Annotated in this window: 45 protein-coding genes, 1 tRNA gene and 1 pseudogene (2 of these 47 only partly in view); 25 read left to right on the plus strand and 22 right to left on the minus strand. The window is 70.6% G+C overall.

Translation table 11 applies throughout. The features are described 5' to 3' along the window. Positions 1-295: the 5' end (the start) of a dioxygenase gene (locus ACFVWW_RS17390; RefSeq protein ID WP_386878672.1), read on the minus strand. 488 nt of this gene lie to the left of the window's left edge; the window shows 295 of its 783 coding nt (coding positions 1-295); it begins with the start codon at positions 293-295; its stop codon lies off the left edge, out of view. A gap of 122 nt (positions 296-417) precedes the next feature. Here ACFVWW_RS17390 and ACFVWW_RS17395 point away from each other — a divergent pair, with 122 nt between their 5' ends. Next, positions 418-942: a MarR family winged helix-turn-helix transcriptional regulator gene (locus ACFVWW_RS17395; RefSeq protein WP_384178959.1), complete on the plus strand. Its 525-nt coding sequence runs from the start codon at positions 418-420 to the stop codon at positions 940-942. A 92-nt stretch (positions 943-1034) separates the two neighbouring features. Here ACFVWW_RS17395 and ACFVWW_RS17400 read toward each other — a convergent pair whose 3' ends face one another. Both ACFVWW_RS17400 and ACFVWW_RS17405 read right to left on the minus strand, forming a co-directional pair. Then, positions 1035-2591: an MFS transporter gene (locus ACFVWW_RS17400; RefSeq protein WP_384178957.1), complete on the minus strand. Its 1557-nt coding sequence runs from the start codon at positions 2589-2591 to the stop codon at positions 1035-1037. 275 nt (positions 2592-2866) lie between these two features. Then, the gene (locus ACFVWW_RS17405; RefSeq protein WP_384178955.1) at positions 2867-3520 is read right to left on the minus strand and encodes a TetR/AcrR family transcriptional regulator; all 654 of its coding nucleotides are present in this window, start codon (positions 3518-3520) and stop codon (positions 2867-2869) included. Positions 3521-3811: 291 nt separating this feature from the next. Here ACFVWW_RS17405 and ACFVWW_RS17410 point away from each other — a divergent pair, with 291 nt between their 5' ends. After that, complete coding sequence (locus ACFVWW_RS17410; RefSeq protein WP_384178953.1) at positions 3812-5143, plus strand: M6 family metalloprotease domain-containing protein; 1332 nt, start codon at positions 3812-3814, stop codon at positions 5141-5143. 30 nt (positions 5144-5173) lie between these two features. Here ACFVWW_RS17410 and ACFVWW_RS17415 read toward each other — a convergent pair whose 3' ends face one another. After that, positions 5174-6940 (minus strand): class I adenylate-forming enzyme family protein, encoded by a 1767-nt coding sequence (locus ACFVWW_RS17415; RefSeq protein WP_386878671.1) that lies wholly within the window; start codon positions 6938-6940, stop codon positions 5174-5176. A gap of 73 nt (positions 6941-7013) precedes the next feature. Further along, positions 7014-7769: an SDR family NAD(P)-dependent oxidoreductase gene (locus ACFVWW_RS17420; RefSeq protein WP_384335818.1), complete on the minus strand. Its 756-nt coding sequence runs from the start codon at positions 7767-7769 to the stop codon at positions 7014-7016. Between the two features lie 223 nt (positions 7770-7992). Here ACFVWW_RS17420 and ACFVWW_RS17425 point away from each other — a divergent pair, with 223 nt between their 5' ends. From ACFVWW_RS17425 to ACFVWW_RS17455, 7 genes and pseudogenes are all read left to right on the plus strand, one after another. Continuing rightward, on the plus strand, positions 7993-8382 hold the full coding sequence (locus ACFVWW_RS17425; RefSeq protein WP_386878670.1) for a WXG100 family type VII secretion target: 390 nt from the start codon (positions 7993-7995) through the stop codon (positions 8380-8382). 2 nt (positions 8383-8384) lie between these two features. Further along, positions 8385-8483, plus strand: a pseudogene (locus ACFVWW_RS17430) (WXG100 family type VII secretion target); the annotation flags it as partial. Further along, a complete protein-coding gene (locus ACFVWW_RS17435; RefSeq protein WP_386878669.1) occupies positions 8483-10450 on the plus strand; it encodes an RNase A-like domain-containing protein in 1968 nt (655 codons plus the stop codon). The pseudogene ACFVWW_RS17430 and the gene ACFVWW_RS17435, both read left to right, overlap by 1 nt. A gap of 24 nt (positions 10451-10474) precedes the next feature. Continuing rightward, positions 10475-11194 carry a hypothetical protein gene (locus ACFVWW_RS17440; protein WP_386878668.1) on the plus strand — a complete coding sequence of 240 codons (720 nt, stop codon included), beginning with the start codon at positions 10475-10477 and terminating at the stop codon, positions 11192-11194. Positions 11195-11202: 8 nt separating this feature from the next. Further along, on the plus strand, positions 11203-11502 hold the full coding sequence (locus ACFVWW_RS17445; protein WP_386878667.1) for an RNase A-like domain-containing protein: 300 nt from the start codon (positions 11203-11205) through the stop codon (positions 11500-11502). Positions 11503-11510: 8 nt separating this feature from the next. Further along, on the plus strand, positions 11511-12152 hold the full coding sequence (locus ACFVWW_RS17450; protein WP_386878666.1) for a contact-dependent growth inhibition system immunity protein: 642 nt from the start codon (positions 11511-11513) through the stop codon (positions 12150-12152). Between the two features lie 245 nt (positions 12153-12397). After that, positions 12398-12473: transfer RNA gene (locus ACFVWW_RS17455), tRNA-Arg, on the plus strand. Positions 12474-13059: 586 nt separating this feature from the next. Here the strand turns inward: ACFVWW_RS17455 and ACFVWW_RS17460 are convergent. After that, the gene (locus ACFVWW_RS17460; RefSeq protein WP_386878711.1) at positions 13060-14478 is read right to left on the minus strand and encodes an ATP-binding protein; all 1419 of its coding nucleotides are present in this window, start codon (positions 14476-14478) and stop codon (positions 13060-13062) included. A gap of 210 nt (positions 14479-14688) precedes the next feature. Between ACFVWW_RS17460 and ACFVWW_RS17465 the strand changes: the two genes are divergently transcribed. Both ACFVWW_RS17465 and ACFVWW_RS17470 read left to right on the plus strand, forming a co-directional pair. Beyond that, positions 14689-16134: an FG-GAP-like repeat-containing protein gene (locus ACFVWW_RS17465; protein ID WP_386878665.1), complete on the plus strand. Its 1446-nt coding sequence runs from the start codon at positions 14689-14691 to the stop codon at positions 16132-16134. 134 nt (positions 16135-16268) lie between these two features. Further along, on the plus strand, positions 16269-17096 hold the full coding sequence (locus ACFVWW_RS17470) for a MerR family transcriptional regulator (RefSeq protein ID WP_384178941.1): 828 nt from the start codon (positions 16269-16271) through the stop codon (positions 17094-17096). Between the two features lie 172 nt (positions 17097-17268). On the opposite strand, the gene ACFVWW_RS17475 is transcribed toward ACFVWW_RS17470, so the two are convergent. Both ACFVWW_RS17475 and ACFVWW_RS17480 read right to left on the minus strand, forming a co-directional pair. Further along, on the minus strand, positions 17269-19191 hold the full coding sequence (locus tag ACFVWW_RS17475) for an MFS transporter (protein ID WP_384178939.1): 1923 nt from the start codon (positions 19189-19191) through the stop codon (positions 17269-17271). A gap of 263 nt (positions 19192-19454) precedes the next feature. Beyond that, complete coding sequence (locus ACFVWW_RS17480; protein WP_386878664.1) at positions 19455-21782, minus strand: serine hydrolase; 2328 nt, start codon at positions 21780-21782, stop codon at positions 19455-19457. A gap of 171 nt (positions 21783-21953) precedes the next feature. Between ACFVWW_RS17480 and ACFVWW_RS17485 the strand changes: the two genes are divergently transcribed. The 4 genes from ACFVWW_RS17485 (at position 21954) to ACFVWW_RS17500 (ending at position 26498) form a co-directional block, all read left to right on the plus strand. Then, the gene (locus tag ACFVWW_RS17485; RefSeq protein WP_384178935.1) at positions 21954-22697 is read left to right on the plus strand and encodes a GPP34 family phosphoprotein; all 744 of its coding nucleotides are present in this window, start codon (positions 21954-21956) and stop codon (positions 22695-22697) included. Positions 22698-23113: 416 nt separating this feature from the next. Beyond that, entirely contained in the window at positions 23114-23971 is an 858-nt protein-coding gene (locus ACFVWW_RS17490; RefSeq protein ID WP_384178933.1) for a helix-turn-helix domain-containing protein, read from the plus strand. 235 nt (positions 23972-24206) lie between these two features. Beyond that, a complete protein-coding gene (locus tag ACFVWW_RS17495; protein ID WP_384178932.1) occupies positions 24207-24416 on the plus strand; it encodes a DUF397 domain-containing protein in 210 nt (69 codons plus the stop codon). A 489-nt stretch (positions 24417-24905) separates the two neighbouring features. Further along, complete coding sequence (locus ACFVWW_RS17500) at positions 24906-26498, plus strand: sodium:solute symporter family protein (RefSeq protein WP_386878663.1); 1593 nt, start codon at positions 24906-24908, stop codon at positions 26496-26498. A 110-nt stretch (positions 26499-26608) separates the two neighbouring features. On the opposite strand, the gene ACFVWW_RS17505 is transcribed toward ACFVWW_RS17500, so the two are convergent. The 4 genes from ACFVWW_RS17505 to ACFVWW_RS17520 form a co-directional block, all read right to left on the minus strand. Next, positions 26609-27724, minus strand: coding sequence for an ADP-ribosylglycohydrolase family protein (locus ACFVWW_RS17505; protein WP_384178928.1), 1116 nt, complete (start codon positions 27722-27724; stop codon positions 26609-26611). A 178-nt stretch (positions 27725-27902) separates the two neighbouring features. Continuing rightward, positions 27903-31193 (minus strand): tetratricopeptide repeat protein, encoded by a 3291-nt coding sequence (locus ACFVWW_RS17510; protein ID WP_386878662.1) that lies wholly within the window; start codon positions 31191-31193, stop codon positions 27903-27905. Positions 31194-31233: 40 nt separating this feature from the next. Further along, a complete protein-coding gene (locus tag ACFVWW_RS17515) occupies positions 31234-33852 on the minus strand; it encodes a bifunctional FO biosynthesis protein CofGH (RefSeq protein ID WP_386878710.1) in 2619 nt (872 codons plus the stop codon). Positions 33853-33952: 100 nt separating this feature from the next. After that, complete coding sequence (locus ACFVWW_RS17520; RefSeq protein ID WP_384178922.1) at positions 33953-34780, minus strand: LLM class F420-dependent oxidoreductase; 828 nt, start codon at positions 34778-34780, stop codon at positions 33953-33955. Positions 34781-35036: 256 nt separating this feature from the next. Here ACFVWW_RS17520 and ACFVWW_RS17525 point away from each other — a divergent pair, with 256 nt between their 5' ends. The 3 genes from ACFVWW_RS17525 to ACFVWW_RS17535 all read left to right on the plus strand — a co-directional run bounded on the left by ACFVWW_RS17525 (position 35037) and on the right by ACFVWW_RS17535 (position 40090). Beyond that, complete coding sequence (locus ACFVWW_RS17525) at positions 35037-36587, plus strand: CehA/McbA family metallohydrolase (RefSeq protein WP_386878661.1); 1551 nt, start codon at positions 35037-35039, stop codon at positions 36585-36587. A gap of 181 nt (positions 36588-36768) precedes the next feature. Then, on the plus strand, positions 36769-39720 hold the full coding sequence (locus ACFVWW_RS17530) for a BTAD domain-containing putative transcriptional regulator (RefSeq protein WP_384178918.1): 2952 nt from the start codon (positions 36769-36771) through the stop codon (positions 39718-39720). Positions 39721-39919: 199 nt separating this feature from the next. Beyond that, the gene (locus ACFVWW_RS17535; RefSeq protein ID WP_384178916.1) at positions 39920-40090 is read left to right on the plus strand and encodes a sigma-like protein; all 171 of its coding nucleotides are present in this window, start codon (positions 39920-39922) and stop codon (positions 40088-40090) included. Positions 40091-40256: 166 nt separating this feature from the next. Here ACFVWW_RS17535 and ACFVWW_RS17540 read toward each other — a convergent pair whose 3' ends face one another. Then, positions 40257-40799 (minus strand): hypothetical protein, encoded by a 543-nt coding sequence (locus ACFVWW_RS17540; RefSeq protein WP_384332202.1) that lies wholly within the window; start codon positions 40797-40799, stop codon positions 40257-40259. Between the two features lie 182 nt (positions 40800-40981). Between ACFVWW_RS17540 and ACFVWW_RS17545 the strand changes: the two genes are divergently transcribed. Then, positions 40982-41833, plus strand: a complete 852-nt coding sequence (locus tag ACFVWW_RS17545; RefSeq protein ID WP_386878660.1) for a hypothetical protein — start codon at positions 40982-40984, stop codon at positions 41831-41833. 17 nt (positions 41834-41850) lie between these two features. Here ACFVWW_RS17545 and ACFVWW_RS17550 read toward each other — a convergent pair whose 3' ends face one another. Together ACFVWW_RS17550 and ACFVWW_RS17555 are read right to left on the minus strand one after the other, a co-directional pair. Further along, complete coding sequence (locus tag ACFVWW_RS17550; RefSeq protein WP_384178910.1) at positions 41851-44280, minus strand: PQQ-binding-like beta-propeller repeat protein; 2430 nt, start codon at positions 44278-44280, stop codon at positions 41851-41853. A gap of 147 nt (positions 44281-44427) precedes the next feature. Then, entirely contained in the window at positions 44428-45243 is an 816-nt protein-coding gene (locus ACFVWW_RS17555) for a VOC family protein (protein ID WP_386878659.1), read from the minus strand. 287 nt (positions 45244-45530) lie between these two features. Here ACFVWW_RS17555 and ACFVWW_RS17560 point away from each other — a divergent pair, with 287 nt between their 5' ends. Further along, complete coding sequence (locus ACFVWW_RS17560; protein ID WP_384178906.1) at positions 45531-46178, plus strand: TetR family transcriptional regulator; 648 nt, start codon at positions 45531-45533, stop codon at positions 46176-46178. Positions 46179-46293: 115 nt separating this feature from the next. On the opposite strand, the gene ACFVWW_RS17565 is transcribed toward ACFVWW_RS17560, so the two are convergent. Then, positions 46294-46869, minus strand: coding sequence for a TetR/AcrR family transcriptional regulator (locus ACFVWW_RS17565; protein WP_386878658.1), 576 nt, complete (start codon positions 46867-46869; stop codon positions 46294-46296). A 68-nt stretch (positions 46870-46937) separates the two neighbouring features. On the opposite strand from ACFVWW_RS17565, the gene ACFVWW_RS17570 reads away from it, so the two are divergent. Continuing rightward, positions 46938-47618 carry a pyridoxal 5'-phosphate synthase gene (locus tag ACFVWW_RS17570; RefSeq protein ID WP_386878657.1) on the plus strand — a complete coding sequence of 227 codons (681 nt, stop codon included), beginning with the start codon at positions 46938-46940 and terminating at the stop codon, positions 47616-47618. Between the two features lie 32 nt (positions 47619-47650). Next, entirely contained in the window at positions 47651-48871 is a 1221-nt protein-coding gene (locus tag ACFVWW_RS17575; RefSeq protein WP_384178900.1) for a flavin-containing monooxygenase, read from the plus strand. A gap of 39 nt (positions 48872-48910) precedes the next feature. On the opposite strand, the gene ACFVWW_RS17580 is transcribed toward ACFVWW_RS17575, so the two are convergent. Together ACFVWW_RS17580 and ACFVWW_RS17585 are read right to left on the minus strand one after the other, a co-directional pair. After that, a complete protein-coding gene (locus ACFVWW_RS17580; RefSeq protein ID WP_386878656.1) occupies positions 48911-50251 on the minus strand; it encodes an MFS transporter in 1341 nt (446 codons plus the stop codon). An 81-nt stretch (positions 50252-50332) separates the two neighbouring features. Continuing rightward, on the minus strand, positions 50333-51574 hold the full coding sequence (locus tag ACFVWW_RS17585) for an MFS transporter (protein WP_386878655.1): 1242 nt from the start codon (positions 51572-51574) through the stop codon (positions 50333-50335). A gap of 126 nt (positions 51575-51700) precedes the next feature. On the opposite strand from ACFVWW_RS17585, the gene ACFVWW_RS17590 reads away from it, so the two are divergent. Beyond that, a complete protein-coding gene (locus ACFVWW_RS17590) occupies positions 51701-52717 on the plus strand; it encodes a GlxA family transcriptional regulator (RefSeq protein ID WP_386878654.1) in 1017 nt (338 codons plus the stop codon). A gap of 262 nt (positions 52718-52979) precedes the next feature. On the opposite strand, the gene ACFVWW_RS17595 is transcribed toward ACFVWW_RS17590, so the two are convergent. The 3 genes from ACFVWW_RS17595 to ACFVWW_RS17605 all read right to left on the minus strand — a co-directional run bounded on the left by ACFVWW_RS17595 (position 52980) and on the right by ACFVWW_RS17605 (position 54890). Next, entirely contained in the window at positions 52980-53453 is a 474-nt protein-coding gene (locus ACFVWW_RS17595) for an ATP-binding protein (RefSeq protein WP_384178892.1), read from the minus strand. Between the two features lie 494 nt (positions 53454-53947). Then, a complete protein-coding gene (locus tag ACFVWW_RS17600; RefSeq protein ID WP_384178890.1) occupies positions 53948-54460 on the minus strand; it encodes an EF-hand domain-containing protein in 513 nt (170 codons plus the stop codon). Positions 54461-54515: 55 nt separating this feature from the next. Continuing rightward, on the minus strand, positions 54516-54890 hold the full coding sequence (locus tag ACFVWW_RS17605; RefSeq protein ID WP_384178888.1) for an STAS domain-containing protein: 375 nt from the start codon (positions 54888-54890) through the stop codon (positions 54516-54518). Positions 54891-55169: 279 nt separating this feature from the next. On the opposite strand from ACFVWW_RS17605, the gene ACFVWW_RS17610 reads away from it, so the two are divergent. Together ACFVWW_RS17610 and ACFVWW_RS17615 are read left to right on the plus strand one after the other, a co-directional pair. Next, positions 55170-55751, plus strand: a complete 582-nt coding sequence (locus ACFVWW_RS17610) for a sigma-70 family RNA polymerase sigma factor (RefSeq protein WP_384178886.1) — start codon at positions 55170-55172, stop codon at positions 55749-55751. Between the two features lie 215 nt (positions 55752-55966). Next, positions 55967-57184 (plus strand): maleylpyruvate isomerase N-terminal domain-containing protein, encoded by a 1218-nt coding sequence (locus tag ACFVWW_RS17615; RefSeq protein WP_384178884.1) that lies wholly within the window; start codon positions 55967-55969, stop codon positions 57182-57184. Positions 57185-57232: 48 nt separating this feature from the next. Here the strand turns inward: ACFVWW_RS17615 and purU are convergent, their stop codons facing one another. Next, positions 57233-57671: the 3' end of a formyltetrahydrofolate deformylase gene (gene purU / locus ACFVWW_RS17620; RefSeq protein WP_384178882.1), read on the minus strand. It continues 458 nt past the right edge of the window; 439 of the gene's 897 nt are visible here — the last part of the coding sequence; the start codon falls outside the window, past its right edge; it ends in the stop codon at positions 57233-57235.

The following is a 57671-nucleotide window of genomic DNA, read 5'->3' on the forward strand; positions in this document are numbered from 1 at the left end:
CGCGCAGCAACTTCCTTACGGACTCCGCGAGTTCCGGCGCTCCGGGGGCCGCGTACCGTACCCCGTAATAGCGCTCGGGGAAACCCCAGAAGTCGTACACCAGGGGCACGGTCCCGGTCGCGCCGAGCGCGAGCGGGGCCTCTTCCCAGTGGGCGGAGACCATCAGGACCGCCGTGGGCCGGGGCAGCGTCGCGGACCAGGCGGCCAGCTCACGGGGCCAGACGGGATCGTCGGCGAGGGGCGGGGCGCCATGGGAGAGATAGAGGGCGGGCATGCGCTCCGCGACGGCGTTCATGGCGACTCCCCGGTCTGCGTGTGGTCTCTTCCCGGCCGAAGCTATTTGAACCCTCAAGCATTCAGCTCATATGACAGTAGTCGCATCTAGTTTAACTTTCAAGAATGGGTACAGTGGAAGACATGACCATGGCATCCACCGGCAGCGGCGCCGGTACGGGCGGGGAGCCTCGCTGGCTCAGCGACGAGGAGCAGCGCGTCTGGCAGGCGTATGTCCAGGCGACGACGCTGCTGGAGGACCATCTCGACCGCCAGCTCCAGCGCGACTCCGGGATGCCGCACATCTACTACGCGCTGCTGGTGCATCTCGCGCGGGCCCCGCGGCGCCGCATGCGGATGACCCAGCTGGCCATGGACGCCAAGATCACCCGGTCGCGGCTCTCCCATGCCGTTTCCCGGCTGGAGCAGCACGGCTGGGTGCAGCGCGAGGACTGTCCCTCCGACAAGCGCGGCCAGAACGCGTTCCTGACGGACCAGGGCAACGAGGTGCTGAAGCAGGCGGCACCCGACCATGTGGCCGCCGTACGCCAGGCGATCTTCGACCGGCTCAGCCCGGAGCAGGTGACCCAGCTCGGCGAGATCATGCGGGTGATGGCCGAGGGGCTTCAGCCGGAGGGCACGGGAGCGGATCTGCCCTGGCGCCGCTGAACCGCGGCGGCACCAGGGCAGATCCGGCTTCTCTCTTTGGTGGTCAGGGCCGTACGTCGCCTGCCAAAGGCGGCCGTCAGCACATCGGGCAGTCAGTGCATCGCGACCGGCATCTTGACCTCGTCCTCGGCACCCGCGGCGCCCGAGGCGACCGACGAGGCGCCGGGACGCCCGGTGGTGATGAAGGTCAGCGCGATCGTGGCGGCGACCGCCAGGATGCCGACCGCCCACCAGATGGCGCTGGAGTAGCCCTCCACCATCGCCTGCAGCTCCAGCAGCCTGCGGTTGCTGCTGGTCGCCGCGTGGGCGGCGACGTACGCGGTGGTGGCGGAGGCCGCGATGGTGTTCAGCAGCGCCGTACCGATCGCGCCGCCCACCTGCTGCGAGGTGTTCACCATCGCCGAGGCGACGCCCGCGTCCCGCGGCTCGATGCCGTGCGTCGCGAGCGACATGGCCGGCATGAACGCCGTACCCATACCGAGGCCCAGCAGCAGCTGCGCCGGCAGGATCAGACCCGCGTACGAGGAACCCATCTCCAGCTGGGTCAGCAGCAGCATGCCGGTGGCGGCGACCAGGAAGCCGGGGCCCATCAGCAGGCGCGGCGGCACCCGGGTCATCAGGCGAGCGCCGATCTGCGTCGAGCCCGTGATCATGCCCGCGATCATCGGCAGGAAGGCGAAACCGGTCATGACCGGGCTGTATCCCTTCACGACCTGGAGGTAATAGGTCAGGAAGAGGAACAGGCCGAACATCGCGATGATGGCGAGGCCGAGGGAGAGATAGACCCCACCGCGGTTGCGGTCGGCCACCACGCGCAGCGGCAGCAGCGGCGACTTGACCTTCGACTCGACGACGGCGAAGGCCAGCAGCAGCACGGCGGCGCCGACGAAGAGCGAGATGGTCGACGAGTCGGACCAGCCGTTGGACTCGGCGCGGGTGAACGCGTACACCAGCGAGACCAGGCCCAGCGTGGAGAGCACGACGCCGGGGATGTCCAGCGGTGAGCGGTTGCGGCTGCCCGACGGCTCACGGATCACGAAGTACGCGCCCAGGGCGGCCACGATAGCGAAGGGGACGTTGACGAAGAACGTCCAGCGCCAGTCCAGGTACTCGGTGAGGACGCCACCGAGGATCAGTCCCACAGCGCCGCCGCCACCGGCGATGGCCCCGTAGATACCGAAGGCCTTCGCGCGCTCCTTGGCGTCGGTGAACATCACCGCGAGCAGCGACAGCGCGGCCGGCGCGAGCAGCGCGCCGAAGGCGCCCTGGAGCGCCCGGGAGCCGAGCAGCATCGCCTCGCTGGTGGCAGCGCCACCGATGGCGGACGCGGCGGCGAAGCCGAGCAGACCGACGACAAAGGTGCGCTTGCGGCCCCACAGGTCGGCGATACGTCCGCCGAAGAGCAGCAGACCGCCGAAGGCGAGGGCGTAGGCGGTGATGACCCACTGCTTGTTGCCGTCCGATATCCCCAGGTCCTGCTGGGCGGACGGCAGTGCGATATTCACGATCGTCGCGTCGAGCACGACCATCAGCTGGGCGAGGGCGACGAACGCCAGCGCTTTCCAGCGGGTGGGATCGGCGAGCGGGGTGCTCGGATCAGGGAGCGGAGCGTTCGGGTCAGGGAGCCGCGTGTCGGCTGTTTTTGGCATGGAGGTAGCCACCTAAGGGTGCAGAAAGGCGAAAACGTACGTAAGTACAGGCAACGCTGCGTGACTTACGAGGTCATGGAGTCACTGGGTCATGGAGTCACTGGGGTCACTGGGGTCAGGGAGTGACGGAGTGACGGACAGAAGGAGGTACGAGGCGCCTGGAGGCACCTGGCCGGGCCTGCGCCACGCCGGGCCCTGGCCTGAGCTGGGCCTGGGCCGCGGGGGCGGAGCCGTCGGGCCGAGGCCGTCGGGCGAAGTTCAAGGTTCAGGGCGCGTCACGGAGCGTCGCGGCGCAGATCCTCCAGGGTCGCGGCCGAGCCGGCCAGTTCGGACCGGGCCGGGGCCTGCAGTCCGTCGAGGAACAGCTGCAGATGCCGGTGGGTGAACCGGTCCATGTTCATACAGCCGGTGCCCGGCAGCGGGCGGGTGAGCTGGGACAGCGCGACCATCAGATCGCCGACGGCGACATCCGTACGCAGCTGTCCCGCCTGGCGTGCCCGCTCCATCAGCCTTTCGATGGCGCCTTCGAGGCGCGACCGCTGGGCGTCCAGATCGGGACGGTCGTGGTCGAACGCACCGGAGAGCATCGGGCAGAGCGCTCCGATCCGCTCGTCGGCCGCCGCGTGCACGAAGCGGCGCAGCGCGGTGAACGGGTCGGGCTCCTCGACAGTAACCTTCTCTGCCTGTTCGGCGGTGCGGTTCATGACGGAGATCACGACTTCGTGGACGAGGGCGTGCCGGTCGGGGAAATGCCGGTAGAGCGTGGCATTGCCGATGCCGGCCCGGCGGGCGATCTCGTCGAGCGGGGCCTCGGGGCCGTACTCGACGAACATCTCACGCGCCGCCGCCACGATCCGCTCCCGGTTGCGCAGAGCGTCCGCACGCGGCCGGGGTACTCGGCGCGCTTCGGGTTCGGCGGCGGTGGTCACGTCATGCCCTTTCCTCGTACATAAGAGGCCTTGGAAGCGATTCCGGTACACGGATCTATAAAACGTCTGTACAACCGGGGACCGCATCCCCACTTACCGGGGACACAGGTGCAAACGGGGAAGCCATCCCCGGTTATTTCAGGGAGCCAAGTGACCTGGGTCACAAAACCCTGGACCTGGAAGAACCCCCCGATCGGCGCACCCAGCGAGCGCCGACACGCCCACGGACGGAGGGTGATCGAACAGAGAGCAGTCAGGACGGCCGGCTGCCGCGAACCCGGAGGCGACCGCATGCAGCAGACGCGTCGCATACGCGGACCCGGTGGCAGTGCCGGAACCCCGAGACACTCCAGAAAGCCGCGACACACGAGCGGGCCCGTCCGGCTCTGCGCGATGGCCGGCCTCACGGCGCTCACACTCGCCGCCCTGACCACGGCGAGCGGCAATCTCAGCAGCCCCACCCGCGCCTCGCCGGGGCCCTCCGCCACCAGCAGGACCACCGACCTCGCGCCGTGCCGAGTGGCCTCCACCACACCCGTACAGATGTCGGAGGGCCTGCCCACCGCGCCCGGCTACTCCCGCTCCACCGGCACGGTCCGCGCGCTCAATCTCATGATCGACTTCCCGGACGCGCAGGGGCCCGGGCCGGCGCTCGACCGGCTCGGCGAGTTCTTCCCGAAGACGTCGGACTGGTTCAGGACCAGCTCGTACGGGCGGCTCGACTACCGCCCCGAGGCCCCGCTGACGGACTGGCTGCGGATGCCGCTGAGCTTCGCGGAGTACGGGATAGAGCGCGGGTCACCCTACGAGCCGGGCTACCGGCGGCTCGTCCAGGACATCGTGACCGCCGCCGACCCGGCCGTGGACTTCAGCGCGTACGACCTGGTCAACATCCTGGTCACGCCCAACGCCGGACCCTCCGCGCTGAACACCGTCCTGTCCGTGACCTTCTCCGGCAACCCGGACGCCCCGCACGCGGACGGCGTCCCGCTCTCCAACACGTCCTTCGTCTACAGCCGCCAGGACGACGGCTCGGGGTCGTACGCCGAGACCGGATACCGGGTGCTGCCGCACGAGAACGGCCATATCTTCGGCCTCCCCGACCTCTACACGATGGACGGCGGCAGCGCGGTCGGGCACTGGGACATCATGTCCGAGGACTGGGGCGCCAACAACGATCTGCTGGGCTGGCACAAGTGGAAGCTCGGCTGGCTCGACGACAATCAGATCAGCTGTGCGTCCAAGCCCGGGTTCAGCGAACATCTGCTGGGCCCGCTGGCCAGCTCCGGCGGCCAGAAGATGATCTTCATACCGGTGTCCAAGGAATCGGGATACGCGGTGGAGGTACGGACGCGGGCGGGCAACGACGACGCGGTCTGCGAGCCGGGCGTACTGATCTACCGGGTGGACTCCGCGGTCGACACCGGGCGCGGCCCGATCACGGTCTCGGACAGCGCGAGGGACAGCGGCGGCTGCACGCGGCGGCCGAATGTGCACGCCGAGCTGTCGGACGCGACGTACCGGGCGGGAGAGTGGTTCTACGACAGCGACAACGGGGTCCGGATCTCGGTGCTGTCGAAGGAGCCGGACGGGCACTTCAAGGTGCGGGTGACCCGGTCCTGAGGGGGGCACCCGCCGCGATGGTCACCCGTCTTACCCTTCTTGCCCTTCAGCGCGAGCGCGCAGGACGTACTCCCGCACCGGATCCCGCAGCTCGCGCTTGAGGAGCTTGCCGGTCGGGTTGCGGGGCAGCGGGCCCTCCCGTACGAGCACATGGGCCGGCACCTTGAAGGCAGCCAGGCTCCTGCCGACGTGCGCCCGCAGCTCCTCGGGGTCCGTACCGGCCCCGGGCCTGAGCCGCACGACCGCCGCGACCTCCTCGCCGAGCACGGGATGCGGGACACCGAGCACGGCGGCGTCGACGACGTCCGGGTGGTCGTGGAGTACGGCCTCGACCTCGACGCAGTAGATGTTCTCGCCGCCGCGGACGACCATGTCCTTGATCCGGTCGACGATGCTGACGAGACCGCCGCACACGGTCGCGAGGTCGCCGGTCCTGAACCAGCCGTCGGGCGAGAAGGCTTCGGCGCTCGCGGCTTCGTCCCGCCAGTAGCCGCGTACGAGCGACTGGCCGCGCAGCCACAGCTCCCCGACCTCGCCTTCGGGCAGTTCCTGGCCTTCGGGCCCGGCGATCCTTACGTCGACGGCGGGAGCCGGGCGCCCCACACTGCCCGGGAAGGCGCGGTAGTCGGCGCCGAAATTGGCCAGCACCCCGCCGCTCGTCTCCGTCAGGCCGTAGCCGTTGCGCGGCTCGATGCGTTCGCCGTAACGGGCGGTGAGCCGGCCGACCAGGGCGGGCGGCGCGGCGGCCCCACCGGTGTTGATCATGACGAGGGTGTCCAACCCGTCACCCTCATGTCCACCCTCCTGTTCACCGTCATCTGCGGCCGTGGCGGCGTCGAGGAGCTGGAGCGCGGTGGTCGGGACGCCCGCGTAGTGCGTCACCCGGTGCTCCCGGATCAGTTCCAGCGCCCGCCCGGCGTCCCACTTCCGCATCAGGACGAGCGTGCCGCCGACGGCCATCGTCGAATAGAAGCTGGTGAACGCCGCGACATGGAAGAAGGGGAACGTCATCAGCGAGACGGGCGCCGGCCCCTGCCCGGGGATCTGCCCCCGCCCGAGGGCGGAGGCCGCGGCGAAGTACCGCGGGTTCATCACGGCCCCGGCCTGCGCGAGATGCGTGGCGACGGCGCCCTTGGGCCGCCCGGTCGTGCCGGACGTATAGATGAGGGTGGCGTCGTCCTCTGCGCGTACCTCGACATCGGGCGGGGCGGCGAAGGGGTCGGGGGCGGGCAGGTCCTCGTACCGCTCGGTCCGCTGTCCCACCTCGCCGTCGTGGTGGAAGACGACGGTCCGCACCCGCTCACGCTCGGCCCAGCGGTCGACGAGCGGCAGCCGTTCGCCGTCGACGAGCAGGACGCGCGGTGTGCAGTCGTCCAGCGCGTACGTGAACTCGTCCTCGGTCCACCAGGCGTTGAGGGGTACGGCGACCAGCCCGGCCAACTGGGCCGCCCAGAAGGCGATCTGCCACTCGGGGTGATTGCGCATCGCGACGACGGCGCGGTCGCCGGGCCGCAGCCCGTAGACGTCGACCAGGCGGTTGGCCAGCGCGGAGGCGGCGGCGAAGAACTCCCCGTACGTGTACGTCCCGCTCTCGGCGACCAGGAACGGCTGGTCGCCGTACGCCCAGGTCGTCTCCACGAACTCGCGCAGCGTACGGGGCCCGTCCGCGTACAGGAGCGAGCCGTTCTCGTCCCGTACGACGGCGAACGGCGCCCCGGGCGCGGTCAGCGCGGCCGTACGGCTGCCGCTTCGGTCGGCGCTTCGGTCGCTGCTTCGGTCGGTGTCGGTGTGCGGCACGGGCACCTCTCTAAGCGCTTGCTCAGTACGCCATGACGCTATGCCCGCGCCCCACACCCGGTCAAGAATGGCCTCAGCCGACCTCCGTCCCGCAGGTGATGTTGAGCGCGGTCGCGGTCATGGACCGGGCACGGTCCGAGGCGGCGAAGGCGGCCACATTCGCCACGTCCTCCAGCGACGCCGCCCGGTTGAGCATCGTCCGCCCCACTGTGTCCTCGACGATGGCCGCTCGCCCCTCGAAGTCCTCGGGAATCGTCTCCACCACCCCGGCGGTCTGCAGGGTCAGCGCGCGGATCCCGTACGGTCCCAGCTCACTGGCCAGCTGCCTGCGCAGCGCTTCCAGCGCCTGGAAGGCGACTTGGAGCCCGCCCAGATGGAAGCCGCGCATGGGATCCCCGTAACCACCGAAAAACAGGATCACGCCCGACCGGCGAGGGATCATATGGCGCGCGGCGGCCCGCGCGGTCAGAAAATTCGTCCGCAGGGCCGTCACGACGGGCTTCTCGAAGTCCGCGACCTCCATCTCGGCGAGCGGGGTGCCCTGCACGTCGTTGTGCGAGATCAGATTGAGCGAGACATCGATCCGGCCGGCCCGCGCGACCACCTCATCGGCATGCGCGTCCACCGCCCGCTCGTCGAGCGCGTCCACGATGGCCGTCTCGACGGCCCCACCCTCGTCCCCGATCTCCGACGCCACCTTCTCCAGCGGCCCCGGCGTACGCGCGGCCAGAAACACCCGCGCCCCTTCCCGCGCGAACGTCCGCGCCACGGCACTGCCGATGGCCCCACTGCCGCCATAGATCACGGCCGTCTTGTGCTTGAGCAACATGCCCACTCCCTTCCTCACCCACCCGGGGCCCACGCCCCACCACAAGAACGACCGCCCCCACCCCAAAAACTCATCGCCCCCAGAGCGGCGCGAGACACCGAGGGCAGGCACTCCGACGCCACGGCACGGCCGGCGCGGGCGCTGTACATGGACTCGGCGGACACCGAAGAAGCCGCCTGGCCACATTGCTAATGTGCTGGGGGAACGCATGAGGGGATGAGCCATGGTGGATCGCCCGAATCTTGCTGTGTCGCACGACGAACTCACCCGTCTGGCCGGTGACCTGGACGACATGCAACGTCATCTGGATTCGCAGGTGCGACGAATGGACGCCGTCGTCGACCGTATTGAGGCCCGGTGGAAGGGCGAGGCAGCCAAGGGGTACCGGGCACTGCACCGGGGAGCCGCCGAGGACGCGGTACGTGTCCGGGAAATCCTTCAAGTCCTTGAAGAAGCAGTGCGGATGGGGCGGGACGGCTTCACGGAGCAGGAGTTGGATGCGCTCCGGGCCATGCGCACAGCCGAGTCGAAGGTGGACGTGGTGCGCGAGGCGCGCGAGCTCTCCGAAGGAACCGCGCCGACGCCACCGTGCAGCAGGATCAACGACATCTGAACCAGGCCGCCCAGGCTTGGCTCCATGAGGTCGTCACAACTGGTCATGCGAACTACGCGGAAGCGCACCGCGCCGTGCTGCGTGGGTGGGGTGCCGCCTAATGGCCGAGCCGAGCCCTGGTCCCTCCTCATCACCCTCCCCTTCGGCTGATGGCGACTCGTCGAAAAATCCCTCCGGCGGCGGTACCCCGCCCACGCCTGAGCCCTCACCCGGCTCGCTCGAAGACCCCTACGGCAACGACATCTCCCGTCATGACACCGGGTCGGCCGAGCGGGAGCGCAAGAGGAACGTCGAGAAACTCAAGCCGGCATCGCCGCCCGATGCCCACGGCGCCTTCGATATTGCGCCCGGACACGTCTACTACGCCTCGGCGCGTGTCAGCGACGAACAATTCACGTTCCACAAGGTGGCGACCGGGCTTGTCGATTCTGTTGGGGGATGGAGCCAGACCCAGGTGGCCGGGCGCGGGCACGGCGCTGACGCCTTCGCCGAGGCCTACGCAAACGTGGCCGAGCGCTTTCTCCAGGTCTGGGCCAAGAGCATCAGCAGCATTGAAGGGGTCGCAGTCGGCCTGACGGTGACGGCCAACAACTACGTCAGGGCGGACTGGGCCTCGCGCCCGGCGAATCGCCGGCATCGCGAGGAGCAACCCCCTTACAGGAATCTGCCGGTCTGTGTGGGCAGGACGACGTACGACTCGGTCTCGTCCATCAAATGGACGGGTACGGGGGATGACAGTGGTCCGATCCTCGCCTGGGCGGGCAACGGTCCTGACTGGCTCGCCGGCCAGATCGACGAGGCCATCGAGCACGTTCTCAGACTCGGCAAGAGGGTCGAGATCACCCCTGGCGCCGACACGGGTCAACTGCGGGCCATCGGTGATGCCTGGCGCGTGGCAGCAGATGCGGCGAAGGAGTCTGCCGACAACTTCACCGCGTGCATTTCCTATCTCACCGACGGCGGCAGCAGCGAATGGCAGGGAGCGATGAATTCCTTCTGCCAGTCGATCTGGGGCACAACCGCATGGGGAAAGAGCCGCTTCGCCGACGGAGAGCCGGCACCCCGTGGTGCCGCGGGCGCCCGTGAGTGGAAGACCAACCCCTCCGAGGCACCGGCCGGCCGACGTCCGATCATCGAGGTACTCGCCGGAACAGGAAAAACGCTGCGTCAGGCATTCCACGATGCCGCCGATGCAGCAGACAAATCGAGAGAGACCACATCTCGACTTGCGACGGAAGCCGCCAAAGCCACCGTCAAGGACTTGACGATCGATATCGATCTCTGGGAGCTGACGAGGCTCGGCGCCACTTTGGCCTTCGGAGAGATCACCGCCACATTCGCCAAGCACATGGACAAGGCGGGTGCAGACGCTGCCGTGGAAGCGTGCCATGCCGCTTTCCATGAGGCAGCCACTACGGTGCGGGCGCTCATGCCCGAACTGGATGAAGCATTCTTGAGCGCTCCGACTTTCGAAGCAGAAGAGGCACGCGCTCGCGCGTTCGGAGCCCGCGCACTCGACGACTTCAAGCCGCACCACCGCTGGACTCAGCCCGGCCACACAGACCTTGGAATCTACCAGATCGATCTGGCATCTACCGAGTGGCTGGAAAACTCGCACACAATGAACAAGCATGTCGGCCTGACCGACGAGCAGCTTGCTCAGCGCCTGCGGGATGACCTGAAGAAGGGGCCACGGCCTGGATCCGAATGGCCATACGGTCAGCCCATGCCGGCCAATGCCTCAACTTTCAAGGACATCGACTCGGCGCAGCGAATGACCCAGTACAACCTCGATACCAATTCGGAGAGCATCAAGGAATGGCTCGATCGCCAGCCCGATCCCAAGGAGAGGCGCCTCGACATCCGTGTCGATCACACTGCCAACCCCGATGAGTACAGCGGCCGGAGCGTCGACAAGTTCGAGATGAAGGGCTCCCCCTTCCCAGCGGACAAGGCTGTGGATGTCAAAGGCGTCGAAACCCGTCTCGTGTACAATTCGGATCTTGACCCACCCTTCACCGTTTTGACATCCATGCCAGTCGGGTCAAAGAAATCCACGGGTGCATGACCGGAAAGCCAAGAGGAAGATCGCGTGTCAAGCCAGGAATCGTTGGAATATTTCCGCTTGGAAGGTGCTCGGGTTTTGCTGGCACCCTTCTCTCTCACCGGCGTACCCTGCGATGCCGCTGAATGGCAGAGACGCTTGGCGCCTACGATCCGCGGTCTCGACTACGCGGCTGATGGCGGTGGGCGCACCTTGTACGAGATTTCCGCCCAGCTACTCTGGGCCGCGGAGATTTTCCGTGCCGACCCTCGGGCCCGAGCCCTCAAGAACGTCCCGGTCGCAGTTCCGTCCGACCGAACATCCGAGGTATTCCGCGACATGTCCACATATCTCGCGGAATGGAACTCACTTCCAATCGCGGAGAAACTTCATCGATATCCATTGACCGCCCGCGAGATCGCACTCAGGTTTCCGCGCTTCAGTCAGGTGTTGCCCATCTATTTCGGGCAGGATGGGGTCGCCATTTCCGATGACATGGCCGATGCAAGCATCGAGGAAGGTATCGCTATGATTATTGGCGAAACCCACCCGTCATGTCTATGGAGACTACCGGGTCTCGCTGCCGAATGCTATGAGGCATTGGCACTGTTCCAGAATAATGAAGACGCATTGGATCGATTTTTCTCCCAGGAATTTGGCGGAGGTTCCGGTCGCGCAGACTTCACGGAATTCCTCCCTCTCCTCGCCCAGTCGTGTATGGACCACCTCGCCGTCGCGCATCCCCCTGTATGGCCGAGCGAAGGGTGATGCACACCATGCGAAACCGCAGCGCTACCTACCCTGACCAGGAGACCGCCCAATGGGCGACCCAGCAAGTCGTGACCGCGAACGAGCAGTCAATTCACCGCTGGCTGGCCCAGTCCACCCGACAGCGCCTCACCATCGAGGCCGCGTGGCCGTCCCGTCCCGATCCGGTCGGACGGGTCCTGCTCCAGGCAATGATGCTTGCCGGACGCACGGCCGTTGACGTGCGCGCCGCCCGCGTCATCCTCAAGCGCGACAGCGCCGGGCCGCACGGCTTTACCGTCCACTCCACTGCCCCGATCTATCTCTAGAGGCATCCGTGTCCCTCAAGCCGCTCGAACACGACCGTAAATACGGCGAGTTGGACCAGGTCATTCGCGCCTACCTGGGACGAACAGCCGATGACGACGAAGCGATTGCCGGCTATCTGCGGCACACCTGGCGCACGCGCCCCTGGGCCATCGCCATCGCCGAGTTCCAGATCCGGGAATACGCCCAGAATCCCCCGGGCCGACTGCGGCTACGCCTGGGCGAGTTCTACCCCGTGCCTGATGTCGGGCTGGCGGACCCGGAGATCCAGCCCTGGCTCCTGAGGCTCGCTGACCGTCTCAAGGAGAGTATCGAGACCGGCCAGGCACCTCCGCCGGCCACGCCACGGACGCATTGGGAATGGCACGCTCGGTTCCCCGAGCTCGCGCAACTGCTGGGGGGCTGGCACTCCCAGGACATGCCGGACGAGTTCGACGACCACGAAGCCGCGCTTCAGGACTACCTGGACACCACAGACCCGAGCCTTGTCGCCCAGCTCACCGGCGAACTGCATGACTTGCTCGCGCTCGCCGTCGAGGAACCCGACTACGCCGCCGCGGTCGCCGAACTCGGCATGGAAGTTGATCCGCCTGCCCCGTACAGCTCCAGTGGGTGGCTCGTCGAACTCGCTCGTATGGTCGACCGGCACTGAGCCCCCACCTCGGCGACTGACACCGTAGCCCCGCCGCGCCCACCCCTACCCGCCGACAGCACCCCAGCTCAGACACCACAGGCACATACGGCCAGAACCCGAGGTACCGACGTCACCCCACCCGCTACACTGTTTGCGGTGCCTAGCTCTCACGGGCCAAACCACCACAACCCTGTCGGCTGTCCGACTTGCAACTCATCGCCCACTTGGGTTGGGTTTTAGGACACAGTTTCCGACAGATCCCCGCCTTCGTAGCTCAGGGGATAGAGCACCGCTCTCCTAAAGCGGGTGTCGCAGGTTCGAATCCTGCCGAGGGCACCAGCCAAAAGGCCCCGGACCGATCATGGTTCGGGGCCTTTGACATCCACTTCTGCCATCAACGCGCGCGATCACGCACGACCGGGGCGCCGCTTCCTGAGCAGCCGGTCCATGTGGCTCATGGCTTCGCGCACCGCCGGGGCCGCTGCGACGGAGCAACGCACTCGGCCGTGACGGCATCACGAGGTGTCTCCAATTACTTCGAACCACTAGATAATGCCCAGCCACAGTGTCCGAAAATGCCTGTTGGCAGACATATGTTTGCAAGATTCGATCTTCACGTTACCTACAGAATTCCATCACAGGGAGTGGCGTGAACCGAGGTCTCAATGTGTGCCTCCCAGGCAGGGCGCTGTACGTGTGCAGCATTGACCCGCGGCAACACCACGACGGAGAGCCGATCATGCCGAGCGCTTTGCTTACCTGCGTCAGCGCATGGTTGTCGGCGATGCCCGTTGCCAGCTCGGCGCCGTAGTGGGCGGTTGCCAGGGCGACGACGTAGCAGTCGACGACCGGGTGCGGGCGAGGCTCGGTCAGTAGCCCGGGGTGTCCGGCTCCCCACCCTTCACCGACATGTATGCCGGTGCGCTCAGGAGGACCACGCCGCGAGGAGTTCCGCCGGGCCGTACGCGGCGTCGAGCCCTGGGCAGTCGGTTCCGCTGCGCGAGACGGCAACCACGGGCACGGGGTCGGGTGTGAGCGCGACGCGGTGACGGTGCAGCGCCGCGAGATCGTGCCGGTCGAACGGTGAGTTCTCCAGCCACTTCACCGAGCCGACGAACAACAGTTGCTTGGCGATCGGCTCGCGGTCCGCTCCCACGATATCGATCTCCACATCGTTGGTACGAGTCCAGTAACCACCGATGGCCGGGGCGGCGGGGAGGTTCTCGTCGGGCAGCAACCGTGCGAGCGCCTCGCGCACCAGAGGTTCTACGGCCCGGCCGCGCCAACTGGTCCAGTTTTCGCGGACGCGCTGCAGCGTCAGGTCCCCCCGGCCTCGCTCAACCTCCTCCATGGCGGGGCCGAGGAGCTTCAGCCAGAAGCGGAGGTAGGGATCCGCGACCCGGTAGCGGCGGTCCTTCGAAGGCCGCGTGGACACGGGAAGCTCCGCCGCGGTCACGCGCTTGTCCGCGAGGATCTCCAGCGACCGCTTGAGGGGCGTCGCCCCGATCCCGCCGGCGGCGCGGGCGATGTTGGAGAACGTCCGCTCACCGCTGCCGATCGCCGAGAGGACGGCGCGGGCTTGCACCTGCTGGGGGAACTCGGCCGCGAGCGAGCGCTCCGCCGACACGAGCAGCGCCGAGACCGGATCGCTGAGCGCCGTCTGCAGAAAGTCCCAGATTCCGGCGCCGTGCGGCCACTCCGCACAGATCAAGGGCAGTCCACCGGTGATAAGGGCCGCATCAAAAGCTGCGGCAGGCTCGAGGCCCAGCATCCCGCCCACCTCCGCCGGATTGAGCGGGCCAAGCACCATCTCACGTCCGCGCTGATGAAACGGGCGTCCGTAGCTGTTCAGCGCCTCCATCATCGACAGGTCGGATCCAATGAGCACCAGAAGAACCGGCTTGCTCTCCAGCGCCCTGTCCCAGGCCCGCTGCAACGTGCCCTCGAACGCGCCCTCCGCGTCCATCAAATAGGGCACCTCGTCCATGATCACCACGCTCGCCCGGTCATGCGGCAAGGCAGCCGCCAGTACGTCGAAGGCGGCATCCCAGCTCGCGGGGCGGGCCGCGGACAGCAGATGCGCCAGCGGAAGGCTGGACGACTGCGCGTCCCGTCCGAGACGTTGCAGATCCGCCCCCGGTGACGCCCCGGTGGCGGCGTAGAAGAGGAAGGGTGCACCAGACCTCTCGGCGAATCGCTCGACCAACCGTGACTTGCCTACCCGGCGGCGCCCCCGCAGCATCACGCAGCGGCCAGGCCGTTCCCCACCGACCCCGCGCGTCACCTTTTCCAGCTCTCGATCCAGCGTCTCGAGCTCACGCCGTCTACCCACGAAATCCGCCATGCCGCCGCCTTCCGAGCTGTCGAGCATCCCCGCAGGGATACTAACATCAAAGTTAGTAACATTGAAGTTAGTAACAGAGGGGGTGGGGCGTACAACTGTTTGGGGGGGTCGGGGGTCCTTTTGGCATCGGGCTGCACCTTGGTGTCGGTTCGATCCATCGAATCGGGTGCCTGATGGGCATCCCGCATGCCGCAGGAGAAGAAGACACGCATGCAGCAGCGCCTTCGCACCACCTTCGCCACCACTGCCTCGGCCGCTCTCGTCGGGGGGCTGCTTCTTGCCGGGGCGGGCAGTGTCGCTGCCGCGCCTTCGGGGTTGTCGGGTGACTTCAACGGGGACGGCTATCGCGATGTCGCGATAGCCGCGCCCACCGGGAAGGTCGACGGCAAGACCGGGGCCGGGTACGTCGCCGTCGTGTACGGGACCAAGAGCGGGCTCGACGCGTCCAAGCGGACTCTCATCAGTCAGGCCACCGCCGGGATTCCGGGGGTTCCGGAGGCGAGTGACTACTTCGGTGACCGTCTCACCACCGGTGACCTCGACGGGGACGGCTACACCGACCTGGTGGTCGGCGTGCACGCCGAACGCATTGGGAGTACGGACTCCTTCGGCACCATCACCGTCGTCTGGGGCGGCGCGAGCGGGCTCGCGTCGGCCGTGGACCTCGCGGCGCCGCTGCCCGAGTACCGGAACGAGTTCGGCTGGGACGTCGCCGCCGGTGACTTCGACGGGGACGGCCGCACCGACCTGGCCGCCGTCAACCTCGCCTTCCCCGAGCTGAACATCTTCAAGGGGCCGGTCTCCCGGGCCGGCAAGGCAGCGGGTCTCGTCGGCATCGACACGTGGGACGAGACCGGCATCAACGCGGACAAGATCATCGCGGGGAACGTCAACGGGGACGGTGCGACCGACCTCCTGGTCATGGGGCAGCAGGAGAGCGGCGGCGCGTACGCCACCCGCGGCGTCCTCTACAAGGGCGGCACGACCGGTCTCAAGGCGTCGGGCAAGGTCGCCGGCGGGTACGCGGCGACCATCGGCGACGTCGACAAGGACGGTTACGGCGACATCATCACCGGCAACTTCATGGAGAAGTCCGCCACCGAGCCGAACGGCGGCCCCGGCGGCGCGGTGACGGTGACGTACGGCAGCGCCGCGGGCCTGTCCACCCGCACCCCGGTCCGTATCACCCAGGACACCGCCTCGGTCCCCGGCTCCGCCGAGAAGGGTGACCAATTCGGATGGAGTCTGTCCGCGGGTGACACCAACGGCGACGGCTATGCCGACGTCGCGGTCGGTGTGTCGGGCGAGGCCCTCGGGAGTAAGACGGCGGCCGGTACGGTCACCGTGCTGCGCGGCTCCGCCAAGGGGCTGACCGGCACCGGCTCGGTGAGCTACTCGCAGGACACGGCGGGGGTGCCCGGCACCGCGGAGGCCCGCGATCAGTTCGGCGGCTCCGTGAAGCTCACGGACAGCAACAAGGACGGCCGCGCGGAACTGGTGGCCGGTGCCTTCGCCGAGAACAGCGGCGCGGGTTCGGTCTGGCTCTTCAAGGCGGGCGCGAGCGGTATCACCCCCACCGGTTCGACGTCCTTCGGCGCCGCCACGGTCGGCGGGCCCTCCGGTCTGTCGTACTTCGGCGACGTCCTCGCCGGCTGACCTGCGGGAAGCCGACAGCGGCGCACCCGCTCCTCCACCCGCTCGGCGCGGTCGCGGTTGACCTTGTCCCAGGGGCAGAGCGCATCGTCGGGTCACCGGGCCGGAAGCGGCCCGGTGACGGAGGATGGGACCTCGTGGAACTACTCACGATCGGTGCGTTCGCGGCGCGGTCGCGGCTCTCGCCCAAGGCGCTGCGGCTGTACGACCGGCTCGGCCTGCTCGCCCCCGCCCAGGTCGACGCGGTCACCGGCTATCGCTGGTACCGCGAGGACCAGGTGGAACGGGCCAGGCTGGTCGCGCTGTTGCGGCAGCTCGACATGCCGCTCGCCCGGATCGCCGAGGTGGTCGCACTGCCCGGTCAGCGGGCGGCGGACGAAGTGGCCGCGTACTGGGCGGGCATCGAGGAGCGCCACGCGACGCAGAGCGCGGTGGCCGGCCATCTCCGTGACCGACTGTCGGGCAGGAGAACCCATATGTACGAGATCAGGACCGTGGACGTACCGGAGCAGGCCGTCCTGGCGGAGCGCAGGCATCTGCTCGCCCACGAACTGCCCCGCTGGATCCCGGCCGCCTTCGACCGCCTGGTGAAGGCCGCCGGTGAGTGCGGGGGTGTCACGGGTATCCCGTTCGTGGCGTACTACGCGGAGGTGAGCCCGGACAGCGACGGGCCCGCGGAGGCCTGCGTCCCGGTCGGGGACGTACGGGCCGCGGAGACGCACGCGGCGGCGAGCGGCCGTACGACAACGCTGCGCATCGAGCCGGCGCAGCGCCTGGCGTACGCACGCATCACCAAGGCGCAGGTGGCGCACCCGCAGATCCTCTCGGCCTTCGAGGCGGTGGAGGAGTGGGTGGCCCAGCAGGGCCTGACGATCAGCGGCCCGTGCCGCGAGATCTACTTCGCCGACTGGGACGCGGCGTCGGCGTCGGACGAGGTCTGCGACATCGCGTTCCCGGTGAGCTGACGGACCCGCTGACGGACCCGGGGCGGGCGGCGGGACGGCGGGACGCCCGAGCGGGTCCGTCAGGGGCCGGAAGGACCGGGGGCCGGAAGGTCCGTCGGGGGCCGGAAGGACCGGCGGCCGGAAGGCCCGGGGGGGCCGGATCCGTACCGGGGGGCCACCACGCGGGCCGCCGTCAGCGTAGTTCCTCCGGGCAGGCCGTTCCGCGTGGCAGCTGGTACGGCGCGGCCAGCCGGTATACGCCGGGGCGGGGCGCCAGCAGCTCCGTCCACTCGTCGCCGTCCGCGTTCTCCCCGGCCTTCATCAGACAGCCGTTGGGGTTGGTGAAGACCTTGGGGCCGTCCTCGTCCGCCTGGGACGCCTCCGTCTCCTGCGGCGGCACGACGCTGCTGCCCTGCTCGTCGACCAGCCCGAGCCAGGGTGAGTACGGGATCCGGATCAGCACCCGACCCGCCGACTTCACATGGATCGTCAGCTCGCCGGCGCCCGCCCGGTCCACCGTCGCCGGCGGGTCGGCCAGCGGCATCGGGTCGTCGACGGCGAAGAGCTGCCAGTTCTCGTCGCCCCAGACGAGCTCCAGATAGGGCTGGCCCCGCTGGACGAGCGCCGCCTCAAGACCGGCGCCCGAGTCGGGCCGGCCCTTGGGGAGCACGACATAGTGCACGGCCCAGCGGTCCAGCCAGCCGCGGTAGTTGTCGGAGTTCAGGGTGTCGTCGTAGAAGAGCGGATTGAGCTCCATGTCCGCCTGCCGGTTCCAGCCACGGGCGAGGTTGACGTACGGCGCGAGCGCGGACGCCTCGCGGTGGCTGCTGGCCGGGACCACCTCGACCCGGCCCTTCTCCGCACCGGCCCGCTGCAACTGGTGGACGAGCGGCGCCAGCTCGCGGGTCCAGGACGCGGTGGGCGCCGTCCGCACGATGTCGTCGACGCCCTTGAAGGCTATCCAGAAGTTGAGCCCGGCGAAGGCCAGGACCAGGGCGTACCAGCGGCGTGAGCGCGGCGCCGCGTACGGCAGCGCCGCGAGCAGCACCACACCCGCGGTGATCATCGCGAACCGGGACACGTTCGACCCGATCTGCGAGTCGATCACATAGGTCAGCAGCACCCCGACGCCGTAGACCGCCGCGGCGACGCGGACCGTACGCCAGTCCGCGGGTACGAGTACGAACACCAGCACCGCGAAGAGGAACGGCAGCGCGGCCGTGCCCACCGACATCGGCTGCGTCCCCGAGAAGGGGAACAGCCAGGCCGAGAGCGCCACGACCAGGGCCGGGGCGAGGCCGAGCGCATAGGCCCCCGGCCGCCGCTTGTTGAGGAAGAGCGCCGCCGCGACGACACCGAGGAAGAGCCCGGCCACCGGGCTCGCGGCGGTCGCGAGACCGGCGAGCGGGGCGGCCGCGACGGCCTTGGCCCAGCGTTTCGTACGCCAGCGGTACGGCCAGCAGAACACCGCCGCCACCGCGCCCAGCGCGAACATCACGCCGAGGCCGAAGGTCACGCGCCCCGACAGGGCGTTGCAGAGGTACGCGAAGACCCCGGCGAAGGAGCAGGCCAGCGGGTTACGGACGGCCCGGACGCGGACCAGGATCAGCGCGGTCAGGGCGGCGGACACGGTGCCGACGATCATCATCGTCGTACGGACGCCGAGGACGGACATCAGATACGGCGAGACCACGCTGTACGAGACCGGGTGCATCCCGCCGTACCAGGCCAGGTTGTACGCGGAGTCGGGGTGCCGGCCGACGAACTCCGCCCAGGCGTCCTGGGCCGCGATGTCGCCGCCGCTGTTGGCGAAGAAGAAGAACCACAGCAGGTGCACGGCCGCGGCGACCACGGCGGTGAACAGGACGGGGTGGCTCTGTATGCGGGCCCATGGGCCGCTGCCGGGCTCAGGCCCGGTCCCGCCCCCGTTCGCGGTCTCGTCCCCGTTCGCCGTCTCGCCCTCGGTGCCGGTATCGGTCCCGGCATCAGCTCCGGTATCGGGTGCGGGCTCCGCGCGGCGTGGTGGTACGAGCCTCGATATTCGCCCCCGGCCGGGGGTCTGCCCCGAAGGGGTGGTGGCGCCGTCGTCGGCGCGCGTCGGCTCAGCGGTGGTCAATCCGGCTCCCCACGTCTTCCCGTCTCACCGTCCGTCTGCCCGGTGTTCCGACCCCTCCGACATGTTCAAGGACGCCGTCCCCGCGTCCGGCGGTTGCTCGGGCAGCCCGCCGGGCTGTGCCTGTCGGATGCCGTTTCGGGACGCTAGCACGTGGCCACGGCCGAGGAGGGCGCCGGAGTCGGCGCCCTCCTCGGACCTGCGGTCCTGCTGACGCGGGTCAGCCGACGGGCCGGACGCCGGTCAGCCGACGGGTCTGACGCCGCTCAGCTGACGCGGGTCAGCTTCGCGCCGAAGCCGGGCTCGGCCAGGTCACGCTGGAGCGCGACCGGGGCGGAGACCTCGCCGGTGCCGCTGCCGACGGTCAGCTCGCCGACCACCGTGCCCGCCGCCGCGGAGTGCGGGATCTGCTCGCCGTCCTCGCCACCGCCCTCGACCTCGCCGATGTTGAGCTTCACCTTGAAGCCGGCCCAGCCGACCGCCTTGAGCTCCTTGGTCGCGACGACCGGGGTACGGCCGCCGAGTCCGTCGTCGACGTAACCGACGACCTCGCCCTTCTTGACCACCGTGGCGGAGGTGACACCCTCCTGGGCGGCCTGGATCAGCTTGAGGCTGTTGTCGATCGCGAGCTTCAGCTTCTCCGACAGCTGGTCGGCCTGCTGAGCGCCCATCACCATGCCGATGATCCGGCGCGACTTCCCGTCGACGATGGTGTCGGCGGTCCAGAGCAGATTGCCGCCCGCCGGGGTCGAGGAGCCGGTCTTGATCCCGCTCACCCCCGGCTCCAGCAGGATCAGGTTGTTGTTGTAGATCGTCGGCTCGACGCCCGGGATCTGGATCTGGGGCGTGTTCACGATGTCGCGGAAGATGTCGTTCTGCATGACGGCCTTGCCCAGTTTGAGCTGGTCGGCGGCGGTGGACACGGTGGAGGACTCAAGGCCGCTCGGGTCCGTGTACGTCGTGTTCGTCATGCCGAGGTCCTCGGCGGCGGCGTTCATCTTCTCGACGAAGGCCTTCTCGGACGTGGCGTCCCAGCGGGCGAGCAGACGCGCCGCGTTGTTCCCCGAGGGGATCATCAGCAGCTGGAGCATCTGCTTGAGGGTGTACTCCTGGCCCTCCTTGATGGGCGCGGTCGACTCGTCGGGGCGGTTGGACTCCTCGCCCGCCCGCTTGTCGACCTGGATCGCCGGCCCCACCTGCTTGCCGGTGATCGGGTGTTCCTTGAGGATCACGTACGCGGTCATCGCCTTCGCGACGCTCGCGATCGGGGCGGGCTTCTGCTCGCCGTACATGCCGATGGTGCCGACGCCCTCGACCTCGACGGCGCCCTGGCCCTCGCTGGGCCACGGCATCGCGAGCTTTCCGCCCTCGAAGGTGTACGTCGGCTCGGCGGACAGCTGCAGCGCGGGTGCGGGCAGCGGACGCACGGCCTGGGCGACCGCGAAGACGACCAGCAGGATCAGGACCAGCGGCGTCCAGATCTTGAAGCGCCTGACGACCGTACGGACCGGGGTCTGCCGCGGGGGCGGGGTGTTCGTCAGCTCGGCGAGCAGATCGAGCGGCGGCCTGGGCGGCATCGGCTGCTGCCGGGTGCGCTCGGCCTCGGGCAGCGGGGCGGTCGCGGCGGGCGCCGCCGGTGCGGACGTCGACGCCGCCGGCTTCGTACCGCCGGGCCGTACGTCGTCCCTGCGCAGCGGCACGAACGTACTGGTTCGCTCGGCCGGCGACTCGCCCTTCTCCTCGCCGGGCAGCGGGAGCACCTTGAGCGTGGTGGTGGGCTGATCGACGGACGGCCGCTTGAGGGCCTTGAAGACGGCGGTCGGCTGATCCACCTGGGGTCGGTCACGATCGCCGCTCTCAGGGCCTTCGGAGCCCTCTGAGGCGTCCTTCCGCGCGGCGGGGCCGCTGCCGTCCGCTGTGACCTTGCCGGACTTGTCGTCCGCCGGGGGGGCCGCCGGGGAGTCCGCCGGTGCCGTACGGCTACGCCCGGATCCTTCCGAGGCCACGTCCGAAGAGGTGTCCGGGGCGGTGTCCGAAGAGGTGTCCGAAGAGGTGTCCGAAGAGGTGTCCGACGACGGCTTCTCGCCGGTACGGTCCGCGTCCGCGTCCTCTGTGTCCCCTGCGTCCTTCGCGTCCTGCGCGTCGGAGTCGGCCGCCATGGCCCAGGACGGGGTCCTGCCGGCCTTGCCGCTCTTGTCAGCCTTGGCCTCAGCCTCCGCGTCGGCCTCGTCCGTGCCGCTCGGCGCGTCCGTGTCGTTGGCGGTGTCGCTCTCCGCGTCGCTCTTCGTGTCGCTCTCGGTGGACTCGGGGGACTCCGGCTGCGCAGTTATACGCCCGGCGCCCGACCCGCCGGACGCCTCGGTCTTCCCCGGCCCGTCGCCGGAATCGTCCCCGGAAACGTCCCCGGAAACGACCTCGGAATCGACCGCCGGATTTGCTGGTGCGACCTTCGTCGACCCCGATGCCCCGGCCGGCGACTCACGGAATACCGCGAGCCGCGGGTCACGTTCTCCCGGAGTCGTCTCCCCCGGCGACTTCTGCTGCTCCGACTTGCCGGGGGACTCGCCCGCCACCGCGTCTCCTTCATGTCTCATACAACGCACCGCACTGTCCGAACCATCTATCAGTGTCCTGCTCTGGGACCTCGGCCCACGTGCTAGACGAGAACGACATACATAACGGTTCCCGCACAAAGCACCCAGGCACTCTCGACAGACCAATGTGAGAGGGGTCACCCTGTCATTCATCCACGCGGGGAGGCATGGATGGGCAGGAGCCGCAGAACAATTCCGGAGGAGCTTCTGTTGCTCGCTCTGGACCCGACCACGGGTACCACAGCGCAGCCGCAGTCGCTCGACCTCGGCCTGGCCGGAGCACAGCTAGTAGAGCTGGCTCTGGCGGGACGGATAGCCCCTGACGGGGATCGTATCGCCGTGGTGATGCCACGGCCGACCGGAGATCCAACTCTGGACTCCGCACTGGAACTGCTGCGCAGACGCGGCAGCCCGGTTCGGGCCGTCCACTGGATTGGCGGACCCCGACTCGGGCTGCGCCAGACCTATCTCTCGCATCTGGAGCGATGCGGCATGGTGCATGCCGTGGCGGGCCAGATGTGCGGAGTGTTGCCGACGACTCGCTATCAGGCGACGGAGACGGCGATCAGCCGGGAGATCAAGTCCCGGCTGGACAGTGCGATCCGCACCGGCGTACCGCCGGACCCGCGGACCGCGGCGCTCGCCGCGCTGGCCCACGCGGTCGGACTCGGCAAGCACCTTTACCCCGGCAACGAGGGGCGCTCCTCGCGCTCCCGGCTCCGGGACCTGATCAGACACGACCCCATGGGCGGTCTCGTGGCGCACGCCGTGATGGACGTTCAGAACGGTGTGGGCGTGCAGCAGCGCCGTAACCCCGCTCAGGGCGCCCCCAGCGCTCCGGCGGGCGCACGACAGCCTGGGGGCGTGCCGATGCAGCCGCACCGCGGCAGCATGGCGCGTGTCGCGGCGCACTGACCGACCGGAGAACCGCTCGACCGCACCACGCACCACCGCATCACGCTTCACGGCACCACGCAGGACGGCACCACACAGCAATCCGCCGCACCGTCGTCCCCAGACCGGTTCGGGAGCCGCACAAGACGCGCGGGGCAGCCTGGCTTCATCGGCTGCCCCGCGCGCCGCGTATCGGCCCGCGAACGGCGCGCGAACGGCCCGCGAACGGCCTGCGGACAGCCCTGGGCGACAGCTCGGCCGACCGGGTCCGCCACCCGGCGCGCACACCGGAGCGCGGACCGGAGCGCGGCCGGAGCGCGGACCGGCGCATTTGTCTCTGTTGTCTCTGTCGCCATTTCCCAGCGCAGTTGGGACCATTGGTGGCAGTCTGCTGAGCAGTAGATACGCACAGCTACGCAGCCGGAGGTGCAGTTTCCGTGGCGTCCAACGTCAACCCCACCGTCAGGCGACGCCGATTGGGACAGGAGTTGCGCCGGCTTCGCGAGCTCAAAGGCATGACGGCCGAAGATGTGGCGGAACGCCTGCTGGTCTCCCAGTCGAAGATCAGCCGCCTGGAGAACGGCCGCCGCTCCATCAGCCAGCGCGATGTCCGCGACCTGTGCGGGGTGTACGAGGTCGAGGACCACCGGGTCGTCGACTCGCTGATGCAAATGGCCAAGGACTCCCGCCAGCAGGGCTGGTGGCACGCCTTCGGCGATATTCCGTACAGCGTCTACATCGGCCTGGAGACGGACGCGGCCTCGCTGCGGGTGTACGAGCCCCAGGTCGTCCCCGGCCTGCTCCAGACCCGCGCGTACGCGGACGCGCTGATCAACGGCGCGCTGCCCGAAGCCACCCCGCCCGAGGTCGAGAAGCGCGTCGGGGTACGGCTCCGCCGCCAGGACCGGGTCACCTCGGCCGAGAACCCGCTGCGGCTCTGGGCCGTGGTGGACGAGGCCGCGCTGCGCCGGGTCGTCGGCGACCGGCAGCTGATGCTCCAGCAGTTGGAGCATCTCGTCGAGCAGTCGCAGCGCCCGCATGTGACCGTGCAGGTGCTGCCTTTCGACATGGGCGCGCACCCCGGGATCACCGGGCACTACGCGGTTCTTGAATTCCCGGACGCCTCGGACTCCAGCGTGGTCTATATCGAGGGCGTGACGAGTGATCTTTATCTGGAGAAGGCCAACGACGTGCAGCGGTACAGCGTGATGTACGAACATCTGCGCGCCCAGGCTCTGAATGTGGAGCAGACCCGGCAGTTCATCGCGGAAATCGCCAAGGACTACGCCCGCTAAGGCGGCGAGCCGCTTCGAACCGCCTGCCACATTGACCCGAATTGCCGATTACATCCATTTTCCCGCCGGGGAGCGAGGGCACGCTACACCTCAACTACCCCGGCGTGGAAGGCTCTTGGGGGAACGTCATCCGGATGGGTGAGGAACTCCCCCACGCGCCGAGCGAGGCGAGTAGCGTCGATCATGTCAGCAAAAGCTGGCATGATTTTCCATCACTCGCTGAACCGGAGCGAACATGGCAATTCTTCAGGGCGCTACGGACACGTGGACCAAGTCCTCGTACTCCGGCGGTAACGGCGCATGCGTAGAGGTCAAGTCCCCCGTGGTCCAGTCCATTGCCGTGCGGGATTCGAAAGCCCCCGAGGGGCCGTCGATCGCCTTCGTCCCCGCGTCGTGGAATTCCTTCGTGCAGGAAATGAACAAGGGCGCCTTCGACCTCGGCTGAGGCCGGCAGCTTTACCCGCAGCAAGGACAGAGCCCTCTCGACCCGTCCGCCGTCCTGGCCGAGAGGGCTCGGCCATGCCCGGACGCGGACGCGTCCCCGACGGCCCGTCAGGCCCGTCGCGGTGACCTCGGTCCAACAGTCGGTCCGACCGTCCCTCACTCCCCTTCTCGGCCGCACGGGACCCGCATCCCGTGCGGTCTTCTCTGTATGGCCGCAACTGTGGCCGCAGCTATGGCCGGAGCCTGACGAAGTGCCCGCCCATCGTGTGGCGGCCGTCACGTTCACGACAACGCCCCACGAGGTCAAGAACGAGTAAAATCGTTCGCCTTGCTGACCTGCGTTCACATTCATGACCGAAGAACCTCTTGACCCACCGCCTCGCCAGGCGGTTCAATCCCCCAAGTCCCCACTCCCGCACGGGGGCGCCGCTGACCGGACGTACTGACGAAGAGCTTCGACGTTCACAAGGCGGACCCCTGGAGGGGGCACATGAACAGCCTCGACTGGATCGTGCTCATCGCGTACTTCGGAGTGATGGTCGCGATCGGCATCTGGTCGCACAAGCGCGTGGACAATGTCAGCGACTTCTTCACCGCCGGCGGCAAGATGCCGTGGTGGCTGTCGGGCATCTCGCACCACATGTCCGGCTACAGCGCGGTGATGTTCACCGGATACGCGGGCATCGCCTATGTCTACGGCGTCACCTCGTTCGTGACCTGGTCACTGCCGATCGCCATCGGCATCGGGATCGGCGCGAAGCTCTTCGCGCCCCGGCTCAACCGGCTGCGCTCCCGGCTGCATGTCGCGTCCCCGCTCGAATACCTCAAGAACCGGTACGACCTGAAGACACAGCAGGCCCTCGCCTGGTCGGGTCTGCTGCTGAAGATCGTGGACGTGGGCGCCAAGTGGGCCGCCATCGCGACCCTGCTCTCCGTCTTCACCGGGATCTCCCTCAACCAGGGCATCCTCATCACCGGTGTCATCACCGGCGTGTACTGCACGGTCGGCGGTCTGTGGGCCGACGCCCTCACCGAGCTGGGGCAGTTCATCATCCAGCTCTTCGCCGGTATCGCGATGCTCGTCGCCGTCATGGGCAAGCTCGGCGGCTTCAGCGCGCTGTGGACGGTCTGGGACAAGCTCCCCGACGGCCACACCGAGCCGACCGCGGGGCCGTACACCGTGACGTTCCTGCTGGCGTTCCTGTTCATCAAGACGTTCGAGTACAACGGCGGCATGTGGAACCAGGCGCAGCGCTACATGGCGACGGCCAGCGCCCGCGAGGCCACCCGCTCGGCCCGGCTCTCCGCCATTCTCTGGCTGGTCTGGCCGCTGGTGCTGTTCTTCCCGATGTGGTGCGCGCCGCTGCTCGTGGACGCGCAGAAGCCGGACGCCTCCGACGCGTACGGCCTGATGACCGAGCAGCTGCTGCCGCACGGTCTGCTGGGCCTGGTCATCGTCGGCTTCTTCTCGCACACCATGGCGATGTGCTCCTCGGACGCCAACGCCATCGCCGCGGTCTTCACCCGGGACATCGCGCCCACGCTCTCCAAGGCGGCGCGCGGCTGGTCGGCGCGGGCGGGGCTGCTGGCGGCCCGGCTCTCCACGATCTCGTTCCTGGCGCTGTCGATGGCGGTCGCCACCCAGGTCAACTCACCGACGTTCAAGGACATCATCACCGTCGTCATCAAGTGGGTGGCCGGTCTGATGGGGCCGATCGCGATCCCGTTCATGCTCGGCCTGCTCAAGACGTTCCGCAGGTCCGGTCCTACGGCCGCGCTCGTCAGCTGGGCGATGGGCCTGCTGGCCTTCTGGCTGCTCAACTACCCGATCGACTCGCGGGTCGACGGCGGCGTGCCGTTGCAGTACCAGGTCTCGATCCCGCTCGCCGTCTCGCTGGTGCTGTACATCGTGATCGGCTTCCTGAAGCCGGAGGACACCCCGGAGCGCGATGTGCTGCTGGCGCGTATCAACGGGGAGGGCGACGGCGACGGTTCCGGTCTGACGACGGCCTCGCTGACGGTGCCCGCGCCGGCGAAGCCGGGCGACGCGAAGGTGCGGCGCCGGGAGGGCTCGGACGGCTGACGCCTGGACGGTTGACGCCGTCACCGCACCAACGCACGTACGTGGGGCCCGGCTCGGTCATATCCCCGAACAGGGCCCCACGTACGTCCGCGTCAGCGGCTGTGTCCGCGTCAGCCGCGCGGATAGCGGATCAGCCAGCCCGGCGCGGTGGCCGCGGGGCTGTGCAGGGCGGGCCCCTGGGTCATCTCCATGGCGAAGTCGTCGGCGAGTTCGAGCAGGGTGGGCCGGCCCTCCAGCTCGGCCAGCCAGGCGGGCGGCAGGGCCGTCTCGCCGTGGAGCGCGCCGAGCAGCGCCCCGCAGAGCGCGCCGGTGGCCCCCGACGGGCCGTCGTGGTTCACGGCGAGGCGCAGCCCGTGGCGGATGTCCTCGGCGACGAGCGCGCAGTAGACGGCGACAGCGAGCGCGTCCTCGGCGGCGCGGCCGTCACCGAGCGCGGCGATCCGCCCCGGGCCGGGAATCCCCTGGCGTACGGCGCCGAGCGCCTGCTGCAGGGCGTCCGTGACGGGCTGGTGCCCGGGGCGCTCGGCGAGCAGGGCGAGGGCGCGCTGCACGCCCGCGTCCAGCGTCTCGCCCCGCGCCAGACCGTGCACGATCACGGCGAAGGCTCCCGCCGAGAGATACGCGGTCGGATGCCCGTGCGTCTGGGCGGCGCACTCCACGGCGAGCTGGCAGACCAACTGCGGCTCCCAGCCGACGAGCAGCCCGAACGGAGCGGACCGTACGAGCGCTCCCGCGTCCCGCGCCGTGGGGTTCTTGGGCCGGTCGAGCGTGCCCATGTGCTCGTCGCCGAAGCCGGTGAGACAGGACAGGGTCGGGTCGCGGCGTACGTACAGCCACTCCTCCTGGGCCAGCCAGCCGTTGTCCTTGCGGCGAACGTCGGGCCCCCAGTCGCGCTGCGTCGCGGCCCAGCGCAGATGGGCGCGGTGCACATCGGTGGGCGGATGCCAGGCGCCGGTGTCCCTGCGTACCTGCGCGCGGATCAGTCCGTCGACGGTGAACAGGGTCAGCTGGGTGGCGGCGGTGACGGCGCCGCGCCTGCCGTACGCGGGTACGAAGTCGGCCACGGCTCCCGCCCCGTGCGCGGCCCGGATCTCCTCAAGGGTGAGCGTGGCGACCCCGGCGCCGAGCGCGTCGCCGATGGCCCCACCGAGCAGACAGCCCCGCACCCGGCTACGGAAGTCCTGCTGCTCGGCACGGCCCCAGATGGCCCCGGACGGTGTGCTCACGCGCCCCTCCTTCACCCTGTGCCTGCCGGCGACTGCGCAGCACTGTAATCGAACGGGGACAGCGGGTTGACGCGCACGCGGATCACGGCGGCGGTATGTGACCGGACGCCCGGCAGGTCGGTTTTGGCTCGTGCGAAACACCGCCAGACGTGCTAGGTCCTGTCCGACCGGACAGGACCTAGGCCCAGCGCGCGGCCATGGCGTCGCGGGCGGCGACGACGCGGGCCAGGCGGGGGCGGAGGCGGGCCGTGTCGACGCCCGGGGCACCCAGCAGTTCGTCAAGAGAGCAGACCACATCCGCGAGGTCGTTCCAATGGAGCCGCACGGCGAGCAGCACGCCGAGCCCGGCGTCCAGCCGGCGCCAGTCGGCATGGACGGCCGCGCTCAGCACGGCCCCGTAGGCGCGTACGTCGTCCGGCAGATCCCTGGCGGGCATCCGGAGATCCAGCTCCCGCCACACCGGGCGGCCGGCGCGCACACCCTCCGTCACGGTCACCGTCATCGCCCGCTCGAAGGCTCCGCTCAGCGGATCGGAGGCGCTCAGCCGGTCGGCCATCGCGCGCGCCGCGCCCCACTGTCCGGTACGGCGCAGCGCTTCGCACCGCAGCGCGAGCTCGTCATTCGTGCCGGACGTCAGCCGCTCCACCGACCGGAGGGCCTCGTCGGGGCGGCCCAGGAGCAAGTGCGCCTCTGCGGCCGTGCGATGAGCGAGGTCCGCGCCCGCTTCCAGGACGGCGCACCGGTCGAGGTAGCCGAACACCTGGTCCAGCTGTCCCATGGCCAGTGCCGTTCTGGCCCGCTGGTCGTACCCCCAGGCGTACTGCGGATCGAGCTCCAGGGCGCGGTCCAGATCCGCGACCGACTCCCGGTAGTGGTGCAGTTCGCGGTGGATGATGCCGCGCAGGACGAGCGCCGCGGCACCGTCGGGCACGTCGTCCAGCGCCCGGTCGAGATCGCCGAGGGCTTCCTCGTAACGCCCGGCGAGAGTCCGGGTCTCGCCCCGTGCGATCAGCAGCGCGCTGTCCGGCTGGATCTCGACGGCACGGTCGAGGTCGGCCAGCGCGCCGGGCAGGTTGTCGAGGTTCCGGTGCACGTAGGAGCGCTGCGCCAGCGCCCAGACGTAGTCGGGATCCCGGGCGAGGGCGCCGTCGAGGTCGGTGAGCGCGTCCGTCGGCCGGCCCAGCCTGTACCGGACGGCTCCCCGGCCGGCGAGGGCCGAGGTATGGCCGGGGCTGAGCTCCAGGGCGCGGCTGAGTTCCCGGTCCGCGTCCTCGTACCGCCCCGCCAGTCGGTACGCCTCGCCCCGCTCGGAAGCGATCCAGGCGCTGCCGGGCACGATCTCCGCCGCCCGGTCCAGGTCGGCGAAGCACCGGGCGGGTTCGTCCATGGTGCGCAGCAGCCGGGATCTGCGGACCAGTGCCCACAGATACTCCCCGCTCAGCTCCAGGGCCCGGTCGAAATCGGCGAGTGCCTCCGTCCGCCGTCCCAGTGCGTGCAGCGTGACGGCGCGGTACGCCAGGAACTCCGCCGACGTCGGGGCGAGCGTGATTGCGCGGTCCAGCACGGCGGCGGACTCCTCGTACCGGCCGGCGAGCCACAGCGCGTAGCCGTACGAGCCGAGGATCCGCGGGGTGTCCGGAGCCAGCTCGTCCGCCCGCCGCAGGTCGGCCAGCGCCGCCGGGTGATCACCACGCCGCCGGTGGGTCACCCCGCGCCCGTAGTGGGCCAGGCAGTGCCCCGGGTCGAGTGCCAGGGCGCGGTCGTAATCGGCGAGCGCCGACTGGAGATCCCCCGCGTTGCGCAGGTCGCGGCCGCGCACCGCGTGCGCCGCCGCGCGGCCCGCCGGGTCCAGGCCCGGCCGGTCGAGGAGCACCCCCAGCGCGGCCCGCACCCCATCGTCGTCGTCGCCGAGCGCCGCGCCCAGCCGCCGCCCCCAGTCCCTCAGCTCCTTCTCGTCCGTGTCCTCGCCCGCCTCAGCCAGCACCTGGGCGCAGCGGCGTGCCGCCGCCACCCCCTCGCGGCACCCCTCGACAACGTCCCGCAGCGCCCCGGCGAGCGCGGCGCGCGGCCCGGCGCACAGCGCGTGGTACGTCTCCTCGAACCGCAGCGCGCGCCAATCGGCGCTCTCCCAGACGTCGTCGGCGCGCAGGCCCGTCTCGGCCCGCGCGCGCCAGCGGGCGAAGCACCCGGCGAGCGCGGCCTGCCGCTCGCTCCAGCCGTGCGGGGAGCGGGTCCGCTGCAACCGCAGCATCGGGGCGCGCACCACGTCGTGGTAGCGGACCCCCGCGTCCTTGCGGGTGGCGAAGGGCAGGGCGCGCAGCCAGTCGTACAGCCCCGCCGCGTCCTCCGGTACGACGGCGCGGAAGATGTCCTCGTCCAGCCGGCGTGGCAGGGCGCAGGCGAGGGCCGCGGCCCGCCGTACCGGGTCCTGCTCCCACTTGAGGAAGCGCTCGACGGCGGTGGTGCTGGGATCGCCGACGTCCGCGGGGTCCGTCGGCTGGTTCTCGGCGAGGGTGGAGACCAGGACGGGCAGGCCGCCGGAGAGCCGCAGGACCTCCTCGACAACGGATTCGTCCGTGACGTCCTTCGCCGCGAGCAGCCTGCGCGCCTCCGGTTCGGTGAACGGTTCCAGCGGCAGGTCGGCCATGAAGTCCGCGAAACCGCCCCAGCGTGCCGCGTCGAACGGACGCTGCCCCGCGAGGGTCACGACGACCTGGGCGGGCAGCGCCCCGTACCGCTCGGTCGTCATCAGGTCGCGCAGCCAGGGGTCGAGGAAGGGCGCGGTGCGTTCGTACGTGTCGAAGAAGAGGACGATCCAGGGCGCGTCGCGTGCGGCCTCGGCCAGCTCGGTGACCAGGACGGGGGTGAGCACCCGGTCGGGTGCCAGGACCAGCTGCACGTCCTCCTGATTGCGGAACCGCGCGCTCAGCGTGGCCCGTAACCGGTCGGCGCCCGAGGCGAGTTGGGTGGCGTCGAGCGCTCCGGCGAAGGCCCCGACGACCGGGACCAGGCCCAGGCCGATCACGCCCGCCGTGGCCGCGGCCGTGCTCCCGGCCGACGGCCGCGGGGGCTCCTGCGCCGCGGGGTCGGCGAGCGAGGCCGACTCCGCTTCGTGGCGGCGCTGCCGGTAGGTCGCGAGCAGCCGGTCCAGCTGCTTGAGTGGGTGGCCCTGCCGGGCGAACTGTTCGGCGATCGACGCCAGCGCCTCCGGGACACTGCTCACGGACTCGTCGAGGTACGCCGTCAGGGCGCCGCGTTCCCGCGCCGCCTGGTCCAGTTCGCGGACGAGGAACGTCTTGCCCACGCCCGCGTTGCCGTGGACATGGAACAGGAAGCGGTGCCGTTCGTCGTCCGGCGGGAGGTCGAAGTTGGCGCGGAAGGCGCCGAGTTCGTCACGGCGGCCGATGAACCCGCTTCTCCGGCGCCGCCGGATCAGCTCGGCCATCGACGGCTGGTGCGCTGGTGCCACGTGCTGCCCCTCCCCGCTCACTCAACTCCGTCCGGCCCACTCAGTCCGGCAGCAGCGGCAGCAGCTCGGGCAGTTGGCCGTCGGACGCCGCCGCCGCCCGTACGCGCTCCTCAGGGACCTCGCCGTACAGGGTCGTACGCGGCTTCGCCGGGCGGCCCGCCGCGTCCGCGATGGCGACCAGGTCCTTCACCGAGCGGTACGACCCGTAACTGGAGCCCGCCATCCGGGAGATGGTCTCCTCCATCAGCGTGCCCCCGAGGTCGTTCGCGCCGGAGCGGAGCATCTCGGCCGCGCCCTCCGTGCCGAGCTTGACCCAGCTCGTCTGGATATTGGTGATGTGGGGGTGCAGAAGGAGCCTGGCCATCGCCATCACCGCGCGGTTGTCGCGGTCCGTCGGGCCCGGGCGGGCGATGCCGGCCAGATAGACCGGGGCGTTGGTGTGGATGAAGGGGAGCGTCACGAACTCGGTGAAGCCGCCCGTCTCCTGCTGGATGCGGGCGAGCGTCCGGAAGTGGCCGAGCCAGTGGCGCGGCTGGTCGACATGGCCGTACATCATCGTGGAGCTGGACCTGATGCCCAGTTCGTGGGCGGTCTTCACGACCTCGATCCAGGTCGCCGTCGGCAGCTTGCCCTTGGTGAGGACCCAGCGCACCTCGTCGTCGAGGATCTCCGCCGCCGTGCCCGGGATCGAGTCGAGCCCGGCCTCCTTGGCCGCCGTCAGCCACTCGCGGATCGACAGACCCGTGCGGGAGGCGCCGTTGACGACCTCCATCGGGGAGAAGGCGTGCACATGCATGCCCGGGACGCGTTCCTTCACGGCGCGCGCGATGTCGAAGTACGCGGTGCCCGGCAGGTCCGGGTGGATGCCGCCCTGCATGCAGACCTCGACGGCGCCCACCTCCCACGCCTGCTGGGCCCGGTCCGCGACCTGGTCCAGCGACAGGGTGTACGCGTCGGCGTCCGTACGGCGCTGCGCGAAGGCGCAGAACCGGCAGCCAGTGTAGCAGACGTTGGTGAAGTTGATATTGCGCGTGACGATGTACGTGACGTCGTCGCCGACCACATCGCGTCGCAGCTCGTCGGCGATCCGGGTCAGCGCGTCCAGCGCGGGTCCGTCCGCGTGGAGCAGGGCCAGCGCCTCGCCGTCGGTCAGCTTCGTCGGGTCGTCGGCGGCCTGCTTCAGCGCCGTCCGTACGTCGGTGTCGATGCGCTCGGGCACCATGCCGGGCGCCGCGGCCTCGCGCAGCGCCTCCCAGTCGCCGTACACCTCGTCGAAGTCGTCGCGGCGGTCGGCGGTGCGGCCCTCGGTGTCGATCGTGCGGTGCAGATCCGTCCGTCCGGTGGCGGTGAAGCCCTCGTCCGGCTCCTGCCACGGCAGTCCCGACGGCCGTACGTCGCGCGCGAGTCCCGTGTCCGGGTCCGCCAGCGCCCGTACGTGCGGCATCAGGCGCGGGTCGAGCCACGGCTCGCCGCGCTGGATGAACTCCGGGTAGATGGTGAGCCGTTCGCGCAGCTCGAAGCCGGACTCAGCGGTCCGCGCGGCGAGTTCGTCGATGTGCGGCCAGGGCCGCTCAGGGTTCACATGGTCGGGGGTCAGCGGCGAGACACCGCCCCAGTCGTCGATGCCGGCGCCGATGAGCAGGGCGTACTCGGCGTCGACGAGGTTGGGCGGGGCCTGGATACGGGCCGAGGGGCCGAGGATGTGCCGGGCCACGGCGATGGCCGCCGCCAGCTCCTCCAGCTCGGCGTCCGGCATACCGCGCATGGCGGTGTCCGGCTTGGCGCGGAAGTTCTGGACGATGACTTCCTGGAGGCCGTGATAGGCGCGGGCCGTCCTGCGCAGTTCGAAGAGGGAGTCGGCGCGCTCCTCGTACGACTCCCCGATGCCGATCAACACGCCCGAGGTGAAGGGGACGTTGGAGCGGCCCGCGTCCTCCAGCACCCGCAGCCGTACGGCGGGCTCCTTGTCCGGGGAGCCGTAGTGCGGTCCGCCGGGCTCGGACCACAGCCGGGTGGCGGTGGTCTCCAGCATCATGCCCATGCTCGGCGCGACCGGCTTGAGCCGCTGGAGATCGGTCCAGGACAGCACGCCGGGGTTGAGGTGGGGCAGCAGCCCGGTCTCCTCAAGGACCCGGATCGCCATGGCCCGGACATACGCCAGGGTGTCGTCGTACCCCTCGGCCTCCAGCCACTCCCGGGCCTCGGGCCACCGGTCCTCGGGCCGGTCGCCGAGCGTGAACAGGGCTTCCTTGCAGCCCAGTTCCGCGCCCTGGCGGGCGATGTCCAGCACCTCGTCGGGGGACAGGAACATGCCGTGGCCGGCCCGGCGCAGCTTGCCGGGCACGGTGACGAAGGTGCAGTAGTGGCACTTGTCGCGGCACAGCCGCGTCAGCGGGATGAAGACCTTGCGGGAGTACGTGATGACTCCGGGCCGCCCGGCGGCCGCGAGCCCCGCGTCCCGCACCCGGGCGGCGGACGCGGCGAGGTCGGTGAGGTCGTCCCCGCGCGCCTGGAGCAGCACCGCGGCCTCGGCGACATCCAGCGCGACACCGTCCCTGGCCCGCTTCAGCGCACGCCGCATGGCGTTGGCGGTCGGTCCCTCGGTCGGTTGTCCGGTCGGTCGGGTCGCCGGTCGTCCTGTCCCGGGTTCCTCAGGCACGCGCGTCGTCATTCTTTGAGGATACGTTCGGCCCCACCTCCCGATCGGAGACGGGCGGCTTCCCGGGACGGGCCGCGGCGGCACATCACAGCCGGCCGGCTCAGAGGAAGGGCGCGAACCCGTCCAGCGCCCGCAGCACCTCCGCCTCACCGGCCGGCGGCAGCTGCAACACGACCTCTTCGATGCCCAGCTCCGCGTAGTGGGCCAGCTTGCCGGGGCTCGGCTGGACCGCGTACGGCACGATCTGGAGGGCGTCAGGATCCCGGCCCGCGTCCTTCCATGCGGTACGCAGCACCGGCACCGTCTCCGTGAGCCCCCGGCCGCCGATCGGCAGCCAGCCGTCCGCGTACTCGGCGATCTGCGCGAAGAGCTTCGGCCCTGCCGCGCCGCCGATCAGGGTGCGGGGCCTGCCCCGTACCGGCTTCGGGTACGCCTCACTGGCCCTGACCGACCCGAACTCCCCCTCGTACGGGGTGGGCTCCGCCGCCCAGAGCGCCCGCATCAGCGCCATCCGGTCCCGGGTCAGCGCGCGCCGTGAGGCCCACTCCACCCCGTGGTCCGCGGCTTCTTCCCTGTTCCAGCCGTAGCCGACGCCGAGCGTGAAGCGCCCGCCCGAGAGATGGTCCAGGGTCGCGATCCGCTTGGCGAGATCGATCGGGTCGTGCTGCGCGACGAGCGTGATGCCGGTGCCGAGCGCCAGCCGTTCCGTCACGGCGGCGGCCTGCCCGAGGGCCACGAAGGGGTCGAGCGTACGGCTGTACTCGCGCGGCAGCTCACCGCCGGCCGGGTAGGGCGTCGTCCGCTCGACCGGGATGTGGGTGTGCTCGGGGAGGTACAGACCGGCGAATCCCCGCTGCTCCAGCTCCCGCGCGAGCCGTACGGGCGTGATCGTCTCGTCGGTGAGGAAGATCGTGGTCGCGATCCGCATGCGTGGGAACCTCCGTCGTGGTGGGGCGCTCAAGAACTGGCGCTCGTGGCGTGTCTCTCGTATCGGGGCGCTCGTGGAGTGGCGGTCGTGGCGTGGCGGGCCCAACGTATTCCGTACGCGCGGCAATGTCCCGGCCGTCTGCCCGCTACCTGCCCACCCCCTTCCCTTGCGTGCTGGTTAACGGCTCAATACCAGAGTTCGAGTGCACGACTCATGTGACCACCTGTGTCCCCTCGGCACCCTGGGAGCCGCCTGCATGTGTAAGGACCACGCAGAGCACAACCAAGACCACGCCGCCACCGCGCTGGGCAGACGAGGACTCCTGGTGACGGGAGCCGCCGCCGCGCTTACGTTGAGTACCGTGAGCTTCGCGAACGCCGCGCCGGCCGCCGGAAGCCCGTCGGCCGGCGGCAGCGAACAGGCCAGAACCGTCCGCGGCACGCTGCCGCCCGGCTCCCCCGACTTCGTCTACCTGCCCTTCGAAGTACCGCGCGGCGTCAGCGAGATCCATGTCGCCTATACGTACGAGCGGCCCGCCGTCCCGGCCGGCACCCAGGGCAACGCCCTCGACATCGGCATCTTCGACGAGCGCGGTACGGCGCTGGGCGGCCGCGGCTTCCGCGGCTGGTCCGGCGGCGCCCGTACCGAGTTCTTCCTGCGCGCCGACGCGGCCACCCCCGGCTATCTCCCGGGACCGGTACGCGCGGGCACCTGGAGCATCGCCATCGCCCCGTACACCGTCGCACCGCAGGGCCTGGCGTACGAGGTCACCATCACGCTGCGCTTCGGCGACCCGGGCAAGACCCCCGCGCCGGTCTACCCGCCCGAGCGGGCCAAGGGGCGCGGCCGGGCCTGGTACCGCGGCGACTGCCACATCCACTCCGTCCACTCCGACGGCAGGCGCACCCCCGCCGAGATCGCCGCCCTCGCCCGCGCCGCCGGCCTCGACTTCATCAACACCAGCGAGCACAACACCAGCTCCGGGCACAGCGCCTGGGCGGGCCTGTGGGGCGACGACCTGCTGATCCTCACCGGCGAGGAGATCACCACCCGTAACGGCCATGTCCTGGCCGTCGGCACGGACGCCGGTACGTTCGTCGACTGGCGCTACCGCGCCCGCGACAACCGCTTCGGCCACTACGCCCGCGAGATCCGCCGCGCCGACGGCCTGGTGGTGCCCGCCCATCCGCACGCCACCTGCATCGGCTGCAACTGGAAGTTCGGCTTCGGCGACGCCGACGCGGTGGAGGTGTGGAACGGCCCGTACACCCCGGAGGACGAGATCTCCCTCGCCGACTGGGACAACACCCTGGTCTCGGCGGGCCGTTCGGGCCAGGCGTGGACCCCGGCGATGGGCAACAGCGACGCCCACCGCGACCCCGATCCCATCGGCACCCCGCAGACCGTCGTGCTGGCCGAGGACCTCACCCGCGAGGCGATCCTCGCCGGCATCCGCGCGGGCCACAGCTATGTCGCCGAGTCCGCGAAGGTCTCGCTGACGTTCGGCGCGTCCGGCGGCCGGGGCAGGCACGCGGGCATCGGCGACCGGCTGCGCGTCGACGCGGACGACCAGGTGACCGTTCGCCTGGAGGTCACCGGCGCCCCGGGCTGCACGGCCCACTTCGTCACCGACCAGGGCACGCTGCACACGGCCGCGCTCCCCGAGTCGGGCGCGGGCGCGGTGGAGTGGCGTACGACGGCCTCGTACGCGACCTACGTCCGCGCGGAGGTACGGCACGCCGCGACGGTGCCGGGACTGCCGGGGGCGCTGGCGGCGTTCACCAACCCGGTGTTCCTCGGGGAGTAGAGCGGGGCCCGGCCGGTGGACGGGGCTGCCCCGCACCGGCCGGGCCGACGGCGTTCCGTAACGCTTTCGGCCCCGGATCCTGTCGAGGGCTTGTGCAGACCATCACTCAGTGCTGACGCACCCACCTCCGACAAGGCAGACTGTCGGGGGCGATACCGGCATGAGCGGGGCAGGGGGAGCTATGGACCTTGACAGCGGGCCGCGGGTACCGGAGCAGCGGGCTGCGGCCGTTCCCGGCAACAGCGGCGCACTGCGCTTCAGTGTGCTCGGACCCGTTCGCGCCTGGCGCGGCGGTGACCCTCTGTCGTCAGGGTCTCCACAGCAACGCGCCGTGCTGGCCGCCCTGCTGCTGCGCGAAGGCCGTACGGCGACCGCCGGCGAACTCATCGACGCCCTCTGGGGCGACGATCCTCCTTCTCAGGCCCTCGCCGCCCTGCGGACGTACGCCTCCCGCCTGCGCAAGGTGCTCACCCCGGGCGTGCTGGTCAGCGAGTCCGGCGGCTACGCCCTGCGGACCGAGCCGAACGCCCTCGACCTCACCGTGGCCCAGGAGTTGGTCACCGACGCCGACAAGGCGCGCGCCGCCGGGGACCGTTCCCAGGCCCGCGCCCTGATCAGCAAGTCGCTCGGCCTGTGGGACGGCGAGGCGCTCGCCTCCGTACCCGGCCCTTACGCCGATACACAGCGCACCCGCCTGGAGGAGTGGCGTATCCAGCTCACCGAGACACGGCTCGATCTGGACCTGGAGCTGGGCTGCCACGCGGAAGCCGTCTCGGAGTTGACCGCTCTGACCGCCGCGCATCCGCTGCGCGAGCGGCTGCGGGAGCTGCTGATGCTGGCGCTGTACCGCAGCGGGCGGCAGGCCGAGGCGCTCGCCGTGTACGTGGACACGCGCCGGCTCCTCGCCGACGAACTGGGCGTCGACCCGCGCCCCGAGCTGGCGCGGCTCCAGCAGCGCATCCTGCGGGCGGACGAGGAGCTGGCGCGGCCGGTGGAGCTGCCGGCCCCGGTCCACGCCGTCACGCGGCCCGCGCAACTCCCCGCGACTGTGCCCGACTTCACCGGCCGCGCCTCCTTCGTACGGGAGCTGGGCGGCCGGCTCGCCGCCGCCGAGGGCTCCGTGATGGCGGTCTCCGCGCTCGCGGGGATCGGCGGCGTCGGCAAGACGACGCTGGCGGTGCATCTCGCGCACGAGGCGCGACCGCACTTCCCCGACGGCCAGTTGTACGTCGACCTCCAGGGCGCGGGCGCACGGGCGGCGGAGCCGGAGACGGTGCTCGGCGCGTTCCTGCGGGCGCTGGGTACGCCCGACACCGCGATCCCCGACTCGCTCGACGAACGGTCCGCGCTCTACCGCTCGTCGCTCGACGGCCGGCGCGTGCTCGTCCTGCTGGACAACGCGCGCGACGCCGCGCAGATCCGCCCGCTGCTGCCCGGTACGGCGGGGTGCGCGGCGCTGGTCACCAGCCGGGTCCGGATGGTCGATCTGGCGGGCGCGCATCTGGTCGACCTCGATGTGATGTCGCCGGAGGAGGCGCTCCAGCTCTTCACTCGTATAGTCGGCGAGGAGCGGGTCACCTCGGAGCGCACGGCGGCGCTCGATGTCGTCGCCGCGTGCGGTTTCCTCCCCCTGGCCATCCGTATCGCGGCGTCCCGCCTCGCGGCCCGCCGCACCTGGACGGTCTCGGTGCTGGCGGCGAAGCTCGCGGACGAGCGGCGCCGGCTGGACGAGCTCCAGGCGGGTGACCTCGCGGTCAAGGCGACGTTCGAACTGGGCTACGGCGCGCTGGAGCCGGCCCAGGCCCGCGCGTTCCGCCTGCTCGGCCTGGCGGACGGCCCTGACATGTCCCTGGCGGCGGCCGCCGCCGTCCTGGACCGCTCGCCCCACGAGACGGAAGACCTGCTGGAGTCGCTGGTCGACACGTCCCTGCTGGAGTCCGCGGCGCCGGGCCGCTACCGGTACCACGACCTGGTGCGGCTCTACGCCCGCGCCTGCGCCGAGCGTGACGAACAGACCCCGACCGAGCGGGAGTCGGCGCTGTCACGGCTGCTGGACTTCTATCTGGCGACGGCGGCGGGGGTGTACGCGATCGAGCGACCGGGCGACCGCCTGGTGGACAATCTGGAGCCGACGGCGTACGCGGGCCTGTCCTTCACCGACCGGCAGACCGCTCTGGACTGGTTCTACACCGAGGCGAATTGCCTGCTGGCCTGTGCGCGGCAGGCGTCGGGCGGGAGCCAGCTCCGCCGCGCCGTCGACCTGTTGTGGGCCGCGAAGGACCTCGCGGAGTCCGGTGCCAACTCCAAGCAGTACGAATCCGCCGCGCTGTCCGCGCGCGAGGCGGCGCACGCGATCGGCGACCATCGCGCCGAAGGACGCGCCAGGACCGCGCTCACCAACGTCTATCTGGTGGCGGGCCGTTACAGCGAGGCGGACGAGGAAGCCCGGCTCGCCACGCTGCTGGCCCGGTCGGCCCAGGACCCCGCGCCGATCCCGTGGGCCGACAACGACCGCGGAATCATCGCCTTCAACCAAGGGCGGCACGCGGAGGCGGAGTCGTACCTGCTCCGGGCGATCGAGGGCTCCCGCGCGCACGGGAACAGCCCGGGTGAGGCGAGCGCCCTGTGCAACCTCTCCCGTCTGCATCTCTCGCAGGGCCACACCGCCAAAGCCATCTCTCTCGCTCAGCAGGGCATCGACATATACGACCGCATGGGGCTCACGCTGCGGCTCGCGAACGCCCGGTACGCGCTGGGAGTCGCTCTCACCCAGGCCGGGAAGCACCGGGAGGCGCTGGACGAGCTCAACGAGGCGCTGACCAGCTTCGGCAAGAACCGGCAGCGCCTCTGGGAGGGGACGACCCTCTTCCGTATGGCCGAGGCCCATCTCTCGGCCAGGGGGCCGGCCCGCGCGGCCCAGCACGCCGAGCAGGCCCTCGCGTTCGGCTGCATCGGCGGCGACCGCATCCGTGCGAGCGTGCTGACCGTGCTGGGGAGGGCCTTGGAGGGTCTCGGCCAGACGGACCGCGCGCGTGTCTGCTGGCACGAGGCGCTGGTCCTGTACGAGGAGTGCGGAGCGCCGGAGGCGGATCAGGTGAGGGTGCTCCTCAGCCCCCCGCTGTCCGCGGCATGAGAGCCCGCGCCGGGGCGTTCATCGATTGTTTATGACCACCCGCCATGCTCGGGTGTATCGATCCGTCGCGTCGGGGGGCAAGCGGATCGCGGGGAGTCATCACTGTCCAAGTGAGCCTCCCGGTCCCTGCCCGGCGACGCTCGGGGGAGTCTCCGGGCAGGGGCCCGAACGCCATACCGCCAAGCCCAGGGGAGACGCCATGACCGCTGAGAACAACGAAGAGATCACCACGATGGGCGACAATCACACGCCCGCGCCGCCGGCGGACGGCACCCTGACCACTCAGGACAACCACACGCCCACGACGCCGGCGAAGGGAACCGCCACGACGCTGGGCGACAACCACACGCCGGCCCCGCCCAAGGACTGACCTCTCCGCACGGGGAACGGCCGCGGCGGCGCGGAGGGGGAGCCGTCGCGGCCGTGGCATGTCCGCAGCCAACTCCTTGCGGCGCGTGCGACCGGCTCACCGCGGCGGGCCGCGGCCGACTCCCCGGGTGGGGCCGGGACTCTCCCCCGGCCCCACCCGGGGGCGCTCAGCTCGCGAGCGACGCCGTCGCCTCGCAGTCGCGGACGCGCGACACGTCCTCCGGGTTGTTCATCGGCACCCTGACCGTCTGGGCCTCTCCGCCCGTCAGGGTGACGTCCACGTCGCCGTAGTCGGCGATCCCGCCCGTCGCGTCCATGAACGTCACGTCGACCTCGTAGGTGCCCGTCGCCCCCGGCTCCGCCTCCACCCGGACCGTCGCGTAGGTGACGGCCTTCTGCCTGCCCTTCGCCGTGCGCACGCAGCTGATGACCTGCGCCCCGGCACCGGGGGTCGCTGTGGGCGTCGGCTCGCCGTACGAGCCGTCCGACGAGCCGTCCGACGAGCTGTAGTCGTCGTCATCGGAGTCGTTGTAGCGCGAGCCCGAGTACGAGCCGTTGTCCTTCTCCGAGCTGGAGCAGCCACCGCCGCCGCCATCGCTGTCGCCGCTCGACCCGCCATGGCTGCCGCCCTTGCCGCCCTTCGAAAATCCCGTCAGGGCCAGTACCACCACGGCCAGTACGGCCGCGAACTTCAGACGTCGACGTATCAAAGCCGAGTCACTCCCCCGTTGTCCCCGTGGCTTCACGGGGATCGATGCCCATGAACCTGTCAATCGCGCGCGACACCCTAACAGCAGTCATCCGGGCCCCGGCCGTCGCATGGCGCGCTCCGGGCACGCGGCGTAGCGTCGGCAGCGCGGGGGGTTCCGTACAGCCAAGGAGGACGTCGGGGATGGTCCGCAACATCATCGGTTCGATCCTCGCCCTGGCGGGAGCGGCGGCCGCCGTCCTGAGCCCCTTCCATGCGTGGTTCGACGGCCGCCAGGGGCGCGACTACCGCATCGCCGATCTGTTCAACGGGCTCTCCGCCACCAGTTCGGGCGTCTTCGTCTCGCTCCTGCTGCCCTTCGTGTTCGCCGCCCTGGTCACGCTGACCGGGGTGCTGCTGCGCTCGCGGCCGCTGGTGTCGCTGGCCGGGCTGACCGTCCTCGGCTTCACCATCCTGTGGTTGGTGCGCCAAGGCCAGGCGGCGGGCGGCCTCAGTGTCGGCCGGGGCGGCGGGCTGGGCCTCGGTGTCGCGTACGCCTTCGGCGGCGGGTTCGTACTCCTCCTGGCCGCACTGGTGATGAGCGGCCGCCGGCGCCGCGAACGCCTCCCGCGGTACGAGGCGCCGCCACCGGGCCCGGTCATGGGCGGCCCGCCGGCGGACGAGGACTGGGGTCCGCACTACGGGTCCGATCCGTACGCGCCTGCCCCGTTCGGCTCACAGCAGTACGGCTCCCAGCAGTACGGGTCGCAGCAGTACGGGTCACAGCCGCAGGGCTCGTATCAGTACGGCTCCGAGCCGCACGGCGCGCACCCGTACGTAGCCCCGGCGGACGCCACCCCGCCGTACGGATTCCCGCAGTACGGCTCGCAGCAGGACTGGTCCCACCAGGAGGACGACACCCAGTCCTGGGGCATCAACCAGCCCTGGGACGACGACACCACACCCTCCGACAGCACCGACACCGACAGCAGCGGCACGGGCGCCGGCCGCGGCCCCGGCAGAGGCACCGGCAGCAACGGCACCCCGCGCCGCTGACCTCGCCAACAGGGGCGCTACCGCGAGCCGCGCCCCGTCGCCGTCCCCTTGACCGCGTCCAGCGCGTAGACACAGCGGTCCTTGCTGCACGCGTACACCACGCCCCGCCGCGCCACCGGCGAGCCCGTGATCTCGCCGCCCGTCGCCAGCTTCCAGCGCAGCTGGCCGCCGCTCGCGTCCAGCGTGTACAGCACATGGTCGGCCGAGCCGAAGTGGAGCCGGCCGTCGGCGACGACCGGGGCGCCGATGACCTCGCCGCCCGCCGCGAAGCGCCACTTGGGCGTGCCCGTCACCGCGTCCAGCGTGTACAGCGCGCTGCCGCTGCCGACATGGACATTGCCGTCGGCGACCAGCACCGGTTCGATCGACTGGCGGGACTCCGTCGCGATACGCCAGCGGTCCTTGCCGGTGGCGGCGTCGAGGGCGTACACCGTGCCGAGATAGTCGGCGAGGTAGACACCGCCGCCCGTCACGGCCGGTCCCGGCGCGAAGGCGGGCGGCGAGAGGAAGACCGCGGGCGCCTCGAAGTGCCAGCGCACATGGCCGCTCGCGATGTCCACGGACAGCACGCGCGGGCCCGCCGAGACATACAGCCGGCCGTCGGACGCGGGCCTCACCCGTACGGGCACACCGCCGCATGAGGCGCCGTCACCGATGGGATACGACCAGCGTTCGACGCCCGAGCGCGCGTCGAGTGCCACCAGCCGCGCGTCCTTCCAGACGTACACCGTGCCGTCGAAGATCTCGGGTCCTGCCTCCGGCGTCTCGAAGTCCGTCTGCGCCCCGGCGGTCTCCCACAGCTTCTCGCCGGTCGACGCCTCCCACGCCTGGACGCCGCCGCCGCGCGTGCCCGTGACGACCGTGCCGCGGTCGACCTTGAGGGAGTACACCCAGGCGTCGGTCTGGAGGCGCCAGCGCTCGCCGCCGTCCTTGGCGTCGAGGGCGTACAGCGTGGGCCCGTCGGAGGCGTGGATACGGCCGTCGGCGACGGCCATCGCCCACGCCACGTCCCTGGTCTTGAACTGACGGCGCCCGCTGCCCACGTCCAGCGCGTGCACCTCGAAGGAGGTGACGTACAGCAGATCGCCGTCGACCACGGGCGTGCCCCAGACGTCGTTGGACATCCGGAACCGCCAGGGCCGCCAGCGGGCCTGGGCGTCCGCCCCGTCGGGGGCCTGTGCGGGCGACGGCATGGGCGGGGTGGCCGGGGACGGTACGGCGCTGGTGAGCGCCTCCGTGCCGTTCAGCCCGGCCGGCGGGCGGATCCAGCCGGTAGCGGGACCTGCGTCGACGGAGATCATGGCCCGGGTGTCCGCGACCCGGAGGCCGGGACCGATCGGCACCGGCGAGCCGGGGAGGAGGACCGGGCCGCCCGGGGGCGCGAGCGGCGCCTCGGCCCTGTCGCCGTGCGGACCGGCGTGCCGGCCGGCCTGGGCTCCGCCTTCGGGGCGCCACGCGGCGTCCCAGTCGGGGGTGGCCCTGGGCGGCTGATGGGCGGGCTGCGGTGGTACGACGGCGGGCGCGGCGGGGCGCACGGCGGCCGGGATGACCCGGCCGCCGGCCCGCCGGCGCTCGATCATCGCGGTGGCGAGGTCCGGCAGCCAGGCCGAGGCCGTACCACTGTCGTCGCTGCCGGACGCGAAGAGATGCGGGGCCAGCTGGGCCTGCAGGTCGGCGGGCGAGGGCCGCAGCGTGGCGTCCATCTGCATGCAGGACTCGATGAGTGGTCTCAGCTCGTCCGGCAGCCCCTCCACGTCCGGACCCTCGCGCAGCAGCATGAAGACGGTCTCGACGGGGTTCGCGCCATGGTAGGGGGCGTGCCCGGTGGCGGCGAAGACGAGCGTCGAACCGAGCGAGAAGATGTCGCTGGCGCCCGTGACACTGCGCGAGTCCCGCGCCTGCTCGGGCGACATGTACGCGGGCGTGCCCACCGCGACATTGGTCATGGTCAGCCGGGTGTTGGAGACACCTGAGGCGATACCGAAGTCGATGACGCGCGGCCCGTCCTCCACCACCAGGACGTTCGACGGCTTCATGTCGCGGTGGACGAGACTGGCGCCGTGGATGGACTGGAGCGCCTCGGCGATGCCCGCCGCCAGCCAGCGCACCGCCTGGGCCGGCATCGGACCGCACTCGTTCACTATTTCCTCGAGCGAGGGGGCGGGCACATACGCCGTGGCCAGCCAGGGCACCGCCGCGCGGGGATCGGCGTCCACCACGGCCGCGGTGTAGAAACCGCTGACGGCGCGGGCGGCCTCCACCTCACGCGTGAAGCGGACCCGGAACAGCTGGTCCTCGGCAAGCTCGGTACGCACGGTCTTGATCGCCACCCGGCGGCCCGACGCCGACCGCGCGAGATAGACCAGCCCCATGCCGCCGGCTCCGAGCCGCCCCAGCACCTCGAAGGGGCCGATACGCCTCGGATCGTGCTGCGTCAGCTGCTCCACTTGCCTGCCACCTCCCCGTACGGGCCACAAAGGTACGGCCCCGTGCCGCCTGATTCTTCCTGCCGGAGGCATCGGTTGCGAACCCGGGGGCGGATCGGGGTGTCTCATCCCGATCCGGACACCTTGTACCCCACACTCCCCACACTTCTACCTCTCGTCCTCCTCCTGCCCCGGCTTCGACTCGGGCTCCGCCTCCGCCAGTACGGCGAAGGACGCGCCCTGGTTGTCCAGGAGCACCGCCATCCGTCCGTAGGCGATGTCGAACGGCGGTGCGGTGACCCGGCCGCCGAGCCGGACGACCGTCGCCGCGGTCTCGTCCGCGTCGGCGACGGCGAAATAGCTGAGGAAGTGGCCGGGCAACTCCACCGGGAAGGCGTCCGTGATCACGCTGCGGCCGCCGATCGCGGTGCCCGAGCCCGGTTCCGTACCGGCCGGGGACCACATGCGGAAGTCGACGGTGTCATCGGGGAGATCCGTGCTCCGGAAGCCGAAGACCTCCTCGTAGAAGGGGTCGACGCTCTCCTTGTCCCTCGTATAGACCTCGGTCCAGCAGAAAGATCCCGGCAGGCCCTGTTTCTCGAAGCCCGCGTCGTCACCGGCCTGCCAGAGCCCGAAGACCGCGCCGGCCGGGTCCGCGGCCAGCGCCATGACGCCGAACCGTCCGACGGCCATCGGCTCCCGCACCAGCCGGCCCCCGGCGGCCACGATCTTCGCGCTGAGCGCGGCGGCATCGGGGGTGGCGAAGTAGACGCCCCAGACGGTGGGCATCCTGCCGTCCCGCTTGGCGACCAGGCCAGCGACCCGCTTTCCGTCGCTGAACGCCTCCGTGTAGTGCGCGCGCGCCGCACCGCTGTCCTGGCCGAAGGTCCAGCCGAACAGCTCTCCGTAGAAGCGCTTGCCCGCTTCCAGATCGGGGAGCGACACATCCACCCAGCACGGCGTGCCTTCCGCGAATGCGGCCATTGGCCCGGATCCCTTCCGTGTGTGGTGCCCGTCACAGCCAAGCTAAGGGGCCATGACCCCGGGCGCAGGGGAAGAAATAGAACAATTGCTCAATTATCGCAGCGTGAACCCCTCGCCACCCCGAGTTATCCACCGAAGTTGTCCACAGGCTGTTGATAACACTATTCACACCCGAACGAGTGCCGCTCAGCCGCCGGCGCCCTCGCCCGACCCCGGTGCGCGCGGGCCGGTTCCCCATTTGCACTCGGCCAAATCGCGCTCCGATCACCCCTCGGTAAGCTGACGACATGACAGGACAAGTGCGCACCGTCGACGGCCGCGTGGCTGGTCGGCGCGGGCAGGCGACGCGGCAGAAGCTGCTCGACTGCCTCAGCGAGATGCTCAGCTCCTCGCCGTACCGGGACGTCAAGGTCATCGACGTGGCCCGGAAGGCAGGCACTTCACCCGCGACTTTCTACCAATACTTCCCGGACGTCGAGGGCGCTGTCCTCGAAATCGCCGAGGAAATGGCCAAGGAGGGCTCCGGGTTGACCGGACTGGTCTCCGGCCGCTCCTGGGTCGGCAAGGCCGGCTGGCAGACGTCGGAAGAACTGGTCGAGGGATTCCTCGACTTCTGGCGCAAGCACGACGCGATCCTCCGCGTGGTCGACCTGGGCGCGGCGGAGGGTGACAAGCGGTTCAACAAGATCCGCATGAAGATCCTCAACTCCGTCACCAACTCCCTCACGGAGTCGGTGAAGGAGCTCCAGTCCAGGGGCAAGGTCGACAAGGACGTCAGCCCGGCGGCCCTGGCGGGCTCGCTGGTCGTGATGCTCGCCTCGGTGGCCTCGCACCAGAAGAACTTCCAGAGCTGGGGCGTGAAGCAGGCCGAACTGAAGCCGAATCTGGCCCTGTTGGTCCATCTCGGCATCACCGGCAAGAAGCCCACGAAGTAGCCGCGCGAAGCGAGCCGGCGCACCGGCCGGCGGGCACGATACGGGCGTGCCCCGCTCCCCCGTCCTGTCACGCCGGCGGCGGATCACCCCGTTGATCCCTGTCGGCGCTCCCGTCTCACGAGGACGGCAGCAGCCGCTCCACCAGCGCACCGATCAGCGCACCGGCCTCCTCGGCCGGAAAGACACCCGGCAGCGTCAGCTGCTCCACCACCAGCCAGTTGGCCGCCAGATAGATCATCTTGACCGCATCGGCATCGCCGGGCAGACCGGCGTCGAGATGGTTGCGGACATTGGCCTCGACATCGTCGCGGACGCGCTCGGTGAGCACCGCGCGCAGGGCCGGACGGCGGGTGGCCTCCAGCCGCAGTTCGAGCAGGGCGAGATAGCCCGTACGGAACGCGGAGACGCGCTCCACCACCTCACGGACCATCACCAGGACCCGCTCACGCGTGGCCGGTCCTGCCGCCATGGCCGCCAGCGTCGCGTCGTCGGGACGCATGCGCTCATAGATCCGGCCACCCGCCTGGGTGAGCAGATCGTCGCGGTTGGCGAAGTAGTTGGACGCGGTGCCGTTGGGCACCCGCGCCTCGGCGTCCACGGCCCGGAAGGTCAGACCCCGGGCACCCTCACGGGCGAGCACCTCGATGGCCGCGTCCACGAGCGCCGCACGCCGGGCCAGGTTCTGTCGCATGGAGCCTTCGCACCTTCCCTCTCGAAACCACTCCGAGTGTAGTGCTACGAACGGGGTTGAATGACGGCATGAACGACGACCAGCAGGAGAGCCGGCAGGACGCCTTCCGTACGCTCCTGCACGCCCAGCGCGTCTGGGACGCCGAACTGCCCGCCTTCGATCCGGCGGCGGCGCCCGACGATCCGCTCCCGCTGTTCCACCGGTGGTTCACCGAGGCCGTGGCGGCCGGGCAGCCCGAGCCGCACACGATGACGCTCGCGACCGCCGACGAGCGGGGCCGGCCCGACGTACGCATCCTGATCCTGCACGACGCGGACAGCCGCGGCTGGCACTTCGCCTCGCACGCGACCAGCCGCAAGGGCCGGCAGCTCGCCGCCCGCCCCGAGGCCGCGCTCGGCTTCTACTGGGCGGCGCAGGGCCGTGCGGTCCGGCTCCGGGGCCGGGTCCTGACCGCGGGCGCGGCGGAGAGCAGCGCGGATCTGCATGTCCGCTCGACCGGTGCGCTGGCCTCCGCGCTGGTCGGCCGGCAGAGCGAAGTACTGGGCTCGGAAGCCGAGTTGGCCCGGGCGAGCCAGGCCGCGTGGGAGCGGGCGCAGCGCGAGCCCGACGCCGAGGCGGAGTCGTGGACGGCGTACGTTCTCGTACCGGACGAGGTGGAGTTCTTCCAGGGCGACGCGCGCAGGCGCCACGGCCGGCTGCGCTATCGGCGCGAAGGGGATTCCTGGGCAAGGGAGTTGCTCTGGCCCTGAATCCGCCGGGGGCCGACCGGCCGGCCCCACCTGTGATCGATTCGCAACCGATTCCGGGCTCGCCCGAGACCCAACCAAGCATGAGCCGACTACGCTCAGCTTTCATGCCCGACAACTTCGACCTCACCCACGAGCGCCCCGTGTACGTCATCGGCGGTGGCCCAGGTGGGCTCGCCGTCGCCGCCGCACTGCGCGAGCAGGGCGTACGGGCCGTCGTGCTGGAGAAGTCCGACGCGGTCGGGGCCTCCTGGCGCCGCCACTACGACCGGCTGCGCCTCCACACCACCCGTCGCAAGTCCGCCCTGCCCGGTCTCACGATTCCGCGGTCCTTCGGGCGCTGGGTGGCCCGTGACCATGTGGTCCGCTATCTGGAGACGTACGCGGACCACCATGAGCTGGAGATCGTGACCGGCGTGGAGGTCACCGGGGTCGAGCGCTCCCCCGACGGCGCCGGCTGGCTGCTGCGCGCGACGGGCGGCCGGGAGCTGACCGGGCGCGCGGTCGTGGTAGCCACCGGCTACAACCACACGCCGCGCGTGCCGTCCTGGCCCGGCCGGGAGTCGTACGGCGGCGAACTGCTGCACGCGGGCGAGTACCGCAACGCCCAGCCGTACGCCGGCAAGGACGTGCTGGTCGTCGGGGTGGGCAACACGGGCGCGGAGATCGCCGTCGATCTCGTCGAGGGCGGCGCCGCGCGGGTACGCCTCGCCGTCCGGACCGTCCCCCACATCGTGCGGCGCTCCACGGCGGGCTGGCCCGCGCAGTCGACCGCCATCCTGGTCCGCAGGCTGCCGACCCGGCTCGTGGACCGGGCGGCCGCCCTGCTGTGCCGGATCTCCATGCCCGACCTGTCGGCCAAGGGCCTGCCGCGCCCGGACACGGGCCTTTACACCCGGGTGCGCGAGGGCGCGATCCCGGTGCAGGACGTGGGCCTGACCAAGGCGGTGCGCAAGGGCCTGATCGAGCCGGTGGCGGCGGTCGAGTCCTTCGAGGAGGACAAGGTCGTCCTGGCGGACGGCTCGCGGATCGCCCCCGACGTGGTCATCGCGGCGACCGGCTACCACCGGGCCCTGGAGGGCCTGGTGGGCGACCTCGGCGTACTGGACGACCGTGGCCGCCCGCTGGCCCACGGCCGCCGCTCCCCGAAAGAGGCGCCCGGCCTGTACTTCACGGGCTTCACCAACCCGATCAGCGGCATGTTCCGCGAAATGGCGATCGATGCCCGCCGGATCGCGAAGGCACTGGCCCGCTAGGCCCTGTCGCTAGGTCGTGTCCGGCGGGCGGCGCGGTCTTCAGGCGGCTGTCGCCGGCGCCGGCTTCGGCGTCGGCCTGCGCCTGATCACCAGAGCCATCAGCGCCGCCGCCGCGCAGAGTGCGCCGGAGGCGTACCAGACCACGTCGTACGAGCCGAAGACGTCCCGCGCCAGGCCGCCCGCGAAGGCGACAACTGCCGCGCCGACCTGGTGGGAGGCGAGGACCCAGCCGAAGACGATCGCACTGTCCTCGCCGTAGTGCTCGCGGCACAGGGCGATCGTCGGCGGGACCGTGGCGACCCAGTCCAGGCCGTAGAAGATGATGAAGAAGAGCATCGGCGGGTGCACGGACGGCGCCAGCAGCATCGGCAGGAAGAGCAACGAGACGCCGCGCAGCGCGTAGTAGACCGCCAGCAGGCGTCGCGCCTCGAAGCGGTCGGTGAACCAGCCGGAGGCGATCGTGCCGACCACGTCGAAGACACCGATCACCGCGAGCAGTGACGCGGCCGCCGTGATCGGCATGCCGTTGTCATGCGCGGCCGGTACGAAGTGGGTCTTGACCAGGCCGTTCGTCGAGGCGCCACAGATCGCGAACGTGCCGGCCAGCAGCCAGAAGGGGCCGGTACGGGCCGCCGACACGAGCACCGAGACCGCGCGCCGCGCCGCCCCGGTCACCGGCGCGGGCTTCGGCAGGAACTCGTCGGAGCCGTACGCCGGCAGGCCCACGTCCGCCGGGTGGTCCCGCAGCAGCAGCCAGACGAACGGGACCACCGCGAGCGCGGACAGCGAGACCGTGATGGCGGCCGGGCGCCAGCCGTGGTTCTCCACCAGCCAGGACAGCAGGGGCAGGAACACCAGCTGACCGGAGGCGCCCGCCGCGGTGAGAATGCCGGTGACCAGACCGCGCCGGGCCACGAACCAGCGGTTGGTCACCGTCGCGGCGAAGGCCAGCGCCATCGAACCGCTGCCGAGTCCGACCAGAACGCCCCAGTACAGCACCATCTGCCAGGGCTCGGTCATCGTTATCGTCAGCACGGACCCGGCCGCGATGACGGTGAGCGCGACGGCGACGACCCGGCGGATGCCGAAGCGGTCCATCAGCGCCGCGGCGAACGGCGCGGTCAGCCCGTACAGCGCGAGATTGACCGAGACCGCGAAGCCGATCGTGCCGCGTGACCAGTCGAACTCCTCGTGCAGCGGCTCGATCAGCAGACCGGGGAGCGAGGCGAAGGCCGCCGCGCCGATGATCGTCACGAAGGTGACGACGGCGACGTACCACGCCCGGTGGATACGCCGCCGGCGGCCGGGAGCAGAAGCCGGCCCGGGAGCCGGAGTGCCGTCCGCGGGAAGTTCCGTTGTCTGTGTCACGTCAGACAGCATCGACGGGCGGAGCGGTCCTTACGAGTGGCCCGAGGGACAGCGTTCGCTACGATCGGGCCATGCCCCCGGGGTCGCGCCACGTCACCGCACGCGCTTCAGCCCCCGTATCGCCGGCACGGCGAACAGCACCCCGCACACCGCCACATTGATCACCGCCCCCGCGACGAGCACCTCCCGCAGCCCCACCGCCTCCGCGACAGGACCCGCCAGCGCCCGGCCCACCGCGAGCATGATCAGCGACCCCGCCACGTCGTACGCGTGCAGCCGGTTGAGTGCCTCGTTCGGGATCTGCGTCTGGACCGTCGTCGACCACATGACCAGCCAGAACGCCAGCGACACACCCCCGGTGAAGAAGCCCGCGGCCAGCAGCGGCACGGGTACGTCGTACGCCAGTACCAGCACGTTCGCTATCACCCCGAACAGCGCGAACGTCCCCGCGAAGAGCGGTCTGCCGGGCCGCAGCCGCATCGCCAGCAGCCCGCCCACCGCGTTGCCCGCGCCATTGACGGTCATCATCAGCCCGAACATCGCCGAGCTGTGCCGCTCGGTGACGACGACCGCCTCCAGCGGCGTGATCGGGCCGAGCACCGTGATGCCGTACACCGACCAGACCGCGATGACCCCCCACAGCCAGGGCCGCGCCCGGAACTCCCGCCAGCCGCCGATCAGTTCGTGGAGCATCGACTCCCCGGTCACCGGGGCGACGGAGGACATCCGGATCAGGAAGAGACAGAGCCCGCTGACCGCGAAGGTCGCCGCGTTGACCCCGAAGATCAGGCCGGGACCGCCGAATCCGGCGAGCACGCCCGCGACGGCAGGCCCCGCCATCGCCGTCAGCGACTCGGCGACCCGCAGCACCGCGTTGCCCCGCTGCACATCGGGCGCCATCAGCGGCAGCATGCTGGCCACCCCCGGCTGGAAGATCGCCGCGCCCAGACCGCTGAGCGCGCTGAGCGCGTACACCAGCCACAGCGCAGGTGGTCCGGTGGCGAAGGCGGCGGCCAGCACGGCGGTGCCGACCAGCCGCACGCCGTCCGCCAGGACCATCATCCGGCGCGGGGTGAAGCGGTCGGCCAGTACGCCCCCGACGATCACGAACCCGGCGAAGCACACCATCCACGCGCCGAGCGCGAAGCTGACGGACGAGGCGCCGTACCCGGCGTCCAGCAGCCCCGCGGCGAGCGCGACCGGCACCATGCCGTCGCCGAAGCGCGCGACCGTACGGGCGAGGAAGAAGAGCCGGAAGTTACGGTTCCAGAGGGTCGGGCCCGCCGCGCCGGACGGAGGGCGGGAAGTCGGTCCGGGAATGGCCTGAGCCGCCACGCGCTTGTGTGTCACAGAGGCGACAGATATCAAGTGGTGGTCTGGACCACCAGGGGGCGTCCGGAGAACGGACAACGGACCTCGGGACACGTCCGGAGAACGGACCTCGGGACAGGGGAGCACACCATGCCGGACCGCCGTCCGCACCGCGTCGTCGTACTCGCCCTCGAAGGGCTGCTCCCCTTCGAACTGGGCATCCCGCAGCGGATCTTCGGTCTCGCCCGGGGCGCCGCGGGCCGACCGCTGTACGAGATCGTGACCTGCTCGGTGCGGCCGCCGGGACCGGTGCGTACCGACGCGGACTTCTCGATCCTCGTCGAGAACGGCCCCGAGGCGCTCGCCACCGCCGACACCCTGGTCGTGCCCGCCTCGTACGAACTCGGGCCGGTCTACGACGAGGGCGTGCTCACCGAGGAACTCGCCGCCGCCTTCGCCCACCTGCGTCCCGGCACCCGTATCGTCTCGATCTGCACCGGCAGCTTCGTCGTCGCCGCCGCCGGTTTCCTGGACGGCCGCGCCGCCACCACCCACTGGGCCTCCGCCGCCCACTTCCAGCGGCTGTTCCCGCGCGTCAAGGTCGACGCCGACGTGCTGTTCATCGACGACGGGGACGTGCTGACCTCGGCCGGGGTGGCCGCCGGGATCGATCTGTGTCTGCACATCGTGCGGCGCGACCACGGCACGGCGGTCGCCAACGATGTCGCGCGGCGTACGGTCGTCCCGCCGCACCGGGACGGCGGCCAGGCGCAGTACATCCAGCGCCCGTTCCCCGAACCGCAGCTCGCGACCACCGCCGCCGCCAGGAGCTGGGCGCTCGCGCGGCTCCACGAGCCGATCCAGCTGCGCGACCTGGCGGAGCGTGAGTCCATGTCCGTACGGACGTTCACGCGCCGCTTCCGCGAGGAGGCCGGGATCAGCCCCGGGCAGTGGCTGACGCAGCAGCGGATCGAACGGGCCAGGCAGCTGCTGGAGTCGACGGATCTATCGGTCGACCAGGTGGCGCGGGACGCCGGGTTCGGTACGGCGCAGTCGATGCGCCAGCGTCTCCAGTCGGCGCTGGGCGTCCCGCCGACGGTCTACCGGCGTACGTTCCGTGCCGGGGGCGGGGCCGTATCCGAGGTCGGGGTCGAGTCACGGAGCTAGCGGGCCAGCGAGCCCGGCGGGCCGAAAGCCGGGTGGCGGCGAAGCCGCGCGCGCCCCCGAGCACGGCACGACGTCCACCACCCGGCTGACCACGGCGCACAGGCCCTGCTCCCCACTGCCCCGGAGGAGCTGACGCCGAGCCACGACCCGCATGCGCCACGGTCCGACCCACGGAACCCCTGGCGTCCCCTCGCTACGAATCGCTCATCCCAGGGTGATCAGGCCGGGGTGCCCCGTCAACAGCGATGCGGGACGCGCGGCATCACGCCGGACGCGGGACGACGCACGACGGCTCATAGGTGGCCGGTTCGTACGCGCCCGCTGCGACCCCCGGCGCACGTCTGTCGACCTCGCACCAGATGCGTTTGCCCGCGCCCTCCGGTTGCCACCCCCATCGGTCGGCGAGTCCGTCGACCAGTTCCAGGCCGCGGCCGTTGGTGTCCTCGCCGTCCGCATGGCGCGGCCGCGGTGGAGCGGCGCTCGTGTCGGCGACCTCGACCCGTACGGTGCCGGCCTCGGCCGCCCCCGAGCCGAAGAGCATCCGCAGCACGGCCGGACACCCCGTGTGCACCACGGCATTGGTCACCAGCTCGGAGATGAGCAGGATCAGCGTCTCCGCCACCGGCTCGTCATCTTCTATACCCGAACCCGCAAGCCGGGAACGGGCCCATCGACGGGCACGTCCCACCTCCGCGGGATCGGGCCCGACCTCCAACTGAACCTGAAGCACCTGCACCGCTCACACCATCCGAACCGGCGGACACATCGCCTCGCGCCTCGACAAGGTCCTCAACAGGGTCACGGAACGTGACTTCCTTGCGAGACAGCATGGTTGACGTACAGTCACCGCAACAAGCGCTTCGGGCATATTCCAGCGCGAAGGAGTACGCGTGGTGCATACTGTGCGACGCACGTCGCGGGGAGTCGAACATGGGCGCTTTGAGCGCCTCTGTACCGCGCGAGCGGCGCACATTCGGGGCCCCGGCGCCGCCGTACCGGCAACACCGCGACCCTCGCGCCCCAGAACCTCTCGCACCCGACGGAGCGTACCGGAGCTCACTCACGACTCCGCCCTGTGACGGCCCGCCGTAAGGACACAACCCGGTATCGGCCTCGATACCGCTCCTTCACCACGCACGGTGACGCAGCAGAGCGCTGAGGCCAGAGCTTCGCGAGCGGGGCCGGGTCGCCTCACCGGCCCCGGGCGCGCGAAGCTCCGCCGGACAGGGCCTACGGCTCCGGCGTGACGTAGTACGCAGCGAAGTTGGTCAGGATCTCTTCCTCGTGGATCCTGCCGTCGCCGTCCGCGTCCAGCGCCGCGGCCGCCCGGGCCGCCGCCTCCGGACCGACACCCAGCACGCGCAGCGCGCGTTCGGCCGCCGCGGGCGTCACACCGCCACCGTCCCCATCGGCGACGGCAATCGCGGCGTGCAGGAACGGACGGGCGATCTCCGCGAACCGCTGGGGGTTGTCACGCAGCCGCTTCACCGCGCCCGTGACGAATTCCTGCCTGCTGACCCGCTGGTCGCCGTCCACATCCGCGATCCCGGCCATGCCCTGCCAGAATGCCTCGGCCCCGCTGTAGAGCGCCTGGCCCTTGTCGGAACGGGCGGTCGTACCGAACTCGGCGAGAAGTGCCGCCGCGGCTCCGCTGAAGTCCTCACGGTCGATATAGCCGCTGCCGTCCTGGTCGAAGGCTGCGAACCGGGAGGCGATCTTGCCCTCGTACTCTGCGCTGTCCATGCCCGGAGCGTACGACGACAGGAGGCCGCCGTGTGCTCCGTTGCCGGGAGTTCGATTACGCGGAGAGCGGCTGCGCCTCTTCGTCGACGGCCGTGGGCACATCCGGGTAGACCTCGAAGAGCCGGCGCACGCCGAGAGCACCGAGGACCCGGTTGACGTGCGAGCCGTCCTGCGAGCCGCGGGCGGGCAGGATGAGATGGAGTCTGCCCCGGCAGGAATGAAGCAGCCGGCGGGACGCGATCAGCACGCCGACCCCGCTGGAGTCGCAGAAGAACACCCGGGAGAGGTCGAGCACCAGTTCGTGACGGCCGGCGGCGACAGCGTCGTGGACCCGCTGCCGGACCTCGGGTGAGGTCACCAGGTCCAGCTCACCGGTGATGTGCAGCACGGTCCACGGGCCCTGCTCGGACTCGTCCACTGTGAGCGTCACGCGCCTGGACCTTTCCTCGTGGCCTCGTGGATCCGGGTGCCCTCACGGATCCGGAAGTTGTCCTTCCTTATCGCCGCCTCTGCCCCAGCGCTCACCCGTGAAACACAATGTGAGCAGGCTGGCAGATTCCTTACCGTGCCCGGCGGGTGTGGGGGGCGCATTTGACGCAAAGGGGCGTGCGTTGTCGGCGCGGCCCACTACATTCGAGGGAACGGCGGGCTCAGAGATGATGGTGGCGAGGAGCGGACAGGCAGACAGAAGGACAGGGTTGGGGGTCGCATGGTGAAGGACACACCGCCCCGCTGGGACCGCACCATGCAGCAGCGGCTCACGCGGGGCGAGGCGGCCGCGCTCGGAGAGCTGTACGACCGGTTCGCGCCACTGGTGCGCAGCCTGGCCCACCGCGTGCTCGACGACGACGCGGCCGCGGATCGCGTCACCCGCGATGTCTTCGGCCAGGTCTGGGAGAACCCGGGGACATATGACCCCAAACAGGGCTCGATGAGATCCTGGGTGGCGAAGCTCACACGCCTGCTGGCGGTGGAGCGGCTCCGGCAGACGGAGGCGGAGGCGTACGAAGCGAGCGGGGAGGGCACGGCGGAGGAGCTGGAGCAGAAGATCGGTCAGGCCTCGGCGGCGGCTCGCGCGGACTACATCGTGAGATCGATGCCGACGCCCCTGTGGGACGCGCTGGAGCTGGCGTACTTCCAGCGCAGGGACTACCGCCAGACGGCGGCCGACCTCGGCGTCACGGAGGACGAGGCGCGACGCCGGCTCCGGCTGGGTCTGCAACTCCTCGCCACGGCCAACTCCCGGGCGCTGGACGGCTCGTCGCCGCCGGAGAACGGACGCTCCCGGTGACCGGCCCCGTGGACAACGATCCCCACGACGGCCCTGACGACGGCCCTGACGACAGCTCCGGCGACGGCTCCGGCAACAGTTCGGGCGACGGCTCTGGCGACCGTCCTCGAAACGGTCCTCACGACGGTCCTCACAGCGGTCCTCACGACGGCTCCGGACCGGGCGATTCCGGGTCATTCCACCGCATACCGGGCCCGAGGTCCGCTCCGGACGACATGACCACGCGCCCGCGCCGCGCGCCCGGGATCCCGGCGCAGGCGATGGAGGTGGCGGCAGCCGCCGGGCCCGACGCCACGGCCGGGCACCGCGCGGCCCGCGCGGCGGGGGCGCTGACACACACCGTTCTCAAGTCCCTGCTGGGCGCCTGGGCGCTCGCCGCGTGTTCGGCCGAGGAGACCGCGCTCGTCGAGGAGCACCTCACCGAGTGCGCTCCCTGCGCCGGGGAAGCCCTGCGGCTGCGCGACGCCGTCGGGCTGCTGCACGCCGACCGGAGCCTGGATCTCGATCCGAAGCTGCGCTCGCGCGTGCTGGAGAACTGTCTCGCCCGCCGGCCCGCCCGGATCCCCGTGCCCGGCTGGGCCGCTCCGTACGACGCCGAGGCCGCGCGCCTCGACGCGCTGCTGCGCGACATAGACGACGCGGAGTGGCACGCGCCGGTACGGCTCAAGTGGTTCGAGGACGAGCGGACCGCCTCCCGCAAGACGACGGTCGCCGGGGTCATCGGGCATCTGATGAGCGTCGACGGCCTGGTCGCCACCGCCCTCGGTCTCGACGACCCGCTCGGCTCCGCCGCCACTGCCGCGCCCCTCTCGCTCACCGACCGTACCGAGAGCCTCTGGGGTGCGGCGGCGTCCCCGCCCACCCGGGCCGTCCACGAGCCGTGGCGCGAGCAGAGCCACACCCTCATCCGTACGGTGTCCTACGCCGGCCGGAACACCGCCGGACTCTCCGTCTCGTACGGGGACTTCGCGCTGCCCCTGCGCGACGCGCTGCTCGACCGCGCCTTCGAGTGCTGGGTGCACGGCGCGGACATCGCGGAGGCGGTGGCCTATCCCTACGACCCGCCCAGCGGCGCCCATCTGCACCGGATGATCGACCTGGCGGCCCGGCTGCTCCCGGCCGTCCTCGCCGCCCGCCGGCAGGGCGGTCTGGCCTCCCCGCCGCAGGACCTGGTGGCGGCGGGCTCCCCCGGCAGATCCCTGCATCTGGAGGTCGAGGGCGCGGGCGGCGGCGACTGGTACATCGCGCTGGACTCACCCGCGGCGGTCGGCTCCCCCGAGCGTTCCGTGGCCCAGGTCGCCCTGGACGGCGTCGAGTTCTGCCAGCTGGTGGCCGGCCATGTATCCCCGGAAGAAGCGGCGGCGGGCCAGGAGGGCGACCGCGAGGCGATCAGGGACGTCCTGTTCGCGGCGGCCGCGATGAGCCGCCTCTGAGCCTGAGCCGTACCCGCTCCGATCCGATCCGATCCGATCCGGGGAGGGTCAGCCGAAGACCACCGTGCGGTGCCCGTTGAGCAGGATCCGGTGCTCCGCGTGCCACTTCACCGCACGCGCCAGCGCCTGGCACTCCACATCGCGGCCGATCGCCACCAGCTGCTCCGGCGTGACCTGGTGGCCGACGCGCTCGACCTCCTGCTCGATGATCGGCCCCTCGTCGAGGTCTGCCGTCACATAGTGCGCCGTCGCGCCGATCAGCTTCACCCCGCGCGCATGCGCCTGGTGGTAAGGCTTCGCGCCCTTGAAGCTCGGCAGGAAGGAGTGGTGGATATTGATGATCCGGCCGTTCAGCTGCTTGCACAGATCGTCCGAGATGACCTGCATGTAGCGGGCCAGCACCACCAGCTCGACCCGCTCCGCGCGGACCAGCTCCAGCAGCTCCGCCTCCGCGGCCGCCTTGGTGTCCCTGGTCACCGGGATGTGA

Source organism: Streptomyces sp. NPDC058198 (assembly GCF_042882605.1).
In the GTDB taxonomy this organism is placed as follows: Bacteria; Actinomycetota; Actinomycetes; order Streptomycetales; family Streptomycetaceae; genus Streptomyces.

Excerpts from the sequence above, each read along its gene's own strand:
- ACFVWW_RS17395 (WP_384178959.1), top strand. The coding sequence starts at position 418 with ATGACCATGGCATCCACCGGCAGCGGCGCCGGTACGGGCGGGGAGCCT.
- ACFVWW_RS17400 (WP_384178957.1), bottom strand. The coding sequence starts at position 2,591 with ATGCCAAAAACAGCCGACACGCGGCTCCCTGACCCGAACGCTCCGCTC.
- ACFVWW_RS17410 (WP_384178953.1), top strand. The coding sequence starts at position 3,812 with ATGCAGCAGACGCGTCGCATACGCGGACCCGGTGGCAGTGCCGGAACC.
- ACFVWW_RS17420 (WP_384335818.1), bottom strand. The coding sequence starts at position 7,769 with ATGTTGCTCAAGCACAAGACGGCCGTGATCTATGGCGGCAGTGGGGCC.
- ACFVWW_RS17425 (WP_386878670.1), top strand. The coding sequence starts at position 7,993 with ATGGTGGATCGCCCGAATCTTGCTGTGTCGCACGACGAACTCACCCGT.
- ACFVWW_RS17435 (WP_386878669.1), top strand. The coding sequence starts at position 8,483 with ATGGCCGAGCCGAGCCCTGGTCCCTCCTCATCACCCTCCCCTTCGGCT.
- ACFVWW_RS17445 (WP_386878667.1), top strand. The coding sequence starts at position 11,203 with ATGCGAAACCGCAGCGCTACCTACCCTGACCAGGAGACCGCCCAATGG.
- ACFVWW_RS17460 (WP_386878711.1), bottom strand. The coding sequence starts at position 14,478 with ATGGCGGATTTCGTGGGTAGACGGCGTGAGCTCGAGACGCTGGATCGA.
- ACFVWW_RS17465 (WP_386878665.1), top strand. The coding sequence starts at position 14,689 with ATGCAGCAGCGCCTTCGCACCACCTTCGCCACCACTGCCTCGGCCGCT.
- ACFVWW_RS17480 (WP_386878664.1), bottom strand. The coding sequence starts at position 21,782 with ATGAGACATGAAGGAGACGCGGTGGCGGGCGAGTCCCCCGGCAAGTCG.
- ACFVWW_RS17485 (WP_384178935.1), top strand. The coding sequence starts at position 21,954 with ATGGGCAGGAGCCGCAGAACAATTCCGGAGGAGCTTCTGTTGCTCGCT.
- ACFVWW_RS17495 (WP_384178932.1), top strand. The coding sequence starts at position 24,207 with ATGGCAATTCTTCAGGGCGCTACGGACACGTGGACCAAGTCCTCGTAC.
- ACFVWW_RS17500 (WP_386878663.1), top strand. The coding sequence starts at position 24,906 with ATGAACAGCCTCGACTGGATCGTGCTCATCGCGTACTTCGGAGTGATG.
- ACFVWW_RS17520 (WP_384178922.1), bottom strand. The coding sequence starts at position 34,780 with ATGCGGATCGCGACCACGATCTTCCTCACCGACGAGACGATCACGCCC.
- ACFVWW_RS17525 (WP_386878661.1), top strand. The coding sequence starts at position 35,037 with ATGTGTAAGGACCACGCAGAGCACAACCAAGACCACGCCGCCACCGCG.
- ACFVWW_RS17530 (WP_384178918.1), top strand. The coding sequence starts at position 36,769 with ATGGACCTTGACAGCGGGCCGCGGGTACCGGAGCAGCGGGCTGCGGCC.
- ACFVWW_RS17535 (WP_384178916.1), top strand. The coding sequence starts at position 39,920 with ATGACCGCTGAGAACAACGAAGAGATCACCACGATGGGCGACAATCAC.
- ACFVWW_RS17545 (WP_386878660.1), top strand. The coding sequence starts at position 40,982 with ATGGTCCGCAACATCATCGGTTCGATCCTCGCCCTGGCGGGAGCGGCG.
- ACFVWW_RS17555 (WP_386878659.1), bottom strand. The coding sequence starts at position 45,243 with ATGGCCGCATTCGCGGAAGGCACGCCGTGCTGGGTGGATGTGTCGCTC.
- ACFVWW_RS17560 (WP_384178906.1), top strand. The coding sequence starts at position 45,531 with ATGACAGGACAAGTGCGCACCGTCGACGGCCGCGTGGCTGGTCGGCGC.
- ACFVWW_RS17565 (WP_386878658.1), bottom strand. The coding sequence starts at position 46,869 with ATGCGACAGAACCTGGCCCGGCGTGCGGCGCTCGTGGACGCGGCCATC.
- ACFVWW_RS17570 (WP_386878657.1), top strand. The coding sequence starts at position 46,938 with ATGAACGACGACCAGCAGGAGAGCCGGCAGGACGCCTTCCGTACGCTC.
- ACFVWW_RS17580 (WP_386878656.1), bottom strand. The coding sequence starts at position 50,251 with ATGCTGTCTGACGTGACACAGACAACGGAACTTCCCGCGGACGGCACT.
- ACFVWW_RS17590 (WP_386878654.1), top strand. The coding sequence starts at position 51,701 with ATGCCGGACCGCCGTCCGCACCGCGTCGTCGTACTCGCCCTCGAAGGG.
- ACFVWW_RS17600 (WP_384178890.1), bottom strand. The coding sequence starts at position 54,460 with ATGGACAGCGCAGAGTACGAGGGCAAGATCGCCTCCCGGTTCGCAGCC.
- ACFVWW_RS17610 (WP_384178886.1), top strand. The coding sequence starts at position 55,170 with ATGGTGAAGGACACACCGCCCCGCTGGGACCGCACCATGCAGCAGCGG.
- ACFVWW_RS17615 (WP_384178884.1), top strand. The coding sequence starts at position 55,967 with ATGACCACGCGCCCGCGCCGCGCGCCCGGGATCCCGGCGCAGGCGATG.